General features: G+C 45.7%; 60 protein-coding genes and 2 pseudogenes (2 of these 62 only partly in view). 27 read left to right on the top strand and 35 right to left on the bottom strand.

Features of this window, described 5'->3' with window-relative positions; all coding sequences use genetic code 11:
* Positions 1-438, bottom strand: partial view of a hypothetical protein gene (locus WOA13_RS09630; protein WP_342127679.1) — the 5' portion only. The gene continues 318 nt to the left of window position 1, outside the view; 438 of the gene's 756 nt are visible here — the first part of the coding sequence; its start codon is at positions 436-438; its stop codon lies off the left edge, out of view.
* A 115-nt stretch (positions 439-553) separates the two neighbouring features.
* Between WOA13_RS09630 and WOA13_RS09625 the strand changes: the two genes are divergently transcribed.
* The 4 genes from WOA13_RS09625 to WOA13_RS09610 all read left to right on the top strand — a co-directional run bounded on the left by WOA13_RS09625 (position 554) and on the right by WOA13_RS09610 (position 4,143).
* Entirely contained in the window at positions 554-1,096 is a 543-nt protein-coding gene (locus tag WOA13_RS09625) for a pyruvoyl-dependent arginine decarboxylase (protein ID WP_342127678.1), read from the top strand.
* A gap of 110 nt (positions 1,097-1,206) precedes the next feature.
* Entirely contained in the window at positions 1,207-1,887 is a 681-nt protein-coding gene (locus WOA13_RS09620) for a metal-dependent transcriptional regulator (protein ID WP_342127677.1), read from the top strand.
* The gene (feoB, locus tag WOA13_RS09615) at positions 1,874-3,844 is read left to right on the top strand and encodes a ferrous iron transport protein B (protein WP_342127676.1); all 1,971 of its coding nucleotides are present in this window, start codon (positions 1,874-1,876) and stop codon (positions 3,842-3,844) included. The genes WOA13_RS09620 and feoB overlap by 14 nt, the downstream gene beginning before the upstream one ends.
* A gap of 77 nt (positions 3,845-3,921) precedes the next feature.
* Positions 3,922-4,143: a hypothetical protein gene (locus WOA13_RS09610; RefSeq protein ID WP_342127675.1), complete on the top strand. Its 222-nt coding sequence runs from the start codon at positions 3,922-3,924 to the stop codon at positions 4,141-4,143.
* Between the two features lie 45 nt (positions 4,144-4,188).
* Here WOA13_RS09610 and WOA13_RS09605 read toward each other — a convergent pair whose 3' ends face one another.
* The 8 genes and pseudogenes from WOA13_RS09605 to WOA13_RS09570 form a co-directional block, all read right to left on the bottom strand.
* On the bottom strand, positions 4,189-4,974 hold the full coding sequence (locus tag WOA13_RS09605) for a C15orf41 family protein (RefSeq protein ID WP_342127674.1): 786 nt from the start codon (positions 4,972-4,974) through the stop codon (positions 4,189-4,191).
* Entirely contained in the window at positions 4,967-5,611 is a 645-nt protein-coding gene (locus WOA13_RS09600) for an endonuclease III domain-containing protein (RefSeq protein ID WP_342127673.1), read from the bottom strand. The genes WOA13_RS09605 and WOA13_RS09600 overlap by 8 nt, the downstream gene beginning before the upstream one ends.
* Positions 5,612-5,745: 134 nt before the next feature.
* Positions 5,746-6,288 carry a hypothetical protein gene (locus WOA13_RS09595; protein ID WP_342127672.1) on the bottom strand — a complete coding sequence of 181 codons (543 nt, stop codon included), beginning with the start codon at positions 6,286-6,288 and terminating at the stop codon, positions 5,746-5,748.
* A 27-nt stretch (positions 6,289-6,315) separates the two neighbouring features.
* Positions 6,316-7,164, bottom strand: coding sequence for a ribose-phosphate diphosphokinase (locus WOA13_RS09590; RefSeq protein WP_048204404.1), 849 nt, complete (start codon positions 7,162-7,164; stop codon positions 6,316-6,318).
* A gap of 84 nt (positions 7,165-7,248) precedes the next feature.
* A complete protein-coding gene (moaC, locus tag WOA13_RS09585) occupies positions 7,249-7,728 on the bottom strand; it encodes a cyclic pyranopterin monophosphate synthase MoaC (RefSeq protein WP_048204405.1) in 480 nt (159 codons plus the stop codon).
* 17 nt (positions 7,729-7,745) lie between these two features.
* The gene (locus WOA13_RS09580) at positions 7,746-7,925 is read right to left on the bottom strand and encodes a hypothetical protein (protein WP_342127671.1); all 180 of its coding nucleotides are present in this window, start codon (positions 7,923-7,925) and stop codon (positions 7,746-7,748) included.
* A gap of 14 nt (positions 7,926-7,939) precedes the next feature.
* Positions 7,940-8,752 (bottom strand): annotated as a pseudogene (locus tag WOA13_RS09575) (NAD(P)H-hydrate dehydratase).
* 9 nt (positions 8,753-8,761) lie between these two features.
* Positions 8,762-9,385, bottom strand: a pseudogene (locus tag WOA13_RS09570) (NAD(P)H-hydrate epimerase); the annotation flags it as partial.
* Between the two features lie 228 nt (positions 9,386-9,613).
* On the opposite strand from WOA13_RS09570, the gene WOA13_RS09565 reads away from it, so the two are divergent.
* From WOA13_RS09565 to WOA13_RS09555, 3 genes are read left to right on the top strand one after another with little or no spacing between them, the layout of a single operon-like run.
* Complete coding sequence (locus WOA13_RS09565; protein ID WP_342127754.1) at positions 9,614-11,023, top strand: DHH family phosphoesterase; 1,410 nt, start codon at positions 9,614-9,616, stop codon at positions 11,021-11,023.
* A gap of 29 nt (positions 11,024-11,052) precedes the next feature.
* Entirely contained in the window at positions 11,053-11,778 is a 726-nt protein-coding gene (locus WOA13_RS09560; protein WP_342127670.1) for a YkgJ family cysteine cluster protein, read from the top strand.
* A 54-nt stretch (positions 11,779-11,832) separates the two neighbouring features.
* Positions 11,833-13,119 (top strand): 3-isopropylmalate dehydratase large subunit, encoded by a 1,287-nt coding sequence (locus WOA13_RS09555; RefSeq protein WP_342127669.1) that lies wholly within the window; start codon positions 11,833-11,835, stop codon positions 13,117-13,119.
* Between the two features lie 189 nt (positions 13,120-13,308).
* On the opposite strand, the gene WOA13_RS09550 is transcribed toward WOA13_RS09555, so the two are convergent.
* Positions 13,309-13,719: a CBS domain-containing protein gene (locus WOA13_RS09550; protein WP_048206266.1), complete on the bottom strand. Its 411-nt coding sequence runs from the start codon at positions 13,717-13,719 to the stop codon at positions 13,309-13,311.
* 222 nt (positions 13,720-13,941) lie between these two features.
* Between WOA13_RS09550 and hisE the strand changes: the two genes are divergently transcribed.
* Positions 13,942-14,241 (top strand): phosphoribosyl-ATP diphosphatase, encoded by a 300-nt coding sequence (hisE, locus tag WOA13_RS09545; protein ID WP_342127668.1) that lies wholly within the window; start codon positions 13,942-13,944, stop codon positions 14,239-14,241.
* A gap of 7 nt (positions 14,242-14,248) precedes the next feature.
* Here the strand turns inward: hisE and WOA13_RS09540 are convergent, their stop codons facing one another.
* Positions 14,249-15,124 carry a CBS domain-containing protein gene (locus tag WOA13_RS09540; RefSeq protein WP_342127667.1) on the bottom strand — a complete coding sequence of 292 codons (876 nt, stop codon included), beginning with the start codon at positions 15,122-15,124 and terminating at the stop codon, positions 14,249-14,251.
* Positions 15,125-15,274: 150 nt separating this feature from the next.
* Between WOA13_RS09540 and WOA13_RS09535 the strand changes: the two genes are divergently transcribed.
* On the top strand, positions 15,275-16,267 hold the full coding sequence (locus WOA13_RS09535) for an NOG1 family protein (protein ID WP_342127665.1): 993 nt from the start codon (positions 15,275-15,277) through the stop codon (positions 16,265-16,267).
* On the opposite strand, the gene WOA13_RS09530 is transcribed toward WOA13_RS09535, so the two are convergent.
* The 12 genes from WOA13_RS09530 to WOA13_RS09475 all read right to left on the bottom strand — a co-directional run bounded on the left by WOA13_RS09530 (position 16,268) and on the right by WOA13_RS09475 (position 25,815).
* The gene (locus tag WOA13_RS09530) at positions 16,268-17,380 is read right to left on the bottom strand and encodes a pyridoxal phosphate-dependent aminotransferase (protein ID WP_342127664.1); all 1,113 of its coding nucleotides are present in this window, start codon (positions 17,378-17,380) and stop codon (positions 16,268-16,270) included.
* A gap of 12 nt (positions 17,381-17,392) precedes the next feature.
* Positions 17,393-18,004, bottom strand: a complete 612-nt coding sequence (gene hxlB / locus WOA13_RS09525; RefSeq protein ID WP_342127663.1) for a 6-phospho-3-hexuloisomerase — start codon at positions 18,002-18,004, stop codon at positions 17,393-17,395.
* Positions 18,005-18,050: 46 nt separating this feature from the next.
* Positions 18,051-18,536 (bottom strand): hypothetical protein, encoded by a 486-nt coding sequence (locus WOA13_RS09520; RefSeq protein ID WP_342127662.1) that lies wholly within the window; start codon positions 18,534-18,536, stop codon positions 18,051-18,053.
* A gap of 15 nt (positions 18,537-18,551) precedes the next feature.
* Positions 18,552-18,911 carry a DUF2073 domain-containing protein gene (locus tag WOA13_RS09515; protein WP_342127661.1) on the bottom strand — a complete coding sequence of 120 codons (360 nt, stop codon included), beginning with the start codon at positions 18,909-18,911 and terminating at the stop codon, positions 18,552-18,554.
* A gap of 5 nt (positions 18,912-18,916) precedes the next feature.
* Positions 18,917-19,552, bottom strand: a complete 636-nt coding sequence (locus WOA13_RS09510; RefSeq protein WP_342127660.1) for an Era-like GTP-binding protein — start codon at positions 19,550-19,552, stop codon at positions 18,917-18,919.
* Between the two features lie 123 nt (positions 19,553-19,675).
* Positions 19,676-20,692 (bottom strand): phosphate uptake regulator PhoU, encoded by a 1,017-nt coding sequence (locus WOA13_RS09505; RefSeq protein ID WP_342127659.1) that lies wholly within the window; start codon positions 20,690-20,692, stop codon positions 19,676-19,678.
* A 123-nt stretch (positions 20,693-20,815) separates the two neighbouring features.
* Positions 20,816-21,454: a protein-L-isoaspartate O-methyltransferase gene (locus tag WOA13_RS09500; RefSeq protein WP_342127658.1), complete on the bottom strand. Its 639-nt coding sequence runs from the start codon at positions 21,452-21,454 to the stop codon at positions 20,816-20,818.
* Positions 21,424-22,074 carry an HVO_0476 family zinc finger protein gene (locus tag WOA13_RS09495; protein ID WP_342127657.1) on the bottom strand — a complete coding sequence of 217 codons (651 nt, stop codon included), beginning with the start codon at positions 22,072-22,074 and terminating at the stop codon, positions 21,424-21,426. Before WOA13_RS09495 ends, WOA13_RS09500 begins: the two co-directional genes overlap by 31 nt.
* Before the next feature lie 55 nt (positions 22,075-22,129).
* Positions 22,130-22,999 (bottom strand): agmatinase, encoded by an 870-nt coding sequence (gene speB, locus WOA13_RS09490; protein ID WP_342127656.1) that lies wholly within the window; start codon positions 22,997-22,999, stop codon positions 22,130-22,132.
* 14 nt (positions 23,000-23,013) lie between these two features.
* Positions 23,014-23,397, bottom strand: a complete 384-nt coding sequence (locus tag WOA13_RS09485) for a translation initiation factor IF-5A (protein ID WP_342127655.1) — start codon at positions 23,395-23,397, stop codon at positions 23,014-23,016.
* Between the two features lie 264 nt (positions 23,398-23,661).
* Entirely contained in the window at positions 23,662-24,357 is a 696-nt protein-coding gene (locus WOA13_RS09480) for a matrixin family metalloprotease (protein ID WP_342127654.1), read from the bottom strand.
* 6 nt (positions 24,358-24,363) lie between these two features.
* Positions 24,364-25,815, bottom strand: coding sequence for a sensor histidine kinase (locus tag WOA13_RS09475; protein ID WP_342127653.1), 1,452 nt, complete (start codon positions 25,813-25,815; stop codon positions 24,364-24,366).
* 214 nt (positions 25,816-26,029) lie between these two features.
* On the opposite strand from WOA13_RS09475, the gene WOA13_RS09470 reads away from it, so the two are divergent.
* The 10 genes from WOA13_RS09470 (at position 26,030) to WOA13_RS09425 (ending at position 35,337) form a co-directional block, all read left to right on the top strand.
* Positions 26,030-26,815 (top strand): thermonuclease family protein, encoded by a 786-nt coding sequence (locus WOA13_RS09470; protein WP_342127652.1) that lies wholly within the window; start codon positions 26,030-26,032, stop codon positions 26,813-26,815.
* A gap of 62 nt (positions 26,816-26,877) precedes the next feature.
* Complete coding sequence (locus WOA13_RS09465) at positions 26,878-27,678, top strand: HAD family hydrolase (RefSeq protein WP_342127651.1); 801 nt, start codon at positions 26,878-26,880, stop codon at positions 27,676-27,678.
* Positions 27,679-27,949: 271 nt separating this feature from the next.
* The gene (gene atwA / locus WOA13_RS09460) at positions 27,950-29,566 is read left to right on the top strand and encodes a methyl coenzyme M reductase system, component A2 (RefSeq protein ID WP_342127650.1); all 1,617 of its coding nucleotides are present in this window, start codon (positions 27,950-27,952) and stop codon (positions 29,564-29,566) included.
* A gap of 29 nt (positions 29,567-29,595) precedes the next feature.
* Positions 29,596-31,161 (top strand): methyl-coenzyme M reductase-associated protein Mmp3, encoded by a 1,566-nt coding sequence (gene mmp3, locus WOA13_RS09455; RefSeq protein WP_342127649.1) that lies wholly within the window; start codon positions 29,596-29,598, stop codon positions 31,159-31,161.
* On the top strand, positions 31,158-31,592 hold the full coding sequence (locus WOA13_RS09450; protein WP_048204425.1) for a methanogenesis marker 6 protein: 435 nt from the start codon (positions 31,158-31,160) through the stop codon (positions 31,590-31,592). Before mmp3 ends, WOA13_RS09450 begins: the two co-directional genes overlap by 4 nt.
* A 9-nt stretch (positions 31,593-31,601) precedes the next feature.
* On the top strand, positions 31,602-32,057 hold the full coding sequence (locus tag WOA13_RS09445; RefSeq protein WP_342127648.1) for a methanogenesis marker 5 protein: 456 nt from the start codon (positions 31,602-31,604) through the stop codon (positions 32,055-32,057).
* Positions 32,054-33,298: a methanogenesis marker 15 protein gene (locus WOA13_RS09440; protein ID WP_342127647.1), complete on the top strand. Its 1,245-nt coding sequence runs from the start codon at positions 32,054-32,056 to the stop codon at positions 33,296-33,298. The genes WOA13_RS09445 and WOA13_RS09440 overlap by 4 nt, the downstream gene beginning before the upstream one ends.
* Before the next feature lie 5 nt (positions 33,299-33,303).
* On the top strand, positions 33,304-33,897 hold the full coding sequence (locus tag WOA13_RS09435; RefSeq protein ID WP_342127646.1) for a methanogenesis marker 17 protein: 594 nt from the start codon (positions 33,304-33,306) through the stop codon (positions 33,895-33,897).
* A complete protein-coding gene (locus WOA13_RS09430) occupies positions 33,898-34,833 on the top strand; it encodes a methanogenesis marker 7 protein (protein ID WP_342127645.1) in 936 nt (311 codons plus the stop codon).
* Between the two features lie 27 nt (positions 34,834-34,860).
* Complete coding sequence (locus WOA13_RS09425; RefSeq protein WP_342127644.1) at positions 34,861-35,337, top strand: carboxymuconolactone decarboxylase family protein; 477 nt, start codon at positions 34,861-34,863, stop codon at positions 35,335-35,337.
* A gap of 121 nt (positions 35,338-35,458) precedes the next feature.
* On the opposite strand, the gene WOA13_RS09420 is transcribed toward WOA13_RS09425, so the two are convergent.
* Positions 35,459-36,358: a presenilin family intramembrane aspartyl protease PSH gene (locus tag WOA13_RS09420; protein WP_342127643.1), complete on the bottom strand. Its 900-nt coding sequence runs from the start codon at positions 36,356-36,358 to the stop codon at positions 35,459-35,461.
* A gap of 129 nt (positions 36,359-36,487) precedes the next feature.
* Between WOA13_RS09420 and WOA13_RS09415 the strand changes: the two genes are divergently transcribed.
* From WOA13_RS09415 to fen, 3 genes are all read left to right on the top strand, one after another.
* Positions 36,488-36,814: a hypothetical protein gene (locus WOA13_RS09415; RefSeq protein ID WP_342127642.1), complete on the top strand. Its 327-nt coding sequence runs from the start codon at positions 36,488-36,490 to the stop codon at positions 36,812-36,814.
* A gap of 232 nt (positions 36,815-37,046) precedes the next feature.
* On the top strand, positions 37,047-37,361 hold the full coding sequence (locus WOA13_RS09410) for a hypothetical protein (RefSeq protein WP_048204432.1): 315 nt from the start codon (positions 37,047-37,049) through the stop codon (positions 37,359-37,361).
* A 23-nt stretch (positions 37,362-37,384) separates the two neighbouring features.
* Positions 37,385-38,401 carry a flap endonuclease-1 gene (fen, locus tag WOA13_RS09405; protein ID WP_342127641.1) on the top strand — a complete coding sequence of 339 codons (1,017 nt, stop codon included), beginning with the start codon at positions 37,385-37,387 and terminating at the stop codon, positions 38,399-38,401.
* Between the two features lie 37 nt (positions 38,402-38,438).
* On the opposite strand, the gene gpmI is transcribed toward fen, so the two are convergent.
* From gpmI to WOA13_RS09380, 5 genes are all read right to left on the bottom strand, one after another.
* Complete coding sequence (gene gpmI / locus WOA13_RS09400) at positions 38,439-39,986, bottom strand: 2,3-bisphosphoglycerate-independent phosphoglycerate mutase (protein WP_342127640.1); 1,548 nt, start codon at positions 39,984-39,986, stop codon at positions 38,439-38,441.
* 129 nt (positions 39,987-40,115) lie between these two features.
* Entirely contained in the window at positions 40,116-40,454 is a 339-nt protein-coding gene (locus tag WOA13_RS09395; protein WP_342127639.1) for a P-II family nitrogen regulator, read from the bottom strand.
* Between the two features lie 4 nt (positions 40,455-40,458).
* A complete protein-coding gene (locus WOA13_RS09390) occupies positions 40,459-41,859 on the bottom strand; it encodes an ammonium transporter (protein ID WP_342127638.1) in 1,401 nt (466 codons plus the stop codon).
* Positions 41,860-42,301: 442 nt separating this feature from the next.
* Positions 42,302-42,676 carry a hypothetical protein gene (locus tag WOA13_RS09385; RefSeq protein ID WP_342127637.1) on the bottom strand — a complete coding sequence of 125 codons (375 nt, stop codon included), beginning with the start codon at positions 42,674-42,676 and terminating at the stop codon, positions 42,302-42,304.
* A 476-nt stretch (positions 42,677-43,152) separates the two neighbouring features.
* Entirely contained in the window at positions 43,153-44,448 is a 1,296-nt protein-coding gene (locus WOA13_RS09380) for a right-handed parallel beta-helix repeat-containing protein (RefSeq protein ID WP_342127636.1), read from the bottom strand.
* 807 nt (positions 44,449-45,255) lie between these two features.
* Between WOA13_RS09380 and WOA13_RS09375 the strand changes: the two genes are divergently transcribed.
* Both WOA13_RS09375 and WOA13_RS09370 read left to right on the top strand, forming a co-directional pair.
* Positions 45,256-46,248 carry an aspartate-semialdehyde dehydrogenase gene (locus WOA13_RS09375; protein ID WP_342127635.1) on the top strand — a complete coding sequence of 331 codons (993 nt, stop codon included), beginning with the start codon at positions 45,256-45,258 and terminating at the stop codon, positions 46,246-46,248.
* 152 nt (positions 46,249-46,400) lie between these two features.
* Positions 46,401-47,246, top strand: coding sequence for a class I SAM-dependent methyltransferase (locus tag WOA13_RS09370; RefSeq protein WP_342127634.1), 846 nt, complete (start codon positions 46,401-46,403; stop codon positions 47,244-47,246).
* A 24-nt stretch (positions 47,247-47,270) separates the two neighbouring features.
* Here the strand turns inward: WOA13_RS09370 and WOA13_RS09365 are convergent, their stop codons facing one another.
* Both WOA13_RS09365 and WOA13_RS09360 read right to left on the bottom strand, forming a co-directional pair.
* Positions 47,271-48,626: an MATE family efflux transporter gene (locus tag WOA13_RS09365; RefSeq protein ID WP_342127633.1), complete on the bottom strand. Its 1,356-nt coding sequence runs from the start codon at positions 48,624-48,626 to the stop codon at positions 47,271-47,273.
* Positions 48,627-48,689: 63 nt separating this feature from the next.
* Positions 48,690-49,055, bottom strand: coding sequence for a hypothetical protein (locus WOA13_RS09360; protein WP_342127632.1), 366 nt, complete (start codon positions 49,053-49,055; stop codon positions 48,690-48,692).
* A 409-nt stretch (positions 49,056-49,464) separates the two neighbouring features.
* On the opposite strand from WOA13_RS09360, the gene WOA13_RS09355 reads away from it, so the two are divergent.
* On the top strand, positions 49,465-50,394 hold the full coding sequence (locus WOA13_RS09355) for a UbiA family prenyltransferase (protein WP_342127631.1): 930 nt from the start codon (positions 49,465-49,467) through the stop codon (positions 50,392-50,394).
* On the opposite strand, the gene WOA13_RS09350 is transcribed toward WOA13_RS09355, so the two are convergent.
* From WOA13_RS09350 to WOA13_RS09335, 4 genes are all read right to left on the bottom strand, one after another.
* Entirely contained in the window at positions 50,381-51,172 is a 792-nt protein-coding gene (locus WOA13_RS09350; protein WP_342127630.1) for a helix-turn-helix transcriptional regulator, read from the bottom strand. The genes WOA13_RS09355 and WOA13_RS09350 overlap by 14 nt on opposite strands.
* Before the next feature lie 284 nt (positions 51,173-51,456).
* Positions 51,457-53,073 (bottom strand): bifunctional phosphoribosylaminoimidazolecarboxamide formyltransferase/IMP cyclohydrolase, encoded by a 1,617-nt coding sequence (purH, locus tag WOA13_RS09345; RefSeq protein WP_342127629.1) that lies wholly within the window; start codon positions 53,071-53,073, stop codon positions 51,457-51,459.
* Between the two features lie 76 nt (positions 53,074-53,149).
* The gene (locus WOA13_RS09340; RefSeq protein WP_342127628.1) at positions 53,150-55,051 is read right to left on the bottom strand and encodes a phosphoadenosine phosphosulfate reductase domain-containing protein; all 1,902 of its coding nucleotides are present in this window, start codon (positions 55,049-55,051) and stop codon (positions 53,150-53,152) included.
* Between the two features lie 53 nt (positions 55,052-55,104).
* Entirely contained in the window at positions 55,105-55,926 is an 822-nt protein-coding gene (locus WOA13_RS09335; RefSeq protein WP_342127627.1) for a CRISPR-associated protein Cas4, read from the bottom strand.
* Positions 55,927-56,048: 122 nt separating this feature from the next.
* Here WOA13_RS09335 and WOA13_RS09330 point away from each other — a divergent pair, with 122 nt between their 5' ends.
* Both WOA13_RS09330 and WOA13_RS09325 read left to right on the top strand, forming a co-directional pair.
* On the top strand, positions 56,049-56,789 hold the full coding sequence (locus tag WOA13_RS09330) for a helix-turn-helix domain-containing protein (protein ID WP_342127626.1): 741 nt from the start codon (positions 56,049-56,051) through the stop codon (positions 56,787-56,789).
* A 60-nt stretch (positions 56,790-56,849) separates the two neighbouring features.
* Positions 56,850-57,022, top strand: the 5' end (the start) of a protein-coding gene (locus WOA13_RS09325; protein ID WP_342127625.1) for a hydroxymethylglutaryl-CoA synthase. 877 nt of this gene lie beyond the right edge of the window; 173 of the gene's 1,050 nt are visible here — the first part of the coding sequence; its start codon is at positions 56,850-56,852; its stop codon lies beyond the right edge, outside the window.

Genomic DNA, 57,022 nt, shown 5'->3' with positions numbered 1-57,022 from the left:
CTCAGTGATCCCTGGTTCCTGAGGCTGTTCTGATATTGAATCTACAAGCATGTCGATTGCTTCCAGATCAACAGGTGGATTAGTGACATTGTAGTAAATTCCATCGATTTCTATAGTTTTAGAGCCTACAATCGTTACTCTTGATATTTTGTTGGAGTCCTTATATAAATCGATATAACAGTGATATCCATATATATTCTCTTGATTGTCTTTTTCTTCCAGTGAATAGCTATCAAGCTGTTCGATCAATTCTTCTATTTTAATGCTATCATCTGTTATTGTCAGTTCCCCATTCATTCCGTTCCTGATGTAGATCTTTGTGATCTTATGTTGGTCAATATCTGTCAATTCAGGTCTTTTGTCCTGATGTTGTTCTGATAAACAACCAGAATAACTTACTGTGGTGAAGAGAATTAAACATAAAATTAAATAGCTCATTATTTTTCTCATAAAACTCTAAAAATTAATAGTAGTAATCTCTAAATAAATTTAACCCAATTCCACAGTAACATCTATCGAAACATATTTATCTTTCCCTTTTATAGGCATCTCTATGATCCCCAGAAAAGCATTTGTCGTAAAAGGCACCGGTGTCCACAAGGACAGGCTGGCATCATTTGAGCTTGCATTACGTGACGGTGGGATCGAAAAGTTCAACCTTGTGACGGTTTCCAGCATACTGCCTCCGAACTGTGAGGTGGTCTCAAAAGAGGAAGGGCTTGCTGAGCTAAGCCCGGGGCAGATCGTCTACTGTGTCATGGCAAGGAACCAGACGGATGAGCCAAGGCGCCAGATCGCAGCAGCTATCGGTAATGCGGTTCCTGTAAAGAGCAAGGACTACGGATACATCTCCGAGCACCACTCTTTTGGGGAGGATGAGAGGACCGCAGGTATCTATGCCGAGGATCTGGCAGCAACCATGCTCGCCACAACTCTTGGTGTCGAGTTCGATGCTGACTCTGCCTGGGAAGAGCGGGAGCAGGTCTACAAGGCGAGCGGCTACATATTTGATACCACACACTACTGCCAGTGTGCCCAGGGGGACGAAAATGGGCTCTGGACGACGGTTGTAGTTGCAATGGTATTTGTGATCTGAGGGGATATGGCCTGGTTGTGAAATCCAAATAATTTTCGGTATACAGAACCAAAATTTATATATCTAAATCATGGGTTATAGCCACTCATTACATTATAGTGTGAACGAAAATGACTGCAGATCGTATTGAAGAATATCTTGAAACGATACTCTCGCTTAGTAATAATGGCGAGCTTTCTGTTAAGAACAAGGATGTAGCCGATGAGCTTGGCGTATCTCAGGCGGCAGTTTCTGAAATGGTCCAGAAGCTCACGGACGAAGGGCTTGTTGACCACCAGCCATATCATGGGATTCGGCTGACAAAGAACGGCCTCCTGCAGGCAAGAAAACTGAGACGTAAGCATCATGTGATCGAGAAGTTCCTCTCGGAAGTCCTTGACATCGATCCTGAGGTATCTCACAATGAAGCCTGTGGGCTTGAACATGCAGTATCGGACATTGTTGTGGAAAGCATGTGCAGTTTTATGGGCAGTAATAATATCAACTGCAATCCGGTTGATGAGGATGAATGCTGCCTTTTCAAAGAGAACTATGTTGCATTGTCTGATCTTAAGGAAGGTGACAGCGGGACAGTTGTCATGATGACACTGCCTGAATCTTCCAAAGAGCGTCTTACATGCCTGGGCCTGATAGCCGGGGAAACTGTGGATATCAAGCGCAAGCAGAAACAGGGATCCACATCCATCCTGACACGTGGCACCGAGATCGCCCTTGGAAACGAGATCGCTAAGAAGATCTTTGTACGCCTGGGTGCAAGAAAGAGGTATCCGCGCGGAAGTGGTAGAAATTAATCCAGATCGCGAAGTTGTTACCGAAAGGTCTGTTTCTTCTAAATATGATATGACGATTGCCTTTGTTGGCAATCCAAGTGTGGGAAAAAGTGCATTCTTCTCACGTCTTACCGGTATCGGTGTGGTGGTTGCGAATTACCCTGGTACAACAGTGGAACTGACACACGGCAGTATCAACGTTGATTCCAAGAAGATCGATGTCGTGGATCTGCCGGGAATATACTCTCTTGGTGCTTCCACTGAGGATGAGAAGGTCTCAAAAAGATATCTATTGAGGGAGTATCCTGATGTTATCATAAATGTCGTGGATGCCACCCGTCTTGAAAGGAACCTCTACCTTACGCTGCAGCTCCTTGAACTGGACATTCCCATGGTGGTGGCCCTGAACCAGATGGATGCTGCAAAAGAGATGGGCCTTGAACTTGATATTGATAAACTTTCAGATTTCCTGGGCGTGCCTGTGATCCCCACAGTTGCCACCAAAGGCCTGGGGCTTGATGAGGTTGTTCTTTCAGCCCTTGGTGAGGAGCTTTCAACTGAGAACAGACGTAAGGTACATTATGATAATCACATCCTTCGTGCCATAGAGAGACTGGATGAGGATTTCCCTGAGATAAGTTATGGGATCAAGGTAAGGGCACTTGAGAGGGATGAAGAATTCGTTAAATTGAGCTGTCGTCCCCATGATGCAGACCTTTTGCTTGCGACATCCGAGTCCATTACCGAAGAGATTGAAAAAGCTCACGAGATGCAGATCTCAGATACCATTGCACGCGACCTGTATGGTGAAGCAGGATATGTCGTTGACAGGGTGACTACCCAGGTCGAACGCAAGGCCACGCTCAAGGACAGGATCGATTCCCTTCTGACCTCTGAGTATGTAGGGATCGCAGGTCTTGTTTCTGCTCTTCTTATCACATTTTTCATTGTTTTTTCAGTTGGAGGTTTTCTTGAAGAGGGTATTGTTTCCCTGTTCGAGACCTACCTTATCTTCCCTGTGGAGGAGATGCTTGCAGATTCATCTCCGATCTTCAGGAACGTGGTGATCTATTCCCTCCTGGGAGTTGAGGCCGGGTTCGCTATTGCGATACCGTATATTGCAGTGTTCTATGTGATCCTCTCATTGTTTGAGGATTCGGGATACCTGACAAGGGCATCCTTCCTTCTGGATAACTGGACTCATAAAGTTGGTCTTCACGGCAGGGCAATAATCCCTCTGGTCCTTGGTCTGGGATGCAATGTGCCTGCGATCATGTCTACCAGGGCACTTAACACCCTGCGTGAGAGAAGGATAGCGTCGATATTGATCGCACTAACTCCATGTTCTGCAAGGACCGTGATCATCCTGGGACTTGTGGGAACCTTTGTGGGTTACTGGGCAGCGATCTCCATATACGTACTTGAACTTGTGGTCATCTTTGGAACAGGATGGGTCCTTGGAAAAGGGCTGCCTGGTGAGAAGACCGGCCTGATCATGGAGATGGCACCATTGCGCAGGCCTGATCGTAAGGCTACCTTGCAGAAGACCTGGTTGCGTGTGCGTGAGTTCGTCTATGTGGCATTCCCGTTGCTTGTGGCAGGCAGTGCACTGCTTGGACTGCTTGATGCAGTGGGTGTGCTGGATGTCTTTGAGAACGCTGTTGAGCCGGTGTCAGTGGGTCTGTTCGGCTTGCCTGCATTTGCAGCAACTGCCCTTATATTCGGTGTGCTTCGTAAGGAAATGGCATTGCAGATCCTGGCGGTGCTTGCCGGTACTGCGAACTTTGCCCAGGTGCTGACTCCGATACAGATGTATTCCTTTGCGGTCATCACAACAATATATGTTCCATGTGTTGCAACCATTGCAATACTAAAACATGAGCTTGGCTGGAAGGATACTGCACTGATATCCATGTTCACAATTTGTCTGGCACTGCTGGCAGGTTTCCTGATCAATGTGGCAGGTATGATGCTCTGAAAAGGATCATTTTGCTTGAAATATCCTTAATGACCTATTTCGGCAGCTTTTAATAGTACTAAATTAACAGTGTTATAATGACCCGTATCACAAATGTGCCTCAAAAGAATAGTATAAGTGCTCTGATCGATATCTTCGAAATGAGTAACATGCGCGAGCCTTTCCTTGATGAGGTCGGCAGCATGCTCGAGGTAATGGGCACCCACGGTTCAATTACAGAAGGCGCTGTGGCCTATGATGACGAGGAGATCTATCACGTTCATACGATGAGCATTATCTCTCCTGAGAAAAAGAAGTGAGTTCTCATTTTGTTAACAATGAATTTATTGGCAGTGATCTGAGCTTTAAAGGCTCAGGTTCAAAAGTTTTTCAATTTCTGTATTGATCTCACGGGTGGAACCCCTGTAGAAATTGTGGTCCCTTATTACGTTGCCTTCCATGGCCAGCCCGTCAATGTGGCCGTACCAGTAGATGACCATTCCTGTACCATAGTCCCTCTGGTAGTACTGGAACTGTTTTTTCAGGTAATGTGCATGTTCTTTTTCATCCCCGAACATTGCCTTGCTCTCTATCCAGAGGATCTCAACATCATCAACGTATATCGGCTTGTCCAGCAGGAAATCCGGGGTCTTCTGCATTCCCATGTCCCTGAGATCCTCTTCGGTGCTGAACTCAAGCTCCTTATAGACAAGCCATTTCTCAATGATCTCCTCTCCCATCTGGCCCCTGACGGACTGTGTCCTGTGGGCTTCAGGTGAAAAGAAATGATCTTCGTTAATGGCTTCTGTGATCTCTCTTGCAAGCCGCCTGTCTTCCAGTGAATCGAGATGTTTCAGGACGTATTTTTTGGAGTATCCAAGCTCCTTGATGATGACCGATGCCATGAGCGTGGCCGGAACCTCATTGTTCTTTGCCAGTACAACGATGCTCACGCCTTTGTTCCAGAGGTAGAGGTAATTCCTGCTCTTGCTCTGGAGGCTATGCATCTTCCTCTTGACCTTCGAGACTATCTTCTGGTTGAGTATTGCAGCAATTACTCCTGCGGGTTCGTTGAACTTTATCGCCAGGTCCTCGATGTTCTCCGGATCGTTCACACTTTCATATATCCGGAGGTAGGTATTTTTATCCATTATTCACCTCTTTGTTCCTGAACCTGTACATGAGGGCACAATCCTCACATTGTTTCTTTCCACAGTAATTCTTTGCATACTCGACTATCAAAGCATGATATTCCTTGTAGAGTGGTACGTCTGAAGGAAGTCCTGCTTCGAAAATACTTTGAAGTTGCATGTAGTTGCCTTCAATTTCGATGCATTTCATGATGCGTGTTGTGTAAGCATCGATCACGAACTTTGGCTTATCTGCCGCATAGAGGACAATACTGTCTGCAGTTTCATTTCCTACACCTTTGAGGGAGAGCATAAGTTTCCTCAATTCTTCTGTAGGTAAACTGAAAATGTTGTCCATTCCTTTTGTGGCAAAGAATCCTGCAATATCCTTAAGACGCCTTGCTTTCTGGCGGTAGAATCCACAGCATCTGACAAGCTCTTCGATATGCTCCACATCTGCATCTGCCAGTTTATCAGGCTCTATCAGATCGGACATTTTGAGAGCTTCTATAGCCTTCTCAACATTTGTCCACTTTGTCTGTTGTGTCAGTATTGTGCCGACTACTACCTCAAAAGGGGTGTCAGCGGGCCACCACTGCAGGTGCCCGATCTTTCCGAGAAGTGTCTCGTAGATCTCACTGACAAGTTCGTTTTGCATCTGCCTTAGAAAATGTATTCCTATTATATAAGATGGGCGTTAACTGAAAAATATTGTAAAATAGTCAAAAAAAGAAGAGTTTGTAAGAATTTCCGATGAACATGTCTGAAATCGTTCGAAGACTTCCGGAACTTTCAGTTCCAGAACTCCTTCTCATAATCCTCAGGCAGGTCGTCAAGGCTCATCATTTTGTCAAGCTTGTTCTTAGCTGCATTATCCTTTTCCTCAGAGATGTCGGATCTATCCTCTGTTATAACCTCTGTTTCCTGTTCTGCCACAGTAGCTTCATGTGAGTGGATCACCGTTGTATTTTCGGTATCCATCACGATTTCTTCCTGGATCTCAGGTTTGAGGATAATGGGTTCTTCCTTTTGGATGACTGGTTCTGGTCTTACAGGCTCGCTTTTGGCAATGATGTCTGGCTGCCTGTCTTCCCTTTCAACGATCTTTTCCGGAGCTGAAACCGGGGTTGGTGCTGGCTTGTACCCAAGGCGCATACGGGTCTCTTCGGCATAGTTGTCGAACACTACATCTGACATGTTGCCTTGCTTGTGAGTTGAACGGTATCCTATGGTACAGTTCTCCTCTCCTGTCCTCCAATCAACATGGAAGAGGTGGCATTCCTTTCCCTTGCATTGTAATCCATTGTCCAGTGGGCATCTTTCGGGTAAAACCATGTTAAACCACTCCGGGTTGTTTTCTTTTTAAAGCTTTTTCAGGAAATCTGCAATAAGAGGTGCGACACTGATATGACTCTGTGCTTTCTCCAGTGTGTCGGTGGCAATGACCTCATGGACACCTGCATTGTAAAGCCTCAGGACACCGTTCTTGGTGAGTACCGGGTGAACGCATGCGATGTAGACGTCCTTTGCACCCTGGCTGCGTAACAGTTTGATGGACTCTGCCATGGTACCACCGGTTGCGATCATGTCGTCAATGAGTATGATCTCCCTGCCGGTCACATCGATGTTCTTTGTCTTGATGGTGACAGTGTCCCCGGAAAGCCTTGTCTTCTCGAGATAGTCGTACTCGATACCAACATCTGCAGAGGCACTCTCTGCAAGTGCGATGGCTCCGGCGTCAGGGGATATGATCAGCGGGTTATCCAGGTTGAGTGACCTGATGTAGTTACCCAGAAGATGGGATGCATCAAGGTCGAAGGAATCTGCACTGAAGTGCTCAAGGATGCTCTTCTCATGAATATTGATGGTGATGACCCTGTCCGCTTTGATAGTGCGGGCAATGGCGCGTGCACTGATGGCCTCTCCGGATTTGAAGATCTTGTCCTGTCTTGCGTAGCCCATGTAAGGTATGACCACGGTGATGGTGGGTGCATCCTCACATGCGTCTATCAGCTGTAAAAGTGAAACAAGGTCTGAGTCAGTTGGTGTGCTCTGGATGATGGTAACATCATCGGTTATGTCTTCAATTACTCTTGTGTAAACCTCTCCATCGGGGAATCGGTTGAACTCGCAAAGGGATGGCTCCATATCTAGTTCTCTTGCAACACGTGAAGCGAGCAATTGTGATGCAGGTCCTGCTATGATTTTCAAAGAATTACCTCTCCAATGTAATTTTTATTAGTGATCAACTGTTATGAACAATAATTCCTCTCTATTACATTGAACCATTAAAAGTCATTGGTTTGTCAGTTGTTCCTTAACTTTCTTTACAACATGAATATCTTTGATAGCAGTGGAAGGATAATTTCCAGTGTCATCCTTCTCGGCGGATTTAACCATGTCCCATATCGTAAGCAGTGCCACGGAAACTCCTGTAAGGGCCTCCATCTCAACCCCTGTCTTTCCCACAGACCTGACCTCTACACTGGCAGTCACGTCAGTATCCCCTACTTCGAACTCCACATCCACCGAAGTGATCGGTATCTGGTGGCACATGGGTATCATCTCAGGTACCCTTTTGACCGCTAATATGGCAGCGGTCCTTGCAGTTGCAAGGACATTTCCCTTTTTGACGTTCCCGCCTCTGATACTTTCGATGGTGGGTCCTGTAAGGCTTATACTTCCGGAAGCTGTAGCACGCCTGCTCACAATATCCTTGTTACTGATATCGACCATGTACGCACGGTCATCCTTTATGTGACTGAATTCCTGCATCTGATAATTCTCTCCGCTTAGTCGATACGCACCTGTTTTCTCTGCTCGTAGTCCTCGACAGTGTCTGCGACCTTTGACAGAAGGTCTCTGGCCTCGGCAATGGAGAGCTTCACGATCTCTTCATCCTCGCCATGGCTGACAACTATGCGTACCCTGTTCCTTTCAATATCTACTACTATATTTCTGCTTGTATCCATTTTAACCACTCCCTTTATTTCATCACATCTGTGATCCGGTCTATAACATCGGTTGCAAGAAGCCCGTAACCCCTGTCCTCAAAGGCCAGGTCCCCTGCTGCACCATTGATGAATGCTGCACAACATGCCGCCTCCACTGGCGAGGCTATTGCAAAAAGTGCTCCTGTGATCCCTGCAAGTACATCCCCGGTACCTCCAACCGTCATGCCGGGATTACCTGTGACATTGATAGCAACCCTTTCCCCATTGCTGATGGTATCTTCTTTTCCCTTTAGGAGTACGGTCAGGTGATTACTGCTGGCAAACGCCTTCACATCATCGGCACTTTCTCCTCCAAGTGCTCTGAACTCTCTGGAATGTGGTGTTATTATCATCTCTGTTCCTTCAGGGATAGGCAGTTCTATGCCGTAGAGTCCGTCGGCATCCACTACCACTTTCTTACAGAGGGGTATCATCTATGACACTGCTTTCTTGGTTCTTTCATCCCTTCCAAGTCCCATTCCGATCACAACCACATCATGTGATCCAATAAGTTCGGTGATCGTCTCCATGTCCTCTTCGCAGAGGGCATCCGATGAAAGCGGTCTTACTATTATGTTAGGTGAATATGCTGCGATCGTCCCTGCAACACTGACAGGGGCAGCGACTGTGACAATGTCCGCACCGGTGCGTAATGCTGCCATGGCCGCCAGTGCCGGTGCACCCGAGTACGGTCCTCCGCCTATGATCAGTATCCTTCCTGACTGTCCTTTATGGCTGTCCGCGAATCGTCTTTGAAGTACCTTCAGGTCGCCGGAGCCAACATACTTTTCAGCATTTGAACACACGCCGATGTTCACGACCTTTACTTCGGAAGTATATTTGGCGGCAAGTGGAGTGGTAAGCCCGGTCTTCATCTCGTGAAAAGTGAGGGTAATATCCGCTTTCACCGCTTTGTCAATATCCCCGCCGTCGGGATCGAACCCGGATGGTACATCAACAGCAATTACAGGCTTGCCTGAACCATTTATCAGGTCTATGATCGTGGATTCGGGTTCCCTCAGTTTTCCACTGATCCCGGTCCCAAGCAGGGCATCTATGATAATGTCGGAGTCGTCGATCCATTCTTTATCCTTAAGTTGCGATGCATCGGTGACCTCGATCAGTCCTTCTATGGTACAATGTCCAAGGAGGTCGAAGTTGTGTTTTGCATCATCGGTCCTTATCCGGGATGCCTGACCCACAAGTGCGATGTATACCTTTATATCCGGATCTGATGAGAGGTGTCTTGCAGCAACGAAGGCATCTCCTCCGTTGTTTCCCCGTCCTGCAATGAAGATCGCTTTGCCGGTTCCGATACGTTCCTTTACTTCACGTGCAATGGCAGCTCCTGCGTTCTCCATCAGTTGCAGTCCTTTGAGACCCAGGTATTCGCAGTTCGCATCGATCGCCAGCATTCGCGAAGATGTTATCGACTTCATGTTCCCTCAGTTATCCATTTGTTTGCATTATATTTAGATGTATCAATAATGTTGTATGTTGCTGTTGGATGCTATGGCTGGCATTTTGATCTTGATCTTTAATCGCCTTTTGTCTCACCGAAAGAACCTTAATACTGGATAAAGAATTATAGCTTATCAGGAGGTATTGTAATACCCGCTTTAAAAGAAACGGATCCTCAGGTCAGGAAATGGTTGAACCCAACCTATATGATACTTGGAAGTGGAAGTATTGGCTTTGCGGTTGCAAAGGAGCTTCGTGAGCTTGACAAGGACCTGATAATCGTTGACAGGGATAAACAAAAGGTAGAAACGCTGCGTGAAGAGGCATATGAGGCCTTTGAAGGCGATATCTCAGATCCAGAGATATTCCAGCACATAAACCTGAAAGAACTTACCGGCATACTTGTCCTGAGTTCTGATAATGAAGCTAATAAAAAGGCCCTTGGGAACATCTCACAGCTGGAGCTGGATGATGTTTATTGTGTTGCAAGGGCATCTGATGCCATAAGTCTGCAGGAGATGGACGGGCTTGGTGCGGATCTTGTTGTTATGCCTTCAAGGCTTGTTGCAAGATCGGTGGCAAGGTCCCTCGGACGTGCCGAGTCCCTGCGTCGCGGGAACAAGCTTTCCCAATGGTTCAAAGGAATTTCCGGCAAGGACCTTGCTATTGTGGTGCATGACAACCCGGATCCGGATGCAATTGCCAGTGCTCTTGCACTGCAGAAGATCGCGGATTCTTTTGATGTAAGGTCATCGATCCTGTACCATGGCGAGATAGGCCATCAGGAGAACAAGGCATTCGTAAACCTCCTTGGTATTGATCTTAACAGGATGGAAGAGCACGATATCTCTGAGTTCGATGATATCGCAATGGTGGACTGTGCTGTACCAGCTGCTAATAATATGCTTTCTCCCGGTACACATCTGGGTATTGTTCTCGATCATCATCCTCTGGGAGAGGCTGAGATTGATGCTGATTTTGTAGATATCCGTCCGAACGTCGGAGCATCTGCCACAATACTTACCAAGTACCTACAGGAGCTTAATATCGAGATCGAGAGTGAACTGGCAACGGCTCTGCTTTATGGTATCAGGACAGATACCCTTGATTTCAGGAGAAATACTGACTCCGCAGATCTTTCAGCTGCAGCATTCCTTTATCCTCTGGCTGACCATGAGATCCTTGACCAGCTCGAGAGACCTTCCATGTCCATCGAGACACTTGACATCCTCGGTGAGGCTATCATCAACCGTCAGGTCATAGGCAGCTACCTGCTGACCAATGTCGGTGTGGTCCGTGACCGTGATACACTTCCTCAGGCAGCCGATTATCTGCTCAACCTCGAAGGTGTTTCAACATCCATTGTGTTCGGAGTTTCCGAGGACAGGATCTTCCTTTCAGGCAGAAGCAATGACATCAGGGTCAATCTCGGTGAAGTGCTTAAGAGAGCATTCGGAGATGAGGCCGCAGGTGGTCATTCCAATGCTGCAGGGGCCCAGATCCCGCTTGGTGTGTTCAGTGACATAAAGGACCGTCAGACGCTTCTCAGGCTTGTTAACGAAGCAGTTGTCAAGAAGTTCCTCAATGCAATAGGTGTTGACGAGACGGTCGAATAAGTTTACTAATACAGTATGAAAGAAACTCTATGACAGACCATTTTTCAGAATACCGGCAGTCCCTTATCAGGGACCTTCAGGAAGAACTTGAAGCTGCCGGTTCTATTTCTATTGAAGATATCGCCTCGCAGATACGTGAGGTCGGGTTTTCATGCAGGATGTGTGGAAACTGTTGTAAAAGGTCCGGCGGAGATAATCGTGTTTTCCTGACATCTGCAGATCTGGAATTGCTGAAAAGTTGTCCTGCATGTCCGGAAGACGCTGCAGTTCCAATGGTCCCGGATGAAATGGATATGCATTCTTCAGCCTCTGTTCTTGAACATCTCCATGAGTTCGACATCGATCCGGAAGGAAGGCTGCACACTTTTGGATGGATGCTCAAAAAGAAAGGTAGCGGTGATTGTTTCTTTATCAGGGAGGACGGCAGCAACCGCTGTGGTATCTATGCCCGCAGGTCAATGATCTGCAGGACATATCCTTTCTATATCGGGAATGGTAAATTGCAGACCTCCGAATGCGAGGGTCTTGGCGATGAGATCTCTTTTGAGGATTCGCTTGTTCTTGCAAGGGACCTTGTTGACAGGTATGTCACGGAGATAAAAGATACGATACTTATCTATGAGAACTTCGAGGAAACGGGATATTCTCCTGATTCGGTGGATGCTTTAAGGAAGGGTCTTACAGATGGGGTTCTCACCTTTGTTGTGCATGATTGTACTGGAATGTCCATCTTTTCACTTAAATTATATAAGTGAGCATGTTCATCGATTGTTTTATTTATAAGGTATGCCTTAATTGCAGTGATTACCATGGCCAATAGTAATGATCATCCAATGACGATCTCAGAGAAGATCTTCTCCAAAGCTTCAGGAAAAACGGTAAAAGCAGGAGAGTTTGTACTTGCGAACATCGATCGTGCAATGACCCACGATATCACCGGACCACTTGCAATAGACGGTTTCTACGATATCATGCGTGACAAGGAAGAGAAAAAGGTCTGGGACCCAAGCAAGATCGTGATCGTTTTTGACCATCAGGTTCCTGCAGATTCCCTCAATGCATCTGCAAACCATATCAAGCTCAGGCAGTTTGCAAAGGAGCAGGACATACTGAACTACGACGTTTATGAAGGTGTCTGCCACCAGGTCATGCCTGAGATGGGACACGTTCGTCCAGGTGACCTTATCGTGGGTTCTGACTCCCACACATGTGCATACGGTTCCCTTGGTGCTTTCTCCACAGGTGTCGGATCAACTGACATGGCAGCTGTCTTCGCATCAGGAAAGCTCTGGTTCAAGGTTCCTGAGACAATCAGGTTCGAGGCCAATGGCAAGCTTCCAAAACATGTCTATTCCAAAGATCTCATCCTGCACATGATCGGTGATGTCGGAGCAGAGGGTGCCAGGTACATGGCAGCTGAGTATGCAGGTTCCACCATCGAGGGACTTCCTATCTCTGAACGTATGACAATTTCCAACATGGCTATCGAGATGGGTGGGAAGGCAGGTATCATTGAGCCTGACAAGACCACAGAGGCATACCTCCAGGAGCGTATTCCTGACTATAAGCTGGATACATACTGGAAGTCCGATGAGGATGCTGAGTATGCAGAGTTCCATGACTACGATGTATCTGATCTTGAGCCACAGGTCGCATGTCCTCACAATGTTGACAACGTGAAGCCTGTATCCGAAGTTGAGGGGACAAAGGTCGACCAGGTCTTCGTCGGTTCCTGTACCAACGGACGTTTCGAGGATATTAAGATCGTTGCCGAAATGATGGGCGATGAACCGGTTGCAAAGGGTGTCCGCCTGCTTATCATTCCTGCATCAAGGACAGAATATATGAAGGTACTTCGTGCAGGATATGTGGAGCAGTTCATGGAGGCAGGTGCAATTGTAGAGTCACCATGCTGTGGTCCATGTATGGGTGGATCCTTCGGTCTGCTCGGTGATGGAGAGGTAGGTCTTGCCACATCAAACCGTAACTTCAAGGGACGTGAAGGCAGTCCGGAATCATTCGTATATCTCAGTTCACCTGCAACCGCTGCAGCATCTGCACTTACAGGTGAGATCACTGATCCAAGAAAGATCTGAGAGTCTCTCTCAGTTCTCTTTTTTTTATGCGGTGACCAAAACAGATATATTTGAATATTGATTACTAAATCAGGACGTTGGATTATAAACCAACAAAGATTCCGTCATATTTTGTAGGATTACAAGCCAACGTCACATTACTTCTAATTCCTAACGGCATTATTTTCTTCAAAAAAAGAAGCTGGTCCGTTATTTCTGGAACAGCTGTTTTATTATATCCCTTGCACTGAGAATTCCTATAGGCCTATAGGAAGCACCTACGGTTTCTTCCGACATAACGATAAGTCTGTGTACTTTTTTTGCCGCCATCAGTTCTGCAGCATCATGAACGGTAGCCGAGGGGTTGATCGTTTCGACTGAATCGGACATAATGTCTTCAACGGAAGCTATTTCCCAGTTCTTGTCCTTCATCTTGCGCAGGATATCCACATCAGATATGACGCCAAAGGTCTCACCGTTATCCTCTATGGCCACTATGGCAGAAACACTGTTGTCAGCCATTGCCTTTGCTATTTCAACAGCATTTGATTCCATTGGTACTGTTACTACTCCCCTTGTCATAACGTCTTTGACCTGCATGTTTTCTGCTATCAATTCCATTCCTCCCTTTTATCTCCAAAATATTCAGTATTTGACGCTCGATACCTGCAGAATTTACTGCTACAATATTTATTTGAAGAATTTGCTATAAATAGGCATCGGGTAATTGAAATCCTTTTTAAAGGAGTAGTACAATAGCTAAGTAATCCTAATCTCATGGCTTGTGAAATATTTCATGAGCACACTCACAATTAAAGTATATTTCACAATGGAGTTTTCCCAATGACCGATGCAGATATGTCTGTCCTGAACGAAGTGTTCGATGTTATAATTGATCGCAAGAACAACCCTGTAGAGGGCTCATACGTTTGTTCTCTTCTTGACCACAGAAAAGGTATCAATAAGATACTTGAAAAGGTCGGTGAGGAAGCTACGGAAACCATTCTTGCTGTCAAGGACAATGATAAAGAAGAGATCATCTACGAGACCTCAGACCTTCTGTTCCACCTTCTTGTAATGTTGGCGGCAACAGGGGTAAGCCTTGAGGATATCTCAGAAGAAATGAAAAAAAGAAGGCATTAAGGTCATATCAGTATATGACCAGTTCATGCAATACATCTGTTTTTGATATCATTCCGGTTGGAACGCCTTCCACTGTGACGATAAGCCTGCCGATGTTGTGATCATCGAACATTTTCACAGCATCGCTAAGGGATGCATTGCCGTCAATGGTGATGACGTTCTTTGTCATGATGTCCTTTACTTTCAGGTTGATCTTGCCACTTGCAAGGGTTTCTCCGATATCCATGAAAGTTGCTATTCCCACGATCCTTCCATGTTCCTCTACAGGGGCACCATGGATCTTGTTTGTGATAAATATGCGTGCAGCTTCCTGAATGGTTGCATTTGCATCAACAGAAACAGTGTCTTTCTTTATGTAATGCTTAATGGATTTCTTTGGCAGGGATACCATTTCGGTTATCTTGAAAAGTAACAGGTTCTCAGTGTCGTCACGTCCGACCACTTCTCCTCTTACTATCAGGCGGTTTACCGGTGTGGGTCCTACCTGTACAAGGTCTCCTCCTGTGAATTCCTTGATATTTCCAAGGACCTTCAGTCTGCCATTGCACATTTCGGGATGTCTGACCGTTGTAAAACTGATCTCTGCAACAGTAGCTCCTTTGACAACGTCCTCATTTCTGTATAATGGAACTTCAGCTTCCTTTTCCATGCTCGTAACACTCAGTGCTTCATAAGCTGCACCTGTGGCTCTGTATCCGCCTTTCGGACCTGGCACACCTTCTACGAGGCCCAGCATTTTCAGGGATTGCATCTGGTTCCTTACGGTACCCGGGTTCCTGTCTATAAGCTCAGCGATCTCTTCGCCTTTTACTGCTGAATCCTTCTGACGCTGAAGGTTGATCAATTCGATAATTATCTCTTTTTGAATAGGTGTAAGTTCCATGAGATCACCGTTTTCTTCTCATGAAATTAACTCAAAAGAAGTATATATACATGTTGTAGGATTTCAAACGGATGATAATGAAAAATCTCTCCCAAGGAACAAAAATATATAGCTTATGTGAGTTTGAGCCTGATTATAAAGGTAAATATTATGATATTTGAGAAGATCCACACTGTCCCGACCTCGGATGAGCTTATAGACAAAGCATTTCGAAGAGCCACGCGTGCAAAAGCAGGCAAGACTATAAGGGACAACGACAGTGCCATGAGGGCGCATGAATCAATGGTCATGACCTCGGGTAACATCCTGTCAGACAACCTTTCCAACATTGTCAGGCGTTTCCCGAACTTTGATGACCTTCCTGATTTCTATTATGAGCTTACTGACATAGTTGTTGGTGTTGATGATCTTCGTCAGGCCCTTGGCGGGGTCGACTGGGCAAGCCAAAAGCTCCATGAGATCTCCAGGGAATACGTTGGAAAGATCCGTAAGAGCAGGGACCCCGTTGCAACAAGAAAAGAGGCATTCGGACGTATGGCTTCGGTCATGTCAACTGTAAGCAAACATCTTGTTTTCCTCAACGATGCCCGCAATCTTTTAAGAAAACTTCCTGATGTGCGCGATGAACCTACCATTGTCGTGGCAGGTTACCCCAATGTCGGGAAATCCAGTTTCGTTTCAATGGTCACCGGTGCAAGACCGGAAGTTGCATCCTATCCTTTCACCACCAAAGGTGTCCTCATCGGTCACTTTATGAGGGGATATGATCGTTATCAGGTGCTTGACACTCCGGGTCTTCTGGACAGGCCGATGTCCGAGCGCAATGATGTGGAGAGGCAGGCAATAACTGCAATAAAATATCTGGATGCTGTTATGCTCTTTATCCTTGATGCAAGTGAGACCTGTGGGTATGAAATTGCAGAGCAGAAGCGTCTGCTCGATGAAGTTGTCCAGAACTTTGACCTTCCGGTCTATGTCGTGGCAAACAAGGCAGACCATGAAAGGTTCGAGATGCCGGAGTTCGTAGATGTCAGGATGTCCACGGCAACCGGTGAGAACATTGATTCTATTGTAGACAAGCTTGTCGAAATGATCGACGAGAACAAAAAAGAGAAAGAAGAAGATCAGTCTATCTTTGACTGATCAAAGTACATTTTTCATGATCTCAAGTGCCCTGTTGATATCCTCCATGGATGTGGCATAAGAGATCCTTATGTAACCGTCACCGTTCTGTCCAAAGGCGGTTCCCGGAACGACAACTACTCCGTTGGATATCAGTTTTGTAGCAACTTCCACGCTGTTCTCAACCTTCGGGAACATGTAGAATGCACCCTTTGGTGCTTCACATTCCATGCCAAGTTCATTGACACCTTTTACAAGTACGTCCCGGCGCCTCTTGAACTCATCCCGCATCTCAAATACGGAATCCTGTGGTCCGGTGATTGCCGCAAGCGCTGCCTTTTGTGCAATTGAGTTGGCACATGCCTGCACGTACTGGTGAACTTTGAGCATCTGCTCCGTATATTCCTTGTTGGCTGCAGTATAACCTACACGCCATCCGGTCATGGAGTAGGTCTTTGAAACTGCATTGATGGTGATAACATTGTCAGTGAACTGAGCAGGGCTGACGTGTTCTCCTTCATAGATGAAGTACTCATAGACCTCGTCAGAAATGAGAGTTACATTGTGGTCATCTGCAATGTCTGCATAGGCCTTCATGTCGGCCTTTGAAAGTACTCCTCCGGTAGGGTTGCATGGGGAGTTTACGATGATGGCCTTCGTTTTTGGTGTGATCCTCTCGAGAACGTACTCCGGTCTCATGGTCAGGTCTTCGCCCAGTGGGACTCCGACAACTTTTCCTCCCATGAATCCGGTCAGTGCATTGTAGGATACGAATCCGGGGTCTGAGATCATAACTTCATCGCCCGGGTTGACAAGTGCTGCGAGTGCAATTTCGAGTGCTTCGGATGCTCCGGATGTGACAATGATGCCGTCCGGGCTGACCTCAAAATTATTGTCCTGCCTGAACTTGTTGCTCAATGCTTCCCTGAGCTCTGCGATACCTGAACCGTAGGTATATCCTGTAAAGCCCTCATTGATGGCATCGATGGCCGCCTGTCTTATGTGTGCAGGGGTATCAAAATCAGGTTGTCCAAGACCCAGGTTGATGGCATCTGAACCTGCGGCTTCGAACATCTTCCTGATGCCTGATATGTCCACATCGCGGACCCTTTGTGCAAACTCTTTGCCACTCATGGTAAGGCCTCTTTACTCAAGTTTGGCGTGGCGTGATTTCAGGTCGTCCTCTGAAGCTCCGGTAATTGAGATAAGTTCTGCTACCAGTGCATCCAGGAATACAAGTGATGAGATCTCAAAGGATGTTCCCAGTGGCGTGAGGTGTGAGTATTCACCGCGCATATGTCTCTCGAGATATCCTCCGATATCATTCTTTGTTCTTCCCTTGATCTCCATGATGGTATCGGAAAGATGGCCAAGGGTTGAGTCCCTATCTGATGTTACTGTAATAAGTGTTGCACCGATCTCTTTTGTGATCCTGCCAAGGTCTGAAATGGATCTTGTTTCTCCTGATCCTGATATTGCAACTACCACATCGCCTTTGCGGACTGCAGGAGTGGTTGATTCTCCCACCACATATGACCTCAGGCCAAGGTGCATCAGGCGCATTGCAAATGCTTTTCCTACAAGGCCGGAACGACCTGCACCCATTACAAAGATGCTGTCAGCTTCCATAATGTATGTTATCATCTGTCTGATGTCTTCTTTGTCAAGGCTCTTGGCAACACTGTCAAGATGGTGTGCCATAAGTTCAATGGATGAGATCAAATGTTCGCACTCTGTTGAAGATATTATATCTTTCATAAATTGTATTCCTCCTGCATTTCAAGGGCAAGTATCAGCGCTTACCTTACTCTTTGTATATAACCTCTTTTATGTCCCACCCTTCTATCTTCCTGAATTCATCTGATAGTTTGGATATATCAGAATCATCCCCGTTCCAGTAGATATCAAGGATGACGTCATCTGTCTTTAGTTCCTTGATAATGTTCTCTGCCAGATGGAACAATGCTTTGTTGTTATGGAATGGGACATTGAACATGGCACGATATCCATTATCTGCTTTCGCATATGATACCAGTACGTAGCCATTGCTCTCATAATTGGTGATCGAGTCAAAATCACAGACTAGCTCGATCTCGTAAACAGCTGATTTTTCAACTTTTGAAATTGCAATAAGGGTCTGGCCTACTACCAGGTCGGGGGTCTGGCGTCCAAACCAGACCGAGATCTTCCCATAAGTGCAGACCACGTCCACATTGTCACTTCCGATCTCACAGGATGAAAGTGAGTGTAATGTAGTGCCGGATCTGGACCTGTCTTCAAGATTTTCCATTAATGTACCACACGCTTATTTATTTGAAACAAGTGCGCTGATCATGTCTCGATCCTTTTTAAGCGTCTTTAACTTGTTTGCAGGACCAATTACAGTAAGACGGGTACGTACCGGGGTTTTCTTGAACAGTTTTCCGAGGAATGAGCCGTCTGTCTGTGAAGGGTAACTTTCCATCTCAATGCCTGCAAAGTCATCAGGCTGGATCTGTGTCATGGTCATTTCGATAAGAGTTGCTTCTTCCTCAGGAGTAAGCCCTTTCTCAAGAACAAGGATCTTGCCACTTTTTACTTCATCAATGATGAATCTGATCTTCTCAACAGGAGGCATCTTTGCAAGCCTGTCCTCTGAGACAAGGTCCATTTGAATACCCTGCATCGCAATCACCCAAACCTCTTGGCTATCTCATCATAGAATGTGTCTATGTTCTTTCCTTCCAGGGCGGATATTGCTACCATTGGGTGCTGTGGGAATGCATCCCTTATTGTGGATGGAGCTGACTCGGGGAGGTCTACCTTATTGGCAACGATCAGTAATGGCAGGCTTCGTGCTTCCATATTGCCTATGACGGTTACATTGACCTGTGTGTATGGGTCTTCTGTAGCGTCCATCACAAGGATGACTCCGTCCAGGTTCTCCAGCCATTTCACAGCTTCAATTACGCCTTCGGTAGCTTCCTTTGCTCTCCTCTTTGACTCCGCTTCATCCATGCCCAGTTCCATGAACTCATGGAAATCGATCTTGGTTGCAAGTCCCGGGGTATCGATGATGTCCAGGCTGATGGAGCCGCCGTTGGACTTTATTGTCACTCCTTCCCTGCGCCTTGCGCGGCGTGTCTCGTGAGCAATGTGTGATACAGAACCCATTGCATCACCGGTCCAGTCCCTTAATATCCTGTTCGCAAGGGTTGTCTTTCCGGCATTAGGAGGCCCGTAGATTCCTATCCTGGCATTCTTTTTGTTGAACAGCTTTTTGAAAAAGTCTGAAAAATTTTTCCTAAATAATCGTATTACGCCCATTAAATCCCTCTGAATAAGAATGTGACTCGAATCAAATGTATGATGTTTTGATATTACTTATACCTTATAAATAATCGCCTGGATTCCAGTAGGTCCTGCAATCTTCTACTACTCTCTATATTATTATTTGCTCTGGACCATCGCCATTGAAAGATTGATCGCAAATTCTGCAATATTTGCTCCGTATTCTCCTATCCTGTCGATACTGTCTGCCACGGTGCCCAGGGCAACAATGGCTTCCGGGGAGCTAAGGTCAAGAAGTGATGCGTTTAGTTCATTGATCCTTGTTTTCGTACCATCTACCTTTGCAATCACCTGATTGGCAAGATCAGTGTTCTGGTTGTACAATGCATCGATGGCATCTTCTACCATGGCACTTGAGGCTGTACAGGAACTTTCGATATGTTTCATGGTATCTTCCGGAATGGGTATGTCAAGAGATGCTGCGGTCTTTGCTATCTTGAGCGCATGGTCTGCGATACGTTCCAGTGAACTTGCAGAAAGCCGCAGGTCATGGTACTCGTCTATCGTGGTCTCGGAGGTGTCCGGAAGGCGGCTTCCCCGCAGTACCGTCCTGAACTGTTTTGAAATAAGCAGGTAAAGCCTGTCCACTTCGTCATCACGTTCGATGACGTCAAGTGCAAGGTCAAGGTCATGGTCCTTCAGTGCCTGCATTGCATCATTCAGCATTGAATTTGAGATAAGGAACATCCTTCTTACACTTTTCTTGATCGAGACCTCACTGGGGTTCAACAGGTCCTGGATCAGCACGGAGTTTGCGGTCTCTTCGATTATTTCCGGACCGATTAGCTTGTGGCAGAGGCTTCTTATTATCTTCTTCTGGTCAACCTGTATTCGGCTGGCCCGTAGCTCGATCATGTCGGAACCCGAGATGTAGGCTGCTATCAGGAGTCTTACAAGTTCATCTCCAACACAACCGTTCACATCAATTATGTTCTTCTTTTTTTGGGTCTGGGAAGCTCCTTCGGCTGCAATGTTGAGGGTCCCGTCCTGCTGTGGTTGGAGCGTTACCTGTGAACCGGTTGTGATTCCGGCACGTTCGGCCCACTTTTTAGGCAGGGACACGATGTACGTGGAACCGCCGGTCTGCTGTATTTTTCGAGTTTCGATATAAACCACCTGTCTCAAAACCAATTCTATATATCTGTATATAGTAAAAGACGAGTGTATATATAATTAAGGTTCAAAAATAGTTAATTTTGGTGAAGTAGTTTTCAAAAGAATATTATCCGGACAATATGCTCAATATCCGTACTTTCCAATGAGGGGTACAAAAATAACTCCTCCCCATGCCTCGTAGCTGACATTGCCTTTGCTGTCCTTTCTCACAACTACAAGCTGTTGTTCACCATTTCCAACAGGAATTACCATTATTCCTTCTGTTGCCAGCTGGTCAATAAGTGGTCGTGGCACCTCCGGGGCTGCAGAGGTCACACTTATGCGTTCGTAAGGCTCATGTTCCTCCAGTCCGCAGGAACCGTCATCCTGAATGACAGTGACATTCTTGTATCCTGCTTTTTTGAGATTCTCTTCTGCAAAATGAGCCAGTTCGGGTATGCGCTCAACAGTATATATGTGGCCTTTCTCTCCCACAAGCTCTGCCATTACCGCGGCATTGTACCCTGATCCGCTTCCAACTTCCAGTATCTTCATCCCATCGGAGATGTCCAGCAGGTCACACATGATCGCAACCATGTGTGGTGCGGATATGGTCTGGTTATGTCCGATGGGAAGCGGCATGTCCATGTATGCCGTTTCCTGATAATCATCAGGCACAAAAATATGTCTTGGGACGCGCATCATCGCATCAAGGACTTTGTCGCATATCCCGTTGTACTTAAGTGAGTTTATCAGTATCTTCCGTTTCTCTTCGCACTCCATGAAGTCTTAGCCTCTCCCCATCCTTTCTTACGCACTTCGGTAGCGAATATGCGTTTGATATATTTAGCGGGGACCCTGTCTCCTTTACGGGACTGGAATGCTCCCCCCCTTATCTTGATCTTTGTGATCTGGAAATCCTTCCTTTCAGCATTGTATTTCTCGCCTACAATGAATTCGAATTCCCCGGAAACCCTTTTTTCAACAGATGTGGATCCGTTACGGATCTTTATTGATATCTTTGCGGTTACTTCGTCGGTGGCACGTCCCCATATCACATCAACGTTCTCTATCTCTTCCCTCTCAACACGGCGACCGCCTGATTCAAGTGAGGTCACAATGATCGGGTATACCTCATCTGCTTCCTCATCATCCACGATGAGCTCATCGTCGATATATATCATCTCGCCGGCGTCAATGTTTGTACGAAGTGTGAATGAAACGTCATCCTTGCTGACGATAACCTTGGTCTTAACGGGCTTTTTTTCTTCGATGGTTGTGGGGTGTACTGCTCCACATTCGTGGCACTGGACAACAGGGTTCTGCCCTGGTCTTAGAATATCATGTCCCACTGGTTCCTTTGGTGAACACATTGGGCAAACTACGATTATTTCCTCTGTCATGGTCTCTGAGGATATGATTGTTGGAGGTGTGTATAAAGTTAACCATGAGGAAAGATCATTCCATTGAAGCTGCGTGTGCAGCAATGAACTCACGGATAAACTTTGCACCAAGAATAGCGGTCTGGCCACTGTCGTATTCCGGCGTAATCTCCATCACGTCGAAACCTGCTGACATTGGGGCAAGTCCCCTGATAATATCCCGCACCTCTAAAGAGCTGAGACCGAATGGTTCCGGTGTGCCCAGTGCAGGTGCATATGCCGGATCAAGAGCATCCATGTCAAGTGAAAGGTAAATGCTGTCACAGTCAAGGTATTCCTTAATTTCCCCGATAAGTGTATCAGCTCCCTTACTGGTGACCTCTTCCGGTGTGTAATAACAGATGTCGTTGTCCTTTGCAAAATCCCACTCTTCCTTCGGACCGCTTCGTACACCAATGGTCACATAGTTATCGGTGACCTCGTCAAGTATGTGTCTTGAAACGCAGGCATGGTTATACTTCACACCTTCAAACTCGTCGCGAAGGTCAAAATGGGCATCCAACACCACTACTCCAAACTTACCTTGCGCCCTTTTTGCACAGGCTTTGACACATGGAAGGGTCAGTGAGTGCTCCCCTCCCATCATAATGGGGATCTTTCCGTCCTCAGTGATCCCGTCGACATCCAGGGATAGTTCACTGAGCACATCGTCAACAAGGACACTCGCTTCGAAGTTCCCTGCATCGTGTATGGGAAGTTCGGCAAGGTCAATATCAAAAAAAGCGTTATAACTTTCAAAGTTTGCAGAGGCACTCCGCATAGCATCCGGAGCCCATCTGCTCCCGGCACGGAATGAGGATGTACGGTCAAAGGGTACTCCAAATAGGACGTATCCGGCAGATTCATAATCTGCCAGTGCATCCACCATGCCAGGACGGTAGAACATAATATCGTTTGAGCTTATCTGAGGTCGATCTTCATTTTGCCCATTGCGGTGATGTATGTGATGTCTGCACCCTCGACGACCCTGTCCTTGAACTGTTCAGGGATGTTAAGTTCAAGTGTGGAGTAATCTTCCATGTCCATGAGCTGGGCAATGTCGCCTGAGACGGATAATACCTGTGCGGATTTGCGCTCTACAATAGGTACGTATGTCTTAGCAGAAACTGAGCTGATGATGGAACGTTTCTGGCCATCGAAGATACCGATTGCCTCGATCCTTGCCTTTGCGGAACCGTGCTTACCTGGCTTTGATTTTGCAATGCTCTTGATCACACATGGCTCATCATCTACAACTACGTACTTACCTTCTTTAAGTTCTTTAACCTCTACTTGCTGTTTCATTTATGATCCTCCTGTCACTCGTAAAAAAGCGTCAAGTTTTTTATTAACGGATAAATCTGTGGTTATAATTCTGCGTTCTATATATGAACTTAACGAACAAAGTCGTCCAAAACGCATGGATGTTCCAAAAGTATTTAAAATAATGTTCTTAGAACGTTCTTTCGTTCATCTTTTACCCAAAGGCTCCAGCTCTTAAGTTCCATCCCTTCATCCTCATATTATCGAGGTCTCTGCATATCGAGTTTGTCCTTCTGGATGGATCTTTCATTTCTTCAGCAGTTTGTCCTCAAGTTTTTGCCTTCTCTTGTGGTAGCGTAACCATCCTACTCCCAGGTATCCTGATATCCCGATGGCGATCAATACAGCTATGATGATGAGCGGATACGTTGTTTCTACAAGAAGGGGGTTGATGTTCTCCCGCTGTTCATACGTGGGGTACATTATGTCCCGGGGATCATTGCTATGGCCAAGTCCCAGAGCATGTCCAAGTTCATGGGTGACAAGCTGTTCCATATTGGCATCACCGTACTGCTGCCAGGAATAGCCCCTGTAATCCCCTACCTCCATTACGATGTCCGCGCGAACATATCGTCCGTTTGCTACCATGGGTCTGCAAAAACCGGCAACGCCTTTCTCTGCACCAGTAACCTCTTCCATGTTCTCCACCCACATTATGTAAATATCCGCATCGTTAGTGTTGACAAGTTCAAAAACAGGGGTGTAACTCAGTTTCCCGTTCCCGCCGTTCTCCCAGTACTCCATAGCATTGACTACGGTGGCCGGGTATGTAGGGCTATAATGGGGAGGGATGTTCTGTTCATCAATATAAACTGTGATGGGAGAGTGGTCCCATGGTTCTTCCAGGAATTTCGGATATTCCTTTTCACCTAACAGGGCCGATCCCGGGGTAACGATCGCGATTATGAGAAGCGCGGCGATAACTGCTGTTCTGACGTTCATAATATTTCATTCACTGCAGTATTGGTTGGTACATTGGGGTTTATTTTCAAATGATATATCTTTTTTGGAATGAGTTTGGTCCTGGTAAGTAATTGTATATTTTGTACCTGAAGTTCCTTCAATCCGGATACTGCCGTTGATCTGTTCCACAAGTTCGGCTACCAGCTCCAGTCCGAGCGTGTCTTTCCGGGATATATCTTTTACAGGGATCCCGATGCCATCGTCTTCTACGCAAAGGGTAAACTCCCTGTCTGATCGGTGGAATCCAATGTGGATATTTCCTTTCCCGTCCGGGAAAGCATATTTGAAACTGTTCATGATGAGCTCATTCAGTATAAGGCCAAGGTGGGTCGCATCATCAAAGCTCATGAGGATGTCCTCTGATTCGATATTTATATCTATGAACTCAGTCTGGTGCTCGTTCATGTGATACAGGTAATCTACAACATCGTGGACATAATTATGGAAATTGACCTTCCCCATCTCTTTTGAACGGTATATCTCCTCATTGGCCATTGCTATGGAATGTACTCTGTCCCTGCTTTTTTCGAACGCCCGGACAACTTCCGGGTCCGTGAATTTGGAAGACTCGAGGTCAAGCAGGCTTGAAATTATCTGGAGATTGTTCTTGATACGATGGTGTATCTCCTTTTCGTGCATTTCCTCTGCTTTGATAAGTGCTTCTTCTACTCTTTTTCTTTCAGTTATGTCCTCACCTGAGCACAGGACGCCTGTGATCTCGCCTTTTCTTCCACGCAGGGGAGTGTTATGCCACAGGATCTCCCTTTCTTCTCCATCAAGCGTTAGTATTGGTGCTTCGAAACTTTCCAGTCCTTCTGTATTCCCACTGATGAACTGTTGATGTTGGATGATTCCCATCTCCCTGTACCTTTCCGGTACCAGTGTCTCATAGAAGTTCTCCCCGATCAATGAGCCATCGGTGCAGCCAATGATCTCGCATCCTTTCTTGTTCATGAGCTGGATTTTGGCTTCTGTGTCAAACACCGTGAGCATGACTCCGGCTATGTCCAGGTAATTGCGTGCAAGGTTGCGCTCAGATTCGTTCTTCTCATTAAGTTCCTTGATCTTCAGGAGTGATCTTATTCTTGTCTTGAGCTCAAGCTGGTCAACAGGCTTTGTCAGGAAGTCGTCGGCACCGGCCTCAAAGCCTTTTATACGGTCCTTCCTGTTCGACAGGGCTGTAACTATTATTACAGGTATGAATCGGGTTCGCGGGTCATTCTTCAGGAGATTGCATACTTCGTAACCTTCGATATCAGGCATCATCACGTCTGCCAGGACAAGGTCTATGTTCTCTTTCTCAATTATGTCCAGGCCCTCATATCCGTTGTAGGCGGTCATTACCTCGTATTCAGGATACAGGTAGGCCTCCATCAGTTCCAGTATCTTCTGATTATCATCAATGACCAGTATTTTTGGTAATGCGCTTTCTTCCAATTACGGATACCTTCCTGTGTTTCGAGTTATTTCCCGATCGGAAATAACCAGTGTAGTATAATTATGGTATTGTATTTCCTTTAGTTAATGTGTAATATTCCCTACTTCCTCACTTCATATAAATATTCTTAAATGTTATGGTAGTTGTTTTTCTATTACCCTTGTCGTATCTTTTGCAGGATACCTTGAAATATCTTGGTGGGAACTTCAACCTATGCGTAAGGTCATTTTCATTCTGTTATTCTTATGTTGCATACTTTCCCTTTCCGGCTGTATCGGTAACAACGGTGCAATTTCGGAACACACTGTTACGTTTGCAAACGTTACGGAAGTGATAGACGGGGATACCTTTGTCATATCTTCCGGTGAAAAGGTACGTCTTATTGGTGTGGACACTCCTGAAAGAGGGGAGCCGTATTATGAGGAGGCCAGGCAGTACATGGTAGATAATGTTCTTGGCAGGACGGTCGGTCTTGAATCTGATGTCAGTGATACTGACCGGTATGGCCGTCTTCTGAGGTATGTATGGCTTAACGATACCATGGTGAACAATGAGCTGGTGCTTTCGGGACTGGCATATTCAAAGGCCTATGAGCCGGACACCTATTACCAGGAACAACTGGACAGTTCCGAAACCCTCGCAAGGGGGATGGGTGTAGGTCTCTGGTCAGCTTCATCTTCCGGGGAGGACGGGCTGGTCACAATTTCCTATCTTGATGCCGGCAGATATATTGGCCAGGAAGTGAGGGTCGAGGGCACGGTGGTCACCACTTCAAGGAATGATGGTAATGGCATCATTTTCCTTAATTTCCATGATCCTTATGAAGGTTATTTTACCGTGGTAATATGGTCGGATGACTGGGACAGGTTCCCGCAGAGCCCTGAGGTCTATTACTATGGTGAACACGTACTGGTCACCGGAAAGGTGGTCGAATACAAAGGCAGCCCTGAGATAGTTGTACAGGATCCGTCGGAGATCAAGATATTAAGTGATGGTTAATGTCACTTTTTTGAAGGAAAAGAACATAAGATTAATAATTGGTTATGATGAATCATACGAACATGCAAAAGAGCATTGCTGTAGTCTTCGATAGTGCAGGTACGCTGTTGCATATGTATCGCGTGGCAAAGGATATGGCCAGCGGGGAACTTATCACAGGCGTGGAAAGTACTGACCTTGTGGCACAGCGTAAGGGCCGTGCATTGATCGTACTTCATACCGAGCCGGCTGTGATACTCGGTGTTGACCGCAATATGCGTGTCATTGATTTTATTGACGGAAATGACATAGATATTGACATCAGCTGTGCAAGTGTTCCTTTTTCTGTGGAAGAGGCCTATGACATAATTAAGGATAGTGATATCAGGATAGCTGACATTCTCCAGGTCGTCGATGTTGTCAGGGAGCATTGCCCTAAGATCTTCTATGTGGCCGCAGGGATCATTGTTGATAGCAATGACCATTCCGTTCCCTATGTTCTGAGTACCGGGGGTCGCATGTTCCATGATACTAAAGAAACCGTCGATAAGCTTAAAGAGCATGGTGTGACCGTTTTTATCGCATCCGGTGACAGCAGGCGAAATCTTAAGCAGCTTGCGGAGTGCATCGATATCCCTATGGAAAGAGTCTATGATATTGCCACTACCCGTGAAAAGGCACGCATCATCCTTGACCTTAAAGAAATGTATGATAAGGTCCTGATGGTGGGTGACGGCCTGAACGATATCCTTGCTCTAAGGGCGGCAGATATTGGTGTTGTTACTCTTCAGCAGGGCGATGAACGTCCCGAAAAACTCGAAAGGTCTGCGGACTTTGTGATAAGGGATATCAGGGAAGTTCTGGATATTGTCGCGTCTCTCTAAATCTATTTTTGCTGTCTCTGATCGTGTTATTTAATCGTTTGACATTGTTTTTGAATGTTAACGCCGATGCGCCAATGCGTTATGTTTATGTACTGCATTATGTAATGCTGATATATCTAATGGGGACAAATTCTTACTAATGTCTCAGGTACAAAAAGAAAAAATAATTACTGCTACAATGGTTTTGTGTAGATTGTACAAACCTGTTAAGTAGCATTAAACACCATATAATAATAGATACTTATGCGCAGTCAATATCGGAGGAAATCAAATGTCATTGTTCATTGAGGTCAAAGACCTGACTATAGCTTATGATGGTGTTAAGGTTCTGAAAAACATCAATCTTAACATCAATGAAGGTGAAGTCCTTGGAATTCTAGGTCGAAGTGGTGCGGGAAAAACCATCCTTATGCATGCTTTGAGGGGAGCCGAAGAATATGAGAATATCTCCGGTTCTATCATTTACCATCTGGCAAGATGTGAAAAATGCGGCCACATCGATCCTCCAAGCAAGGTAGGCGAAACATGTCGCCACTGTAAAGAAGACTCTATGAAAGCTTTTGATGCGGACTTTGTTGCACTGTCCCTTCATGACCATGAACGCAGAAGCGTTTCCAAGAGGATCGCTATCATGCTACAGCGTACATTTGCACTGTATGGTGATGACCAGGTAGTTGTAAATGTAATGAATTCTCTGACTGAGATCGGTTACAGTGGTAATGATGCTATGTCAAGGGCAATGGAGCTTCTTGAGGATGTCAGGTTATCCCACCGTATGATGCACGTTGCACGTGACCTTAGTGGCGGAGAAAAACAGAGGGTAGTACTTGCAAGACAGCTTGTAAGGAACCCAATGCTGCTTCTTGCTGATGAGCCTACAGGTACACTTGACCCAAGGACTGCAGACGTTGTCCATGATGTTATCGAAAGGGCTGTTAAGGCCTACAACATGACAATGGTCATTACTTCTCACTGGTCAGAGGTTATCGAAGAGCTTGCAGACAAGGCTATCATCCTCGAAGATGGTGCTGTTGTCAAGGAAGGCGATCCTCACGAGGTCGCAGCTGAGTTCATGAAGATGGTGTCTCACATTGAGAAGAACGAGAACGTTGCTCTTGGTGAGCCTATAATCGATGTCAAGAACCTTGTTAAAAAGTATATCTCCGTTACCAGGGGAGTCGTCCATGCTGTCAATGACATATCCTTTGATGTAAAGGAAGGAGAGATATTTGGTATTGCAGGCACCAGTGGTGCAGGAAAGACCACTACCTCAGAGATCCTCATGGGTATTGTTCAGCCTACAAAGGGTGACATCCATGTGCGTGTTGGCGATGAATGGGTCGATATGACCACGCCGGGTCCTGATAACAGGGGTCGTGCCACCAAATATATGGGAATCCTGCATCAGGAGTACGGACTATACACTCACAGAAGCATCATTGATAACCTGACAGAGTCAATAGGAATAGACCTCCCTTACGAACTTGCAGTTCGCAAAGCAGTGAAGACCCTTGTTGCTACCGGATTCAGTGAAGAGAAGGCAAAGGGAATTCTTCCAAAGATGGCTGATGATATCAGTGAGGGTGAGAGGCACAGGGTTGCTCTTGCACAGATTCTCATGAAAGAGCCTACTATCATCGTGATGGACGAACCTACAGGCACAATGGATCCGATCACCAAGATCGAGGTTACCAGGTCCATCCTTAAGGCACGTGATGAGATGGGGGACACATTCGTTATCGTCTCACACGACATGGATTTCCTGCAGGAAGCATGTGATCGCGTTGCATTGATGAGGGATGCCAAGATAGTGGCTGTTGGTGAACCCAATGATGTTCTTTCCCAATTAACTGAAGAAGAACGTTTACTTGTTGCTCAGGAAGCATAACTTTTAAAATCAGCTCCCTCTATTATGTAGTGGAGGCGATAGTCCTGAGCAGTAATATTAATGTTGAGGTCAATGGACATCAGATAGCTTTGCCCCCGGGTTCCACTCTGGGGGATGCTATAAATGAATCGCAAGCTCCCTACAGGGAGGGTACTGCCATAGGTATCCTCAAGAAGGACGAGGGCGGTAAAAGCGGTGCTATTATAGATTATGTTGTGAAGACCTCGAAGGGAGACTTCAGGATAGAACTGGAAGATAACTCATCCTCTGCTGCGATATGGGCAGAGCACTTTAATGAATACGAGGGCATAAGGGTACGGTGGGATTCCAGAGATGCAGTTGCATTCGGCCCTTTTGCAGCGGATATTGTTCCTACTCATTCTTCACTTTCACTGAACAAATATGACGTTGTTCTCGGAGCAGGCGGTCTTGATCCGAACAACACTCACATGATAATTGCCCTTGAGGACCATTCTTCGGAATATGGTACTCCGGAAGACGGTGTTTTCGGGAAGGTCGTAAGTGGTATCAGCATCCTGTCCGAGCTGGGCAGTGGTGACAGTATAGTCAGCATTGAACCGGTCATGGAATGGGAAGAGACCGGCGAGCACATATGTACCACTGATCTGGATACTGTGGTAGAGAACGGTTTCAGGATATTCACATATATTGAGGTTGAGATAGATCCCAGAGCACCGGCCGGCGCAGAACATTTCTTTGCTCTGACACGTCATGGGACCTTTGATGTTGAGTTCGCTTCAAGCTCATTTATTTCTGATCATTCATTGCACGGTGAGATGTGCACATTTGAGAATTTCGATCCAAGGACAAGAGGTTCCGTATGGGTCAGGACTGTGGGGTATGGTTCCGGAAAAATGTTCATTGCCCGCGATGACAGGCCAGCCAGCATAATGCATTCGGTGGTGGGACATGTTTCCCATGGAATTGAACTCGTGCAGATGGCAGAGGCCGAGCAGAAACTGATGGTAAAGACATATCCGGAACCACTCTGGCTTTTGGGTCTTTCCTTAAAGGAAGCGGAAGAGAAGCTTTCAGCTCTTGGTATTGAGCTTGTGAAGAAGGGCTACGCCGAAGATGATGCGGTAATTGTTGAGCAGAACCCCGGAAACACCATCGATGTTCTGAGAGAAGGGAAGGTGGAAGTTACCGGAGTCTCGGATTCAAAGCTTGTGAGAATAAAGCTTTATGATGATCTTGCCCCGAAGACGCTTGATTTCTTCAGGCATGCTATCGACCTCCAGTTCAAGCCGGTGGGCGCATTGCCGATAATGATGACGTATGAGGACACCTACATCTTCAAGGCAGAGAAAGCTGCTGAAAAATACAAGGAGATCTTCCCTGAGAACGTTCCCCAGGGCAAGGTTGAAGGCGGGGAACTTGGTGTTACCAACCAGGCTGCAAAGAGGCACGGTATGGTGGGTGTGAAACTTAATGATGACGACATGTTCGGTCCTACAGGTGAGAAGTTCACAAGTACGAACATCATAGGCAGGATCCTTGAACCTGAAAAACTTAAAGGTATGAAGGACGGCGACGTTATGTATGTTATTGAAGATACGGGAAGTGATCAATGATGGCAGAAACTGAGGATAACATCACAAAGATAGTTGTAATAAGTTCTGACAGCGTCCTTCCAATGGATGCGGCCATGAAGGTCTACGAGTCCGAAGATGCCATAACCATCAAGGAGACCTGTTTCGGGACAATGGTAAATGGCCCCCGGGACGCCGTGGAGAGGGTTGTGGAAACCCTGCGTTCCATGGACCGCAATCATATCTTTGTTAAGGACAGGGGTTTCAAACCAGGTGCTGAAGTCAGATGCCGTGCAGGAAGAGGGGGCGGTCCCAGACCGGGTTTCCATTTCCTGAGGGAAGAAGTGAGCATGCTCCCGATGATCGGCAAAGCACTGGATGATTATGATGCAGGAGTTCCTCTTGAAGAGAAGGAAGCTCCCGGGAAACTGGATGTATCGAAGTTGAAGAAGATCATTAATTCTGAATTATGAGGTGTTATTTTGGCAAAAGTTATCATTTATCCGACAAACAGCCTTATCCTTTCCGACATGGTCGAGAGATTCGGGCATGAGCCTCTTGCTATGATGGAGAAGATACGCGAGAAGATCACTACAGTTGGTGTGGATTCTCCTCCATTGAACATCACTCCGGAGGGACCGAAACACGGTCTTAAATATGCGGCAGTAGAGGTTCCGGCAGGTGTCAGAGGAAGGATGTCGATCATTGGTCCGCTTATCGATCTGGCGGAAGCTGCTATCATTGTCGGCGACGCTTCCATAAGTTTTGGCTGTATGGGATGTGCCCGTACAAATGAGCTTACGAAGTTCCTCATAAGGGAGAAGGATATTCCTATACTTGAGATACAGTACCCTCATACTGAAGAAGAAGGAAAGTCCTTTGTGTACAACATCGCAGAGTTCCTGAAAGCTCTTCCGGAAGGCGGTGATGAAGAATGAGCGATAAAAAGGACAAGGTACAGATAGCACTTGTTTCCTGTGGAAGCGAGTATGCTGGTGTCCAGAAAGAGCTGGAAAATGCTGCAAGCTCCCTTAACGCAGAGCTGGTCTATCCCGAGATGGAAGTCTCTTCACTTGATACAATTGGAATGGAGTTCGGACTGGAAGTTGCAAGTCCTGACCTTAAGCTCATGATGGCAAGGGCAAAGGCAGTTGTTGAAGGTGTTGCAAAGGTCGATGGTGTGTTCGTAACATCATGCTTCCGCTGTGCAGAGGCAGCTATTGTCAGGAACGAGGTTCGAAGGTATATCTTCGAGAACTCAGGTCTCCCTGTTATCAGTTATTCATTTACCGAGCGTACAACAGCAGCTACACTGCTGACACGTCTTGAAGCGCTTACCACCATTGCAAGAAGCAAACACCTCCTTGCAAGGGAACATCAGGTGGGCATTACTGCCGGTATCGACTCCGGTTCCACCACCACCAAAGCGGTTGTCATGAAGGACGACGAGATCATCGGTGAGGGCTGGGTTCCAACCATCAAGGTCCTCGAAAGTGCAGATGAGGCCCTGAACCAGGCATTGGAACAGGCAGGTATGAAGAGGGAGGACCTCCAGGCCATAGGTACCACAGGATACGGTCGTTTCCTGATAGGTGAGCACTTCAATGCTGACCTTATGCAGGAAGAGATCACTGTGAACTCAAAAGGTGCGGTCTATCTTGCAGACAGGCAGCAGGGCAGTGCAACAGTCATCGATATCGGTGGAATGGACAATAAGGCGATCTCAGTACAGGATGGTATTCCCGGAATGTTCACAATGGGTGGTATCTGTGCCGGTGCTTCCGGTCGTTTCCTTGAGATGACCTCCAAGCGTCTTGGTGTCGAGATCACGGAACTCGGTGACCTTGCTGTAAAGGGTATGGGAAAGAATGTGGAAATGAACAGCTATTGTATCGTTTTCGGTATACAGTCCCTTGTGAACTCCCTTGCTAAAGGTTCGATCCCCGAGGATGTGGCAGCTGCGGCATGTCACAGCGTTGTGGAGCAGATCTTCGAGCAGCAGCTTCAGGAAGTAGAGGTAAAGGAGCCTCTTATCCTTGTGGGTGGTTCATCACTTATCGCCGGTGTCCCAAAGGCACTTGGTGAGCTTTTGAAGATCGATGTTCTTGTGCCTCCACATTCACAGCTCATTGGTGCTGTGGGTGCAGCACTTCTGGCATCCGGTTACGTTAAGGGGTGATCTCCATGGAACCCCTTGAGACATTTATTGTAGAGACCACAGAACCTTCCGAGGCAAAGGCTTACGAAAGCATACTGAAGGATATTATCTCTGAACTTGCTTTTGTAAGGACCATCGGAAGAATAAAAGTGAGGATAAGACCTGAGGAGTCATTGTTCATGATGGCCATGGTCCTTCGTAGTGGTCTACCTCCTATAAAAGCAAAGGAGATCTCTGAAACCGAGCTTGACAGGCCGGGATCGAAGGTCCTGATAACCGTCACTGATGAGAAGACCATCCCGCAGTTCCTGGAAAAACTATGGGAACAGTTTGGCAGGCATAATGTCATACAGCCCCAGAGGAACCTCATTGAGGTTATCTCTGATGACCTGGAGGGAGCCGAAGAATCCATTGGAGATATTGTTGTGGATGATCCGGAAAAATCCCTTCGAGAGAGGCTTGCAGATATGGCAATACGCTCCACTCCTGAGGGTTTTAGGATACGTTATCACTCTCTTGATAATGGCAGGTTCATATTTGTGGCATCCGAGGATACGATGCAACAGGAATGGATAGATGAGGCCGGCGTAATGCTTGAAGACCTGACAGGAGATGAGTAAATGGCAGCAGTACTTGAACCATATATCTATGAAGGCGGTATTCACAAACATAGCCTTATACTTGAACTGCTGGAAGACCTTGGTGGTTATCTTGTCCAGAAGACACCTGCTTCCACAGAAGTTACCCTTGTCATGCTTATTCCAAAGAAGGATGTTCAGCTTGTGGAGGACCTCTGCAAGAAACTGCTTGGAAAACTGACTCCTGCACCCCTGACAGGTACGGAGATCGCAGTGGTGTCCCCGACACTTGCTTCACATCACCTTCCTCATTCAGCATGTGATGTTGCGGAGTACCTGCGTCGAGGAGGTGCGAACACCAACATGATAGGTCTTGCAAGGGGAATGGGCAGAAGGGTCGCCCTTTCTGCAGATTATGAAAGAAAACTTATCAACGAGCATGATGTTGCCGTTTTCTCTTTTGGCACCTTCAAGGACTGTATCATTAACAAGAAGCCCAAGCTCTTTGAGGGCATCGAGATCCCTATAATCGTAAGTGGTGGCCCGGACCTTAAGACAGAGGACGTTCCTGGTGCTGACATGTACGTCGGCGGGATCGGCAGGGTTGCTCACAGGATGAGAAAAGGGCCTGAGCTTGACGCAATGGATGTACTTAATGAGAAGGTCGGTGAGATCATAAACCTGAAAAGGGAAAGTATCTCAAAGGATCCTCTGGTCGTGCTTCCTGCAAGGTTGATGAAAGAAGTACAGGAGCAGGTTCCTGACATCCACAATGTCCTGACCCCTGCACCGATAACACTTCAGCTTGATGGGATGAGAGTAAAGCTTCCTTTTGATGAATATCATGAAGCCATTGGCAATATTGAGTTTGATGAAGGCTTCAGGCTTTCGGATGTTGCGAGCATCACGCCTTCAAAGATGAAGAACTATATTCTGATCAAGATCAAGCGCAGGTCAGAGGTAGGTTCTGCAATTTAATTAATTAGTATATTTGTGAGGGTCACTATGGATATTGAAAAGATCAGGGAGATCGTGGAGAAGGAGCCCGATGAGGCGGTTGAGGAAGTACTGGAAGGCGTAAAGGAAAGGTATGGTGAGGTCCCATATATCCTGAACTTCATGAGAGACATGCCAGACCTTTTGATCCCAAAGGTGATGTATGACAATTCCATCATGAGGGAATTCGAAAGGCTGGACCCGAAGACCATCGAACTGATATGTATCGGCGTTTCCTCGGCCATTCGGTGCGACCACTGCATGAAGATGCACATACGTGTTGCACACAGGCTCGGCCTTACAAAGGAAGAGATTTTCGATGCCGTCCTGATCGGCGGTGCAATGTCCAATGCGTCTGTCCTTGCAGAAGGCACCAGGGCCCTTGACCTTGAGTTCAATGGCACGAAACCTGAATGTGATGAGGATTGTGATGTCTGTAACATCACTAATAATGGCAATGGCTGTAAGGTCAAAAATGAAGACTGATCGCCACTGACAGATCACAAACAAAAAAAAGAGTATCAACAACGAGTGATGTCCGGTTCTGGTATTGGGGTCACTTTTCGTTATTTTTTCTTATTCATTTCTGTTTTTTATTGTTTCCTTTTTATCCAAGGATCGGTGTTCCTGAAAGGAGAGCTCCCGCAATGTATCCCAGGATAACTCCTCCATTGAGGAATGGGAGTCCTGCCTGTGGTTTTCCTTTCATGACGAAGATGGTCAGTGCAAAGAATCCAACAAGTGTTCCTATCATTGCTCCAAGAGCAGGATATGAGATGAAACCGCTGTGTTCTATGAACACGTTTGCAGATACAACAAGGACTGTGGGCATGACTGCATCCCCGAGTCCCATGAAGAACGCATCCCTTTCTCCTTCTGCTTTGAGAGTATCCTTAATGAAAGAATAGTTCAGCTTCTTGGGGATGACGAACAGAATGGGGAGTTTCAGGTCCATGACACCTTCTGCAAGATCGATCATGTGTTTTGTCTTATAGACGGAGATCGCATCGTATATTGCCAGCAGGGACAGAAGCACTATGGCGGGGATTATGCCGAAGGATATTCCGAAGATCGAGCTTGCTGCTGCCGCTACTATAATTCCTGTGATGTCGATGACATACCACTCAGGGTACTTGTAAAGCAGTGCAGTCAGACCTACGGAAAGTGGAACTGCTATTATGTTGCTCATCATTTCATTGAAACCAAGGATGAAGAACAGCGGGTAGAATCCATAATAGACCGTTGCTGCCACTGCAAGGAGTATGGTAAGCTGTATCACCCATTTCATGTTCCTTTTAATGGCCATAAGCAGCAGGAAAGTGAACACGAGGATGAATCCGATATAATAGAGGGAGTTTGCCGTGGATTCCGGGTTCTCCACAGCACGCATTCCAAGGTCCTCCATAGGAGATGCCATAAGAAGTGCTATGGTCTGTATTACCAGTATCAATCCGGCCATTACGAACATTGGTACGTAATCCCTGAATGTGTCTTTTTCAGAACTCACAATAAGTGCTCCCTTTGTATCAAAACTTCTCCGGAAATCTAAATATCTGCACAGTATTTAATAGTATGTAAGAGTTATAATAAGTATCATCAGCAATATATTGCTGTAAGTATTAGTAAATGAGGTAAAATGATGGATACCCGGGACATTGTATTTTCACTCGTTATGATCGTATCGTCCTTTGTTCTTACCTATGAGTGGTTGGGTAGGTTCAAGTATAGTCCGGCAAACTCCCTGATCATATTGTCTGCTATTGTACTGGTGGGTGCACTGGCTGCTATGATCCTTTCTGTGGACATCAGGCTCCGCAAGATCGAAAAGGCACTGGATGAGAAAGAACGTTCTCTTCGCATAAACGTGCAGAGCATTGAAAGTTCAATGGACAAGAAGATGAACGAAGTAATTTCAGTAGTAGATGAGGCAATGGATACCGTGAACAGGAGAACATATCGGTAATCTCCTGCTTTTCTATTATTCTCTTTTCTGCCTTCCTTTTTCTATCTATGTTCCTGTTCTCTCCTTTCGGTATTCTCATCCGATTTCAGCCTGACCAGAAATCGTATCAACCGGGTTTAAAATCGACAGATGCCGTAAAGCATATTAATGTGGTCGTATTATGTTGTCTTTATCAGGTTGAAAGACTTTCATATTATATTCATGAACTGTTACTTTACAGGGGATTGCGTACATGCGCATTAATTTAGAACCGATTGGTATAATCAAGAAAGCTGGGAAATATTCAGAGGTCTTAATATACTCTGAATTTGAGCAGGTTGTCAAGAATCTTGTATCTAAGGTTGGTAAAGGTCCTGTTTGTGGTCAGGAGCTACTCATCGTACATAAGAACGGTAATGGTGACGATGTGCATCAGGTGGAAATTACCAAAACAACAGTTCTCGACCGTGTCGGGAATATCCTTAAGGTTGGCAAGATCAACGCACATGATGATTCTGTAATAGACGTGCGGATCAATGTCAACGAAGATTTTTCAGGAAACAACTGATCTCTTTTTAATTCCAGGGTAACATGGGCACAGATATTGGTGATCTTCTTCAAAAACATACTGTTGAGATAGCTGAGCTTTCAAACAAGGTAGTTGCTATCGATGCCTACAATACACTTTACCAGTTCCTGAGCATAATCAGGCAACGTGACGGCACTCCTTTGAAGGATTCGAGCGGGCAGGTAACATCGCACCTTTCAGGTATCCTCTATCGCTTCACAAACCTCATTGAGAGCGGTGTCAAACCAGTGTTTGTTTTTGACGGAAAGCCTCCCGAGTTCAAATCGGGAACACTTGAGAAGCGGCATGAGATCCGTGAGAATGCCAGTGCAAAATGGGAAGATGCAAAGGCACAGGGTCTGGAGGAGGAGGCATATAAATATGCACAGGCCTCGTCAAAGGTGACGAAAGATATCATAGAGGACTCGATCAGGCTCATTGAGCTGATGGGCATCCCTTATGTGAGAGCTCCTTCCGAGGGAGAGGCACAGGCTGCTTATATGGTGCGTAAAGGGGATGCGGATTATATCGGCTCCCAGGACTACGATTCTCTGCTGTTTGGTGCGCCTTCTGTTATACGGAACCTTACGATAACCGGCAAGAGGAAACTTCCTCGCAAGAACATCTATGTGGACGTTAAGCCTGAGATGATCTCCCTTGAGGAGAGCCTTGAAGAACTTGGTGTTACACGTTCACAGCTTATCGATATTGCTATGTGCATTGGTACTGATTACAATCCCGGCCTTGAGAACATCGGCCCGAAAAGGGCCCTCAAGCTTGTGAAGGAGCACGGCAGTATCGAAATCGTCCTGTCTGAGACCGGAAAGGAGATAGAGGAGCTTGATTCTAAAAAAGAGTTTTTCCTGAACCCGCCGGTGACCGACGATTATGAGCTAAAATGGATCAAACCGGACCGTGCCGGAGTTATTGCTTTCCTTTGCAAAGGCCACGATTTCTCTGAAGACCGGGTCAATAAGGCACTCGACCGCCTTGAAGCTAACATGGGTGGCGGACAGAGTACGCTTGACCAGTGGTTCTGATATAAGAATGGCAGTTTCCTGCCAGTTTTTAATATCCTTATTTTTTGATCAGTGAGTGTCCTGTCATCTCTTCCGGCTGCTCTATTCCCAGGACATTCAGGATGGTTGGTGACACATCCGGGAGGCTGCCTTTTGAAAGTGAGATCCCCTTCTCCTTTGTTACGTACACAAAGCGTACAGGATTGCTTGTATGTGCAGTGTGGACACACCCTTCCGGTGTGCAGTAATCGATCATCTTTTCAGCATTTCCATGGTCTGCCATGATCATGGTCTCTCCGCCTTTTTCCAGCAGGTGCTCGACGATCTTTCCGACACAATCGTCAACGGTTTCCACTGCCTTGATTGCAGCTTCCATTATTCCTGTGTGGCCTACCATGTCCATGTTAGCCAGGTTCAGTACGATCACGTCATAAGCATCGGAATCGATCCTCTTGATCAGTTCCTCGGTGACCTCGTATGCGCTCATCTCAGGTTTGAGGTCATAGGTGGCGACCTTCGGGGAAGGTATCATGCATCTTTCCTCGCCTTCGTTCTGCTTTTCCACTCCGCCGTTGAAGAAGAAGGTCACATGGGCATATTTTTCGGTTTCCGCAATGCGTAACTGCTTGACACCTCCCTTGCTGAGCACTTCTCCCAGTGTGTTCTTAAGTTCCTCAGGAGGGAATGCAATGGGCACAGTGAGCTTCTCGTCATATTCGGTCATACAGACGTAATGGACATCAGGGTGTACCTTGCGTTCGAATCCATCGAAATCATCGTTGACGAATGCGTATGTAAGCTGTCTTGCACGGTCAGGCCTGAAGTTGAAGAAGATCACAGAATCGTTGTCTTTTACAGTGGCAACAGGTTCTCCATTCTCATCGACAATTACCGTAGGTTTGATGAACTCGTCATCCTCGCCTCTTTCATAACCGTCTGATACAGCGGATACGGGATCATCTGCTTTGAACCCGATTCCCTGTGTGAGTGCATCATACGCCAGCTGCGTCCGGTCCCAGCGTTTGTCCCTGTCCATGGCATAATACCTGCCGGAAACGGTCGCTGTCTTTGCACATCCTGTGGATTCGCAGAATTTCACATGCTCTTTCATGTCATCAAGGGCTGCCCTTGGCGGAACATCACGACCGTCGAGGAATGTGTGTATGTATATCCTGTCAAGTCCTTCGTTCTTCGCAAACTCGATCAAGGCACGCATGTGGTTCATGTGGCTGTGGACGCCGCCGTAAGAAAAAAGTCCCATCAAATGCAGGTCTGAACGTTTTTCCTTTGCATTGTTTATGGCTTCCAGCAATACAGGATTCTTAAAGAGATCGCCGTTGGCAATATCCCTGTTGATACGGGTGAGGTCCTGGTAGACAACACGTCCTGCTCCGATGTTGAGGTGTCCTACTTCGGAATTACCCATCTGCCCTTCAGGCAGTCCGACAGCCTCTCCGGAGGCAGTGAGGAGTGTGTCAGGATACTCTTCTACCAGCCTGTCAAGGTTAGCGGTATTGGCCAGAGCGATGGCATTCCCTTTGTCTTCAGGGGAGTATCCCCATCCGTCCAGTATCATCAATAGAAGTGGTCTCTTTGTGAATTTCATGTGGGATAAAATGTCCTGATGATAATTAAATGCACGGATTTTGTGAGGACTTATTCAGCTTCTGCTCAGAAACAAATCCTCGGAAAAAAGAAAAGGAAAGGAAGTAAAAAATAAGAACTGGGGTGCACTTTAGAGTGCGTCCCCGTCTGTCTCACCTGTTCGTATCCGGATGACCCTTTCGACCGGGTATATGAAGATCTTCCCGTCTCCAACTTCGTCGGTTGAAGCGTTCTCCATGATTATATCGACAACTTCATCCACCTTTGCTTCCGGGACCACGATCTCTACCTTGATCTTGGGCAGCAGGTCTACACAATACTCACGTCCTCTCCACTGATGGACCATTCCTCTCTGTTTCCCACGTCCGGTGACATCTGTTATGGTCATACTCTCGAATTTTGCATTCTCCAGTGCAGCCTTAACATCATGTATTTTCGTGGGCCTTATGATGGCTTCTATCTTCTGCATATTATCAGGCCTCCTCTCTGTTTAGTACATACTCGGGGTATGCCCTGATGCCGTGTTCTACTTGATCAAGACCTGCGATCTCATCTCCTGCTGGTACACGGATCCTGACTATCAGATCGATCATTTTGAACACAATATAGGAGATCCCGAATCCCCATATGATGCTCAGGACCATGCCTACGAACTGAATAACGAATTGTCCGTAGCCTCCGTAGATCAGTCCGACACCTTCTGCTGCATATGCTGCATCGGAAAGGATGCCGTTGCCCATTCCTATTGAGAATATTCCTACTGCCAACAGTCCCCAGCTACCTGCGTAACCGTGTACTGCAATTGCACCCACAGGGTCGTCCAGCTTCAGTATATTCTCATTGAACATCACACCTTTGTAGACTACAATACCTCCTACAAGTCCTATTACCAGTGCTGCCCAGTTGCTGACCGAGCCGCATGGTGCTGTGATGGCCACAAGACCTGCAAGAAGGCCGTTCGCAGTAAGTGAGGGGTCCGGTTTGCCGTTCTTGATCCATGTGATCATCATCACGGTCACTGCACCGGCAGCTGCTGATATGAATGTGTTTGCGATCACGAGGTTCATGTATGCATCATTACCGTCAAGTGTACTTCCTCCGTTGAAACCTATCCATCCGACTGCCAGGATAAGGGTGCCGAGGAATGCGAATGTAAGGTTGTGGCCCGGAATAGCTACCGGTTTTCCATTCCTGAACTTACCGATCCTGGCACCTACAAGCATAACTCCCGCAAGAGCTGCATATCCTCCAATTGAGTGTACAACTCCTGATCCTGCAAAGTCGTGGAATCCCACTCCGACGATCTTTACGATCGGGCTTTCAGCACCTGAGAGAAGGGCTTTGTCAGCACCGCTCCAGACCCAGTGTCCGTATACGGGGTAAATAAATGCTACAAGTACGATGGTGTATAGCAGGTAAGCTTTCAGGTCAGTTCTCTCTGCCATTGCTCCTGATACAATGGTTGCTCCGGTTGCTGCGAAGACCATCTGGAACCACCAGCTGTTCCAGAGTGCGTTGTCAGCTCCTTTGAGGAAGAACTGGTCGATGCCTATCAGACCTGCTGCATCGGCGCCATACATGATACCCCATCCCACTGCCCAGTATACCAGAATGCCAAGACAGATGGTCATGAAATTCTTCATTAGGATATTGGCAGTGTTCTTGGACCGTGTAAGCCCGACCTCTACCAATGAGAATCCTGCATGCATCAGGAACACTATTGCTCCTGCAACCAGCAGCCAGACAAATGTAAGTGCTGCTTCCAGATCAGCAATTGCCTGCGTGTTTTCATCCACGGTTGCAGCGGATGCAGTTAATGTAGTTGCTGTAAATATGACGAAAAGTGCCAGCAATATCCAGCAGGCACGGTTCATCTATACTTTTCTTGAATTATCCATTTGTTGTAACTCCTGTACCTTCGATCCAATTAGGCACACGGAATCTTACTGTAGACTTCATCTTATTTAAAATAAACTAATTTTTAGGGCTTGCCCATAAAGTCCCCTACATTGTGGTCAACTACCTTACTTTATAGTCAAATAACCTACTTTGTGGTCAAATCGCATGTCGGCAAGCTATTTCCGCCCATTTGCATAGCCAAAATCATAGCTTTAATTTTAAAATATAGAATGTTACAATTTCGTAAAGGTTGCCGCAACTCAAAAAGTAGTGGATTAAATGTTTAGAAGATTCTTGCAAAACTATATAGTATTCGGTTTGACCGAAAAATACCGTTTTTGTCCGAAAAAACGTGTAGTTGGACAAAAATGTGTTGAACTATCAGAGATGTTTTTCAAGTAGACCTATCTAAGATGATTAGTCAACTCCCACCGCTTCTACTGTGATTAGAGTCATATTTCCAGTATAATCTTCATAATATAGCTTTATCTCGACCATTGTATATCGGTGTGGTATTTCTACATTATATGTTCCCATGGTTTTGTTATCCACAGTGACATTAAACGCAAACTCGCCTTTTGATAGTGGCAACCTCAATCCCAAGGGTCTTTTTCGAACAATTTCACTATTGGATTCTAGTTTATAAGTTTCTGACATTATGGATGTATTATGTGAATCTGATACATCAATGACCACATTATGGTCATAAACATCATGGTTCTCGACTACAAAAAAAGGAGCTGGAGGTCCAGCGACTATATGTGGTATGAGCAGAGGGGATGCAATTAACAAATACACCAAACACTAAATGGCTACGAGAATTATTATTTTGCCTGTTGTTTTGATCTTCTCACCTTCTTCTTTAGACACCCATATGAAAATATGTTACATAATATTAAAAATAATTAGTATGTGGGCAATTAAATGTTAAATTGGAATATGGGCTTGCCCATAAAGTCCCCTACATTGTGGGCAAATACCCTACTTTATAGTCAAGTAGCCTACTTTGTAGTCAAATCACGTGCCAGCAAATCATTTCCTATTCTCGAATGAACAAAAATCATAAATTTGATTGTAATATTTGAGATTAAGACTTCATTGATGTGTCGCAACTAAAAAATGATAAACCAACGAATTTTTTGAAATGGGAGTTTTTAAATAAAAATAAACGAACAAAATAGGAACAAGATTATGCATGTGCATACTCTTGATTTTCCTGTTGGCCTTGTTGCAGATAGAGTAGGTTTATCTCAGAACCCAAAAAACAGTTATTTTGAACTGTTTCTCCTACACAAATACGCAACTAAAAACACCACGATTATTAATATTAAACCAGGATATGGAACTTTCTGAGAGGGGGTATCAATTATATTATTTTCTAAATCAGTGATATGAATGTCATCTTTACCATTAGAATCCACAGTATTATTGTCTAAGGTATTGTTTACACTGAAATTTCCAATGTATATCCCATAACCTGCATTTTTTGAAACAATGTTATCAATCAAAATGTTACCAATTGAACCTCCCCATGCAAAAATAGCGTCATAATCAATCTCGGATCCTTTTTCCCATATATGGATCCCATCTCCATTGTTTGAATTTACATTATTATTAGAAAGAATTGTGTTGTCACAATCTTTCAAAGCTATTCCATGATTTGAATTATTCATGATGGTATTATTATTCAAAACATTGTAGTTTGAAATCAACAAAAAGACACCGTCTGTTCCACTAAAGGAGATATTATTCTTTTCTATGGTATTATTATCTGAAAAATCAAGACATATCCCCTCATTTTTGTTTGACTTCAAGCTATTGTTATACAATAAAATGTTAGTAGCAAATGAGATTTCTATTCCGTGTCTGCCATTGTTTCTCTCAACGACATTGCTGCTAATGGTGTTATTATTACAATCAATTACCATAACGCCTATAAAATTGTTCGATGCAACATTACTTGTTATGTTGTTGTGACTTCCACGTACATTGATACCGACTCCATTTTCTAATGCAAGGTTGTTTTTTATTATGTTGTTATTACCCCCACATAAAATTCCACTATCGCTGAACAAAATACTGTTATTAAAAACAATATTGTTGCTGCTAGATGTTGTTAATAGGATACCTCTTCTGTTTCCTGATAGCGAATTATTGTTAATGTTGCACCATTCAACCCCACATAGACAAATCCCTAATCGATGGATGCCTTGTTTCCATAATTCCCCCGTAATTTCGAATCCCTCGATAGTTACATTGTTTGAAGTAACATTGAACACGTGCTTGGTTTGATCCGCAGCCTGAACAACGGTATCATTTGGATTTCCAGACAGAGATGTTATTGTTAGTTCTTTATTCACATCTACATTTTCAATATAGATTCCAGGATAAACAAGAACTGTATCACCATTGTTTGCAGCGTCAATTGCTGCCTGTATGGTAGTATAATTTGCACTCCCACTATCGTCAACATTAATCGTATCTGCCGCAGCACTACCTGAGACCATAGTTAAAAAACCAATTGCCATTACAATGTAAAAAATGTGATGTGATTTCACTTGCATCTATAACAACTCCCCAACATTGACAATATATTTTAGTTGGAAGTATATGAATACATCGGACAAATATGTTAACTGTGTGGATATAGATGTTGAACCAATAGCGCATTTGCTTAAAAAAATGTAGAATATAAGAGTGGGAGCTAACCGACCTTTGTCAACTGGATGTGATCCTGGTTTGGTCATATCTATGGGAAAACATCAACAACTTTGCATCTATTTGAATCATTTTTCGGACAAAATGAATAGTTCAATCCATAAACTGTTGCCGCACATATGACAGAGAGAATTTATAGTCAAAATTTGACTTTATGGTCAAAAAAATCAGAAGCTACAATTTTTCTTCAAATTTTTATATAAATACGGATGCTGTGTTCCTTGTCAAAAAAGCTTGAATTTTGTCCAATTTTTAAAAAATCAAAGGCATTGGACGTTGCTGATTTCTTGAGTTTATGGTCAAACGTACTACTTTGTGGTCAAGAGGACTTTATGGGCAAGCCCTAATTTTTACTTTTAGAACTAATTTTTTTATTATTTGATCATTGGTTTGAATTAGCAAGGTTTTTATTTGATTTTCGCCATCATCAGGCTCACTGTGTCATTATGTATCACAATATTCAAATGAGAGCGAGGACAGGATATTTCTATATGTATGGTATATAGCAAGAGCCAAACTTGCAAGTGGAGTTGCAAATATATACGGGAGCATTGTTCTTCCGGAAGTAAAGTCGTACTATTTCAATAACACAAATGCTGGAATCGACAAGATCGGGGTTTTCATGGGCTCCCAGCAATCAACGGATGATCAAAATGAGTTACAAGGTAGGAATTATGGGCGCCACCGGTGCGGTGGGCAGGGAAATCATCGAAGTACTTCATGACAGGAAGTTCCCAATGGAAAGTCTGAGACTTTTTGCATCAGAGAGAAGCGCAGGCAAGACGATCGAGACGCCCTCTGGTGTGATAACCATTGAAAATGCGGATCATACAGATTATTCAGAGCTTGACATCGCATTCTTTGCTATCAGCGGTGGCTGGAGTAAGGCGAACGCCAAAAAGGCAACAGATGCAGGCTGCTATGTGGTCGACAACAGCAGTGCGTTCAGGTATGATGATGAAGTGCCACTGGTGGTTCCTGAGATCAATACCGATGCCATCGGTGAGTCAAAGCTCATCGCAAATCCTAACTGCACAACCGCAATTGCAGCAATTCCCCTGTACAACCTGCACAGGGAGTATGGTCTGAAAAAGGTCATTATCAGCACCTATCAGGCTACCAGTGGAGCTGGCGCTGCAGGAATGAGCGAACTGACAGAGGAGACAAAGAATTACTTGGATGGCAAGGAAGTAAAGAATGAGGTGTTTGCTCACCCAATTGCTTTTAACACCATTCCTCACATCGACAGTTTCCAGGACAACGATTACACCCGTGAGGAAATGAAGGTCGTCTGGGAGACCAGGAAGATCTTCAGTGAACCTGATATGGCAATCAGCTGTACCTGTGTAAGGATCCCCACAATGAGGGTCCACGGTGAAAGCATCGTGATAGAAACCGAAAAGCCGATCTCTCCGGAGGATGCAAAGAAGCTTCTGGGCGAGACCGAGGGCATTGAACTGAAGGATGACATTGAGAACAATGTCTACCCTATGCCGCTGACTGCCACCAAGAAGTACGACGTTGAGGTCGGCAGGATCAGGCAGAACCTCGTGTTCGGTGATCACGGTCTTGAGTTCTTCGTTTGCGGTGACCAGATTCTCAAGGGCGCTGCCCTGAACGCTGTCCAGATCGCTGAAAAGCTCTGATCAGGGGGCAAATGAAACAGTTTTAACAAAGGAAAAGAAGTTCATTGAACTTTCTTTTTTCTTTTCTTCTTTAATATTGCCAATTTTCTGATTGTGGGATCCTCATTTTTTGAGGCATAATCTTTTTTAGAAGTTCCTTCGTATTCCTGTTCATGAATATCAGGGACATCGACTGGAACGAGGTTTGGAAAGAGCAGATGAGGCTCTACAACGAAATTGACGGATCTTCAGAAAAGGTGGATATCTGGGGTACAAAGGAAAGTGCCCGAAGGTATTGGGAGATGTCCCGCAACAAAGGTGCTGCACGGGTGGAGCAGACTCTGAAGGAGATCGAGCTCACGCCGGATTCGCGGGTTCTTGATATTGGTGCAGGTCCCGGGGCACTTGCGATCCCGATATCCGAGCGTGTCAGAGAAGTAGTTGCAGTAGAGCCTTCTGAAGGAATGTTCTCTGTTCTGGAGGAGAACATCGATTCGATGAACATCGACAACATAAGGTGCATACACAAGGGATGGGAAGAGATCGATCTTGAAGAGGTCGGCGACGACTTCGATGTTGTAATTGCTTCCTATTCGCTGAGTGTTCCTGATATCAGGCAGGCATTTGAGAAGATCCAGGCAGTTTCCAGCGGTCATGTCTATGTTTACTGGTTCGCAGGAGAGACTTCCTGGGATGATCAGTACAGTGCAATATGGCCTGCTCTTCACAACCAGGAATATCACAGCTCTCCCAAGTGCAACATCATGTACAATGTTCTCTACGATATGGGCATCTATCCCAACATGAACGTGTTTCCTTTAGAGCGAAGTATGACCTTTTCTTCACTTGAGGATGCTGTGAAACACTACATTCCTCATTACAGGGCATACACTCCTGAAAAACTGCAGATACTGAGGGAATATCTGGAAACGATCCTGCCTCAGAACGAGGATGGTTCTATCCTGCACCTGGGCGAGACCACGCGTGTCAGGATGTGGTGGGACAACAGCAAGAAATGATCCTCTGGATCTCTCTTTTATAGTTCAGGCATTGATTGCTTTGAAGGCGCTGTACTCCTTTGCAAGCATTACAAAGGTCACGAGGAATGAGAGGCCATCGGATATCGGGAATGCTATCCATACTCCGTATAACTGGAAGAACTGTGGCAGTATCAGGACCAGGGGTATGAGGAAAAGTACCTGGCGGCTTATGGATAGGAAAAATGCGGGTCTGGCTTTTCCCAGTGTCTGGTAGATGGATGCTCCTACTATCTGGAACCCCACAAAAGGCACTGCGAGCACCATGATGCGTGTGGCGGATCTGCCTGCATCGATCAACTGCTGATCCGTGGTAAATATACTGAACAACTGGGATGGGAATAGGAACAGCAGCATGAAACCCGCAATTGATATTACGGTGGTAACCTTGATGGCAAGGGCGGTTGAGCTGACGACCCTATCAAAGTTTTTTGCACCGTAATTGAAACCGACGATCGGTTGCAGTCCCTGTACGATTCCTATCATTGGCATGAATGTGAACATGAACAGGCGGTTGACAACACCAAAGACAGCGATCGGTATATCTCCGCCATAGATCGCCAGTGCATTGTTTATTACAATTATCATCAGGCTTCCTGATGCACTCCTTGCAAAGGAGGATGCTCCGATGGATATGGTCTCCATGAATACATCCGGGTGGGGGACGAGGTCGCCTGCATGGAAGTTCAGGCTGCTCATTCCGCTGCTGAAATAATGCGTCAGATAGATGGCACTAACAGCCTGTGATATCACGGTGGCGATAGCAGCCCCTTTTATTCCCATGCCAAGTCCGAAAATGAATATGGGGTCAAGTATGATGTTCAACCCTGCAGAAATGACCATCGTCAGCATGGCAACCTTTGCGTTTCCCTCAGCACGTACGATGTTGTTGACAGTCATTGAGAATGCAAAAACAAGGGTTCCATAAAGGATTATTCTCGTATAGTCATATGCAAAGGGGAGGATCGTCTCAGTAGCGCCGAAGAGTTTCAACAGTGGCACGATGTAAATGCTTCCAAGTACTGTGACAAGTGTGCTTAGTATCAATATTGTGGAGATCGCATTCCCCAGGGCAATATCGGCACGTCTGTAGTCCTTTGCACCAAGACTTCTCGATATTATGGAAGCACTTCCGATACCAATGGTAAGGGCAACTCCCATTATTATCATCTGGATCGGGAATGCTATCGTAATTCCTGCAATCCCCTGAACACTTTCAGGTCCCAGTGCCCTTCCGACAAATATAGTGTCCACAAGATTGTATAGTGCCTGTACTACCATTCCTATGGTTGCAGGCACTGAAAGTTTGAATAGGACCTTTGAGATGCTCTCTTCTCCAAGCATCCGGGCTCTGGCGTTCATTGGTGTTTTCCTCGAAGAATTTTGGTGGTGAGAAAGAAAACACCTTATAAAACAGTTCCGTATTTATCTCTTTTTACTGATGTTGTAGTATCGGTCATCTATCGATATGGGTATTGCTTCGTCAGACCTTGTTTCATTGTAGAGGAAAACAAGTGCCATGGAGGACCATTCAATTTTAATTCTCCTGTTTTTTCCATCTCCCATCTCAATATTGCCGGATCCTATGATCTCCTCTGCAAGATCATTACCAAAAGATCTGGCATTTTCAGGTTCCATGTCGGGGAATTCCTGCATGAATATTCCTGAAATGAACCTGCTTATGCTTTCTCTTGAACATCTTTCTGCCTCCCTGTAACAGGATCTAATGAATATGTTCAGGCCGTTGGTATCAGTCCAGTAATGCGTATCTTTTCCTAAAGATAAGTTCACATTTGTCTTAAGAGTGCCTTCTGGCTCCTATTGCGTATCCATTATCTTTAGTTTCCACATATCTCTCAGGTTGGTATATTCTTCTAAGGGGTTCACTGGATCAATCTGCTGGCAACCATCAGTGTATCTTTCATCAGGTGTGTACATTACAGTGTACTGGTAATTCATATTTCAGCCTCTTGAGTTCCGGGATATTTGTTTCAGGTAAATCTCTCTGAACTCCTCGTTTTTTCTGTTTGTTAGTATTCTCTCCAATTGTTTCATTCGGAGTGTATATACAACCAGTACTTATTTTATGAGGTGTATATATTAGTGATTTGGTATTATTTAGTCCAATGGACAAAGTTAGTCCAATGGTATAATCCTATTTCACTTTAATAATATCATCAAGTGTGCTACTTTTATACTCATGGCTGAAAAAACAGTTATTTCCACAAATCAGTTGAGCTATCCGAAAAACAACAACAAGAGCAGCTTCCTGGAACTGCCTGATATTTCAGGGCTGTGGCCGACACTGCATCTTTTGAATAGTTCCACTCTGGTCTCAGTATCCGGAGCTTTAAGGATCTATCTTGCTTTCCTTCTGCTTCAGATGCAATTCAATATTCTCTCCTGCATAGCAGGTGGTCTTGTTGTGTATGCTGTGTACACCCTGGACCGTGCGCTTGATTCTGAGGAAGATGCTGTTAACAGGTCCGAGCTTAAAGGTGCAAGAACTAAAATAGTACTCTTTGTTTGCTTACTTGCATTTCTGGCAGGTGCATATCTTCTATTCCTTGACGGACTTCTTTTCCTGGCATTTCTTCCTCTTGTTACCGGTTATCTCTACAGTAAAGGGCTTAAGGTCGGTAAATTCCATTTGAAACTTAAAGGTGGCCTTGGTGTCAAGAATCTTGTTGTTGGCATAACATGGGGTGCATTCATTGCCGGTATTGCAGGCTGGTATGCGGAGAGCATCCTGCCGGTGATAGTAGTTTTCCTTTTCTTTGGCATCAAACTTTTCGTAAACTCTTCAGTCTATGATTTCAAAGATATCAAAGGCGATGCTCTTGCAGGTATCAAGACCCTTCCTGTAAGCCTTGGTCCGCAGAGAACTCGCGACCTGCTTTTGGGTATGCATCTTTTCTCTCATTCCCTTCTGGGACTTCTGATACTTTCCGGGACAATCGCTCATGAGCCTATGATTTTGGTCTACAGTTTCATTGCAGGGATGGTATGCATCTACAGGTTCACGGTTCCTACGGAAAATGAGTCGAAGAGCAGGATGCACAAACGCCTCTTTGTTGTGGATGGGGAATCCGGTATGATTGTAGGTCTGAGAGCATTTACAGGGATGTGATCTCCCTGGCCTCTTTCTTATAATGTTCAAAGAGGTCTTTTCCCCAGCTTGAAATTGTATTTCCGGTTCCCATGAGATCTCTCTGTGGGTCGTATGTACCGTTCTTGAAAAAGAGTGAAAGGGAAAAGAAGTCGTCAGTTGTGACGAATGCAACCTTTGCGGATTCGATAAGATATAGTCTTGTATTGTCCGAATCCAGATATGCCTGCATCGTTTCGGTATATTCATTCTTTACTTTTTCAAATACATTCCTGGTTAGTATTAAGGACGTAGGTACATTGTTCTTTGCCAGGTTTGCAAAGAACTCAGGGTATATTGGTATGAAAATTGAGGATACGCCACAGACTTCCTCTGATCTGGCTATGTTGTCAAGAAATTTCTTGTGTGAGTCGTATATGTTCTCAAGGCCTTCCTCGTGTACGATACATTCGCCAAGTTCACTTATCCTTTCCAGGAGATGCTGTGGAATGCCTTCAAGGATATGATCTTTCCAGAAATCCTCGTTCTTCTCTATTGATTCAAGTGTATTGACCAGTGGTTTCAGGTATTTTGCTGCAACTTTTCCAATGGGTGTTATATGATACTCTTTTTCATCCTTACAGATAAGGTTTGCAGCTTCCATTTCTTTCAATCGGGGTGAAATCTCCGGGGAGCTTACGTCGAAATGTTCCCTTATCTGGGATAATGACCGGGGTCCTTCCTCTAAAAGGAACAATAGGTCCTTTCGTTTTTCGGAAAATGTTAGAACACTCAATAGTCCTGTTGATTTCAGTTGCATCAACTCCAAGGTGGAAATGGCATCACTTGTATATATAGTTTGGGCAATCGTATATAAACGATTTGGCGGAGCAGCAACTATATTGCAATGTTAACGCTGTTACCAAATTTGCTTATTACTTCGACTGATACTGAATATTCCAATTTATTTCATAGAGTTGTTATATTTCAACTGAAATACAAATAGCATAGATTGAATGCTTTTAAACTATATGTTATTAAAATGAAATTAATTATATAAAAATAGTGTGGAGAATGCACACTTGAGCATGCATTCTTCTTTTTTTAATGCAGGAAGTGTCTCATTCCTGTGAAGACCATGGAAATGTCCAGGCGATTTGCGGTTGCTATGACTTCTTCATCCCTGATAGATCCGCCTGGTGATATGATGTACTTGATGTTGCTTTCATCTGCATGAACAATGCTGTCGTCGAATGGGAAGAAAGCATCTGATGCCATAACACATTCGGAAAGCACTGATTCCCAGTACTCATCAAAGGACATGTCAGGTTTTTCCCTCTCGTAGATCAGTTCAAGGTTCTCTCTTGCTTTAGTGGTTGCAAGCTTGCGGATGGAATCAACGCGGTTTGGCTGTCCTGCACCCATTGAAAGCATCACGTAGCATCCGTCCTTGTACTCATATGCAAGGGTCACGGAGTTTGACTTCGTGCTCTTACATGCTGCGATACAGAACTCGGATAGTCCGCGCTTCTCTTCAGGGTATGGTGCATCTGTGACACATTCCCATTTCTCATAGAGGCCAACATTTCTCTGCTGTTTCAGCATTCCACCGACAACATACTTGTAGGTGTATTCCGTGTCAAAGCTCTCATTGAATTGTGGAAGCTCAAGCAGACGAAGGTTTGCGCTCTTCTCTTTCAGGTATTCAAGAGCATCGTGCTCGAATCCCGGCGCAAGTATGATCTCAACAAATTTGCCTTTGAGGTACTGTGCGGATTCCATGTCGAACACAGTGTTTGTACAGATTATGCTGCCAAAGGCAGAGATGGGGTCACCGTCCCATGCGTGCTGCAATGCCTCACAAAGTGTGCTGCCTGTTGCAAGTCCGCAGGGGTTGTTGTGCTTGACAATAGCTACGGCAGGGTTCTGATTTCCTACCTCTTTGATGGTCTGGAGTGCATTATCGGCATCAACATAGTTGTTGTATGAGAGCTCCTTTCCATGAAGCTGCTTTGCATTTGAGAGTGAAGGTCCTTCTATTCCTTTCTCTTTATAGTATGTTGCTTCCTGATGCCAGTTCTCACCATAGCGGAGCTTGACGCCATCGGTGAAGTTCATGCGAAGGACATCTTCTCCAAGAAGTGTTTTGCTAAGGTATGTGTCAATGGTGCTGTCGTAGTTTGCAGTGTGGCGGAATGCCTTGACTGCAAGCTTTTCCTTTGTCTGGTCAGAAACAACGCCTGTTGACCTTAGTTCCTTGAGGATGTGTCCGTAATCTTCAGGGTCACATACTACTGTGACAGCAGCATAGTTCTTTGCTGCAGATCTCAGTAAAGTAGGTCCGCCAATGTCGATGTTCTCGATAGCTTCTTCGAGGTTCACTCCATCTTTCGAGACCGTGATCTCGAATGGGTAGAGGTTGACCGCTACCATGTCGATAAGTTCGATGGATTCTTTTTCCGCTTCTCCCATGTGTGAAGCATCTTCTCTCAGGCACAAAAGCCCGCCGTGTATTCTTGGATGCAAGGTCTTCACACGACCTCCCATCATTTCAGGAAAACCGGTCACTTCTGAGACATCGATGGTCTCGATGCCTGCTTCGCGAAGCATTCTGGCAGTTCCGCCGGTAGATATGATCTCTATGTTCAGTTGCTCGAGTCCTCTTGCAAACTCTACGATCCCAGTTTTGTCAGAGACGCTCAGCAGTGCTCTTTTTACCAAAAAATCACCAAGTTAGGTAGTTATATATTATGTATAAATGTTCTGGTCGGCCAGTTCAGGCCATCTGTTCTTTTCATCATCCAAATTTCACAACCGGACAGATATCGATACAAGCGCCACAATGGATGCATGTCTTTCCAATGACTGCTTTGTCATTACTGATGGTGATGCAGTTATTGGGGCATTGTCCCACACAGACGCCACAGCCCATGCATTTCAGGGCACGCCTGATAGACCTTTCCACGTTGGTCATGAACTTGCGTGCACTCTTTTCGTCATTGCCTCTTGCAGTAATTGTTCCCGAGGCGAATATCTGTGCACGGTCATCTTCATTCTGTACTGAGGCCACGCCTTCTATATAGGCAGGCTTCCCGGCAGCACGGAGCTGGCCGGTGGTCTCGATAAGCTCCAGGTCCAGTGCGATCCCGAAACTGCCCTCTGCAGACATTCCGCCTTCACGGCATGGCCTGTATCCGGAGGTTACGGCAAAGTTCAGGTCTCCCTTTACTTTGCTCTTTGGTATGATATTGATCCCTTTTTGTTTTGCCACTTCTGCAATGGCAGGCGGCAGGTTCTGCCATCTCCATAGTCCGTGGTCCACCCATTCCTTTGAGAGTCCCATGCGCTCGGCGTATGCCAGGAGGTAGTCATTAAGCCGTTTTTCCATCTGTGGGTGGGTTTCCTTTAGACGGAACAGGTCTGCCAGTGATGAGGACGGGCACAGCCAGCATCCGATCCTGTCAAAACCTCGCTCATACATCACATTGTATGGCACTCCGGTCTTGAATATGTAGAGCCAGATGTGCATCGCTGTCCAGTCCTGGATCGGTGATGCTCCCACCTGGTTTCCCACCCAGGGGTTCTTCCAGACGCGTTCGCTCTTTGCCCTGGCATCGGACTCGTACTTTCTCTGGCCGATGAAAGTGAGACATCCGTTCTCGTAGTTCTCTTCTATTATCTGCGTGATCGGCCCGAGCTTGCAGACCTTGCAGCACCAGCGGGCTTCAACGGAAGGTGGTCCGAAACTGTCCACGGATTCCCAGAACGCTTCCTTTGCAGCTTTCGTCTTGATGGGTTTGTTGTATAATTTGACTATCTCTTCGACGTTCTCGACGGTTTCCGGGAACTCCAGTCCGGTATCAACGAACATGAGGTCGAAATCTTCCAGGCACTCGCTTGCAAGCTGTAGTACTGCGAGGCTGTCCTTGCCACCTGAATATGAGATAGTTACCGGTTTTTTGACGGTCTCTTTTACGTTCTTGATAAATGAATGAGCTTTTTCTTCAAAACGCTCGAGTATCTTTGAGTTTGCCTCTACGGCGTCGTCCCAGGTCTGGCCGCCTTCCGGAACGTTCAGTTTTTCAGGCTTGCCTTTCCAGCGGGTCTTGACACCGACGCCACGCTTGTGCTCCAGCATATCGCTGCCTTGCATCCTTGCGCGTCCGGCTGCTATGATGTCTCCTTCCGGTGTGAGTACCACGGTCTCATCGGAAACCTGTATTTCCGGGTCAGCATCAACGATACCCGGTGCCAGGACGCTTGCTCCCTTTAATATGAAGCTCACGGCACCGCTGTCCAGTACTACCCATCCTTTCATCTCCTTCAGGTCCTTTCCTTCGAAAAGACGCCTTGCACCGGGTAGTCTTGGCAGGAGTACCCACTCGAGCTTGTCTATCTCAAAACGGATGCTTCCAAGGACTTCCCCGTCCACGATGATCTCTTCCATCCTGTCATCGTATGGTGCTTTGTTCAGCACGACAAGGTGTCCTTCCGGTATAAGGGGTGCATTGAACTGTTTCATTGAAACAGCATTGATATGGTCGATATCATACTGGAATGCCGGGCGTATGTCGCCAGGGGGAGTTACCTCTACCTTTTTTGTGGTTTCGCCACAGCTGCATTTTTTTCCGAGCACAGGCACATTGCAATGGCTGCACCAGTGGAGAAGCAGTTTTCCGAGATAAACAGGTTTTGACATCGTAGAAGGACACTGGAAGAATGCATAAATAGGTTTTGGGTGCAGGTCGCATTTCAAAAGAGCCTGGATGCAAGCGATGATCTTGTGGATGTGCAGAACTGCGTGAAATTACAATAGCTGCAGGCGGGATTCTCTTTCCTTTCAGGCAAGGTCCCATCCTTTATATTATCTATGCGGGTCCTGATCTTCAGGACCTGTCTGCGGTCTTCAGGTCGGATCTTCACCTGGCGGATGTTCCCATGTCTTGCATACTGGACAAAGCCATGGTCCACGCTGTCTCCGTAGTTTTCCTCCAGGAGCATTGCAATGGCTGCAATGTGTATCCTGTCATTTCTCCAGACACCGGAATCAGGGCATTTGCCTGTCCTGATGCTGAGCGGTATCATTTTTTCCCCGTACTGTATAACTGCGGAAGGTATCCCGGTGAGCTTCAGTTTATCGGAGTGGAGTACCGGTTCTGTTCGGTATGGTCTGATCCTCCGTATGACTTCTTCTTTTCCATATTCGCTGATGGCTTCTGAAAGGTTCGTTGCGATCTTTTCGATCTGTTCGGCTACAACGCTCTCAGCAGTTTCAAGCACTTTGTGGGGAAGGTCCCTCAACTCCGTAGAATAGATAAGTTCAAGCTCGCCTTTCACACGTTCCATTTCGATGTTAAGTTCATAACGGATACCTTGGCTTTCATCTGTAGCTCTTTCAATGGCATCCGGGTAGCCAATGGCCAGTTCCTTCAACATCATGTGCTCGAGGTATTCAGGAGTGATCTCTGTTGCAAGCTCATGCTTTCGGTGTGTGTAGTATACCTGTCTGGGACATTTCAGGTAAAGGATAAGTTCCGAAACATTTGCATGCAGTTTGAGATTTATCAAGGGCATGATTTATAGAACATTATCGGCATTTTATAAATACTTGAACAACATAAGGATTTTTATTCGGCAATTGTCGAAAACCCTTTCGCTAAATATATATGCAGATTCCCCCTCTTGTTTAAAGAAGCATGACCGAAGATATGGCCCATGAGAACATCCGTCAGCGTCTGGCTGAAAAGATGGCAGGTGAGATCACATTATCTGAAAAGCCAGGTGAGGCTTTGAAGAAATGGAGATTGAACTTCGATATTGCCCAGACCGATCTTTCAGGTTATCTTGGTGTATCTCCTTCCGTGATCAGTGATTATGAAAGCGGCAGGAGGAAATCCCCTGGTACTCTTATTGTCAGCAAGATCGTAGATGCGCTTCTGGAGATAGATACCTCCAAAGGTGGGCAGAAGATCCATAGCTATGAAGGTATGCTTTACACCGATCCGGGCGCAAAGGCTGTGTATGCCACATATGAGTATACATATCCTATACAGCTTGCAAAGCTTGCTACCCTGATCGAGGCAGATGTTGTGAACAAAGGGGTAGAAAAACCGCTTTACGGTTTCACTGTTGTGGACAGTAAAAAGGCTATTCTTGAACTTTCATCACATGAGTTCCAGAAATTGTATGGCTGGAGTACTGAGCGTGCACTGGTATTCACGAAAGTATCTACCGGAAAGTCTCCTATGGTGGCGATCCGTGTGACGAACCTGAAACCTGGTGCAGTGGTCATTCATGGTATCAGGGGCAATCAGGTCGACCCAATGGCAAGGAAGATGGCAGAGATAGACAGGATACCACTTCTTGCAACGACAATGGATATTGATGAGCTGGTGGATGTCCTGAAGAAGTACAGCCAGTATCATGTGATCGAGTGAAAAACTCTTTTTACAGACAGATCTTGAGAATTATAATACATCAAACAGGTGAATAAAAGAATGAGTGTAGGGATTGTCTCGTATGGTGCTTATATCCCAAAATACAGGATAAAAGTAGAAGATATCGCCCGTGTATGGGGAGATGATGCAGATATTCTCAGTGCAGGACTGATGGTAAATGAAAAATCAGTACCTGACCTGGACGAGGATACTGCTACGATTGCAGTTGAGGC

Origin of the sequence: Methanococcoides sp. LMO-2, from assembly GCF_038432375.1 — an archaeon.
Classification (GTDB): Archaea; Halobacteriota; Methanosarcinia; order Methanosarcinales; family Methanosarcinaceae; genus Methanococcoides; species Methanococcoides cohabitans.
Note: the sequence above shows the minus strand (reverse complement) of the source record. Positions and strands in the feature narration are given on the sequence as shown.

Coding starts and splice junctions, on each gene's coding strand:
- WOA13_RS09625 (WP_342127678.1), top strand. CDS start 554: ATGATCCCCAGAAAAGCATTTGTCGTAAAAGGCACCGGTGTCCACAAG.
- WOA13_RS09620 (WP_342127677.1), top strand. CDS start 1,207: ATGACTGCAGATCGTATTGAAGAATATCTTGAAACGATACTCTCGCTT.
- WOA13_RS09610 (WP_342127675.1), top strand. CDS start 3,922: ATGACCCGTATCACAAATGTGCCTCAAAAGAATAGTATAAGTGCTCTG.
- WOA13_RS09605 (WP_342127674.1), bottom strand. CDS start 4,974: ATGGATAAAAATACCTACCTCCGGATATATGAAAGTGTGAACGATCCG.
- WOA13_RS09600 (WP_342127673.1), bottom strand. CDS start 5,611: ATGCAAAACGAACTTGTCAGTGAGATCTACGAGACACTTCTCGGAAAG.
- WOA13_RS09595 (WP_342127672.1), bottom strand. CDS start 6,288: ATGGTTTTACCCGAAAGATGCCCACTGGACAATGGATTACAATGCAAG.
- moaC (WP_048204405.1), bottom strand. CDS start 7,728: ATGCAGGAATTCAGTCACATAAAGGATGACCGTGCGTACATGGTCGAT.
- WOA13_RS09580 (WP_342127671.1), bottom strand. CDS start 7,925: ATGGATACAAGCAGAAATATAGTAGTAGATATTGAAAGGAACAGGGTA.
- WOA13_RS09565 (WP_342127754.1), top strand. CDS start 9,614: ATGATACTTGGAAGTGGAAGTATTGGCTTTGCGGTTGCAAAGGAGCTT.
- WOA13_RS09560 (WP_342127670.1), top strand. CDS start 11,053: ATGACAGACCATTTTTCAGAATACCGGCAGTCCCTTATCAGGGACCTT.
- WOA13_RS09555 (WP_342127669.1), top strand. CDS start 11,833: ATGGCCAATAGTAATGATCATCCAATGACGATCTCAGAGAAGATCTTC.
- WOA13_RS09550 (WP_048206266.1), bottom strand. CDS start 13,719: ATGGAATTGATAGCAGAAAACATGCAGGTCAAAGACGTTATGACAAGG.
- hisE (WP_342127668.1), top strand. CDS start 13,942: ATGACCGATGCAGATATGTCTGTCCTGAACGAAGTGTTCGATGTTATA.
- WOA13_RS09540 (WP_342127667.1), bottom strand. CDS start 15,124: ATGGAACTTACACCTATTCAAAAAGAGATAATTATCGAATTGATCAAC.
- WOA13_RS09535 (WP_342127665.1), top strand. CDS start 15,275: ATGATATTTGAGAAGATCCACACTGTCCCGACCTCGGATGAGCTTATA.
- WOA13_RS09530 (WP_342127664.1), bottom strand. CDS start 17,380: ATGAGTGGCAAAGAGTTTGCACAAAGGGTCCGCGATGTGGACATATCA.
- hxlB (WP_342127663.1), bottom strand. CDS start 18,004: ATGAAAGATATAATATCTTCAACAGAGTGCGAACATTTGATCTCATCC.
- WOA13_RS09520 (WP_342127662.1), bottom strand. CDS start 18,536: ATGGAAAATCTTGAAGACAGGTCCAGATCCGGCACTACATTACACTCA.
- WOA13_RS09515 (WP_342127661.1), bottom strand. CDS start 18,911: ATGCAGGGTATTCAAATGGACCTTGTCTCAGAGGACAGGCTTGCAAAG.
- WOA13_RS09510 (WP_342127660.1), bottom strand. CDS start 19,552: ATGGGCGTAATACGATTATTTAGGAAAAATTTTTCAGACTTTTTCAAA.
- WOA13_RS09500 (WP_342127658.1), bottom strand. CDS start 21,454: ATGGAGTGCGAAGAGAAACGGAAGATACTGATAAACTCACTTAAGTAC.
- WOA13_RS09495 (WP_342127657.1), bottom strand. CDS start 22,074: ATGACAGAGGAAATAATCGTAGTTTGCCCAATGTGTTCACCAAAGGAA.
- speB (WP_342127656.1), bottom strand. CDS start 22,999: ATGTTCTACCGTCCTGGCATGGTGGATGCACTGGCAGATTATGAATCT.
- WOA13_RS09485 (WP_342127655.1), bottom strand. CDS start 23,397: ATGAAACAGCAAGTAGAGGTTAAAGAACTTAAAGAAGGTAAGTACGTA.
- WOA13_RS09480 (WP_342127654.1), bottom strand. CDS start 24,357: ATGAACGTCAGAACAGCAGTTATCGCCGCGCTTCTCATAATCGCGATC.
- WOA13_RS09470 (WP_342127652.1), top strand. CDS start 26,030: ATGCGTAAGGTCATTTTCATTCTGTTATTCTTATGTTGCATACTTTCC.
- WOA13_RS09465 (WP_342127651.1), top strand. CDS start 26,878: ATGCAAAAGAGCATTGCTGTAGTCTTCGATAGTGCAGGTACGCTGTTG.
- atwA (WP_342127650.1), top strand. CDS start 27,950: ATGTCATTGTTCATTGAGGTCAAAGACCTGACTATAGCTTATGATGGT.
- WOA13_RS09450 (WP_048204425.1), top strand. CDS start 31,158: ATGATGGCAGAAACTGAGGATAACATCACAAAGATAGTTGTAATAAGT.
- WOA13_RS09440 (WP_342127647.1), top strand. CDS start 32,054: ATGAGCGATAAAAAGGACAAGGTACAGATAGCACTTGTTTCCTGTGGA.
- WOA13_RS09435 (WP_342127646.1), top strand. CDS start 33,304: ATGGAACCCCTTGAGACATTTATTGTAGAGACCACAGAACCTTCCGAG.
- WOA13_RS09430 (WP_342127645.1), top strand. CDS start 33,898: ATGGCAGCAGTACTTGAACCATATATCTATGAAGGCGGTATTCACAAA.
- WOA13_RS09425 (WP_342127644.1), top strand. CDS start 34,861: ATGGATATTGAAAAGATCAGGGAGATCGTGGAGAAGGAGCCCGATGAG.
- WOA13_RS09415 (WP_342127642.1), top strand. CDS start 36,488: ATGATGGATACCCGGGACATTGTATTTTCACTCGTTATGATCGTATCG.
- WOA13_RS09410 (WP_048204432.1), top strand. CDS start 37,047: ATGCGCATTAATTTAGAACCGATTGGTATAATCAAGAAAGCTGGGAAA.
- fen (WP_342127641.1), top strand. CDS start 37,385: ATGGGCACAGATATTGGTGATCTTCTTCAAAAACATACTGTTGAGATA.
- gpmI (WP_342127640.1), bottom strand. CDS start 39,986: ATGAAATTCACAAAGAGACCACTTCTATTGATGATACTGGACGGATGG.
- WOA13_RS09395 (WP_342127639.1), bottom strand. CDS start 40,454: ATGCAGAAGATAGAAGCCATCATAAGGCCCACGAAAATACATGATGTT.
- WOA13_RS09390 (WP_342127638.1), bottom strand. CDS start 41,859: ATGAACCGTGCCTGCTGGATATTGCTGGCACTTTTCGTCATATTTACA.
- WOA13_RS09380 (WP_342127636.1), bottom strand. CDS start 44,448: ATGCAAGTGAAATCACATCACATTTTTTACATTGTAATGGCAATTGGT.
- WOA13_RS09375 (WP_342127635.1), top strand. CDS start 45,256: ATGAGTTACAAGGTAGGAATTATGGGCGCCACCGGTGCGGTGGGCAGG.
- WOA13_RS09370 (WP_342127634.1), top strand. CDS start 46,401: ATGAATATCAGGGACATCGACTGGAACGAGGTTTGGAAAGAGCAGATG.
- WOA13_RS09365 (WP_342127633.1), bottom strand. CDS start 48,626: ATGAACGCCAGAGCCCGGATGCTTGGAGAAGAGAGCATCTCAAAGGTC.
- WOA13_RS09355 (WP_342127631.1), top strand. CDS start 49,465: ATGGCTGAAAAAACAGTTATTTCCACAAATCAGTTGAGCTATCCGAAA.
- WOA13_RS09350 (WP_342127630.1), bottom strand. CDS start 51,172: ATGCAACTGAAATCAACAGGACTATTGAGTGTTCTAACATTTTCCGAA.
- WOA13_RS09340 (WP_342127628.1), bottom strand. CDS start 55,051: ATGTCAAAACCTGTTTATCTCGGAAAACTGCTTCTCCACTGGTGCAGC.
- WOA13_RS09335 (WP_342127627.1), bottom strand. CDS start 55,926: ATGCCCTTGATAAATCTCAAACTGCATGCAAATGTTTCGGAACTTATC.
- WOA13_RS09330 (WP_342127626.1), top strand. CDS start 56,049: ATGACCGAAGATATGGCCCATGAGAACATCCGTCAGCGTCTGGCTGAA.